We start from the raw sequence: 56,794 nt of genomic DNA on the forward strand, positions 1-56,794 counted from the left end.
GCACTGGCCGGTGCGGCCGACGGACAGCCGGATCCCCAACTGGCTTGCCAGCAGGGCGAATTCCTGGCTGGTGTATTGGCAGCCGCGGTCGGAGTGGAAGATCACGGAACCCGCGGGGCGGCGCTGGTGGCAGGCGGCTTGCAGTGCGTCGGCGACCAGTTCCGTGCGCAGATGGTCGGCGGTGGCCCAGCCGACCACCCGGCGGGAGGCGATGTCGATGACCGTGGCCAGGTAGAGCCAGCCCTCGTCGGTGGGGATGTAGGTGATGTCGCCGCACCAGCGGGCGTCCGTCGCAGTCGCCTCGGGTCGGAAGTCGCGGCCGACCAGGTCCGGGCGGGCGGCCGCGTGCGGGTCGGGGATCGTGGTGCGGTGTCGGCGTCTGCGGTGTCGGCCGGTGAGCCCGGCGGCCCGCATCAGCCGGGCGATGCGTCTGCGGCCGCAGGCCGTCCCCTCACGCTTGAGGACGGCGTGGATGCGCGGGGCGCCGTAGGCACCCCTGGACCGGGCGTGGACGGCGGTGATCTGCTCGGTCAGCTCCGCGTCCTGCACGGCTCGGGGACCGGGTGGTGCTGGTGCGGCGGGCGTAGAAGGCGGCACGGGAGACCTCCAGCAGTTCACAGGCCCGTTTGACGCTGTGACCTGCCTGCTTCTCCGCCTCGATGAACGGGTGCACCGTCACCGGGTCTCCTTCGCGAAGAAAGCCGTGGCCCGCTTGAGGATCTCCACGTCCTCGCGCAGGCGGCGGTTCTCCCGCCGCAGCTGGGCCAGTTCCTCGCGTTCGCTGCTGGTCAGGCCGTCACGCTTGGCGGCATCGACCTCGGCCTGCCTGAGCCAGTCGCGCACCGCGGTCTCGGTCAGGTCGAAGTCCTTGGCCACCTGACCCACTGAGCGGTCACCGCGTCGGCACAGCTCGACGATCTCGGCCTTGAACTCCGGCGTGAACGAGCGGCGAGGACGCGGCTTCTTCTTCCCCATGCTCTCCATGATGGACATCATCCTTCCGGGGCCGAAGCCCCTGATCTTCGATGTCCGTCAAAGCGGATCAAGCCCACTCGGGAGCGTCTGTGCTTCAGTCGACGGGAAGTCAGGCATGTCTATACCTCGCTTCATCCCACAGGCCTCAGCCACGCTGTCGTGGTGTGCCGTCGATGAGAACTGCCGTCGGCCAGCCCGTGATGACAGCTTCGGAGCTATAGCTCGGGAAGCTGTGATCATTTGAGGCCCGTTCGGGCGCTGACCTGGGCGGAGGCTCGGTGAGCGGCCTCGGCGGGCCGGGCCTCCCCGCTGTTCCCCGCTCGATCTGGTGCGCTTGTGGTGCGTGCCATGGGGGCTCCGAGGTGCATACGGCTGAACACATGCGAAGACCCCGGCCTCAGCGTTTCCCCTGGTGACGTGGTCGATGGGAACCTCATGCAAGGTGCCCCGGCAGGATTCGAACCTGGGCACACGCCACCGGAGGGCGCGTCGGTCCTGACCGTTTCCGCACGTCGTGTGGGCTACCCCTTGGGGCGGCTGGTCGTCCACATGTAGTCCACGCTGGCGACCCCGCACCGCTATGGGGTCGGCGTCTCGTGGTCAAAGTACCCGAGTAGCTCGCCACAAGGGGTCCAGCGGTCTCGGGGTACTACGCCACGATCCCCTGCGTCCACACAAACGCTTGGTGTGGGAACACCGGCCAGGCCGTCATCGATGACACTGTTCGGAATGTCGTCGGATAGGTCGGGTGCCACAGTTTGCGTCTCAGTGACAGTCACGGTCGGCGATGGAGCGGGCTCATCGTCCAGGCGAAACAGGAAGTTGATCCCGCCGAGGAACATGACAAGAGCGACGGCGGCAAGCAGCAGCCACCAGAGCGCGACGAACAGGCTGGGTTCGGATGGCGGCCGGCGACTAATCATGGCTCATCATGGCGCTCGGTCTCGGGTCATGCGGTGGCTTTGCGTGATCTCGTGAGCCGACACCCAAGCAGCCTGGTGCCAGCGTTCAGAGGTGGGGCCTGGCAGGCAGTCGGCACGGTCTGGCACCACCCCTGCGACGCGGGCAGGATCTTAGAAGATGCGGGCAGGCCCTGATGGGGTGGTCCGGCGGCACCTCGATGCCTCTGTTCCAGGTTGCCGAGTGCCGTTGCCGTCCGCCGTCGTTGCCGTCAGCATTGGCGTCACTGCGAGCGGTAGAGCCGGGAGACGACCATCCACTGCTTTTAGCACGCGAGCGGTACGCGCGGTGAACCCCTGTTCAGGTGGCGTGCGCTCCCTTTCTGCGCTGGTTGCCCCCTTGCGTGATTCACCTTGGGTGCAGCACGGTCTAGGGATGCTGCTCGGTGCTGGGCTGCAGGGCCACCAGGGGAGGGCGGTACGTCTTGGGTTCAGCCAGTCAATGGGCACGTGAGACCTTCGGGGACATAGCCGGTGAACTGGCGGACATCATCCCGGCTTGCCTCGCCTACGGACATGGCCTCTACGCAGTGCAATACGAGGAACTGGCCGCCGGTATCTCCCGGCTTGGGGAAGCTGTGCGCCTACGGGGACGCACGATGATGCTCGTCCGCGGCCACCTGATCTACCCCCTCCGCTACGCGAAGCAAGACGTCCCCGTCACGGCTGCACGTCTTCGTCGGGCCACAGGCTTTCGAGCAGACCTGATCCGCCGCCATGGCCACTTCCCAGGCAACCGGCGTTCGACCTTGACTGGGGAGAACTCGATGACTCCGAAGTACATCCAGATTTGGAGCTGCTTCCCGAAGAAGTACAGCCCGTCCTGGTCACCTATGCCTGTTCCATGGAGAAGGGCGTCATGCGGATTGAGTGGGGCTCCGCAGAGCTGCGCCGCGAGGACCGGTACCTGATTTGGCACCGTCACGAGCCGCTGCCGACCAGAGCTGGATTCTAGGTGGCAGGTTGCCCATTGCTCGGCTCCGCGGCAGTGCTGTCCTCTGTCACCGGGTCTTTAGCCCTCCATGGAGATTGGCGGATGGGAGATCAAGACACGGGGACCAAGCGCGCAGGTCAGGGTCTGTACGGCATTCGCTGGCTGTTTGGTCAACCCGGCCCGTCAACTCAAAATGAGCGCCGCTACATCGATTAGGAGCAGCGGTATATAGAAAAGACACAGAGTGGGTGACAGAATGACCCCTCGATGCGTGACGAGTTCCCTATATGGCGCCACGTCCATCGAGAAGGAAGGCACCCCTGGTTCGCTCTGTGCCACCGCACTGTAGAGCTTGCGAAATAGTCTCTCCTGCCGGAGGTAAAAGAAGTCAAGAAGCCAGAATCCAATGGTGGGGATTAGAGAGGCGAGCGCCAAGGAAGGGCGCTCGCTACTTACGGCAACCCCTACAAGAGCACCCGTGAGGGTGATGCTCCATCCGCGAATCAGAAATGAGTTATTGGCGAGACGGGTCACCGTGGATTGTATGAACTCCAAATGCTTTATTTGAGACCCGTTATCGCCTTCACTCATTCCCGGCCTCATTAGATCCTAGGTCCGTCACGGCTGTATAGTTTGTCACCTCTGCCGGAATTTCCTCACTCGATGGAGGCCACCCAGGGATTGGGTAAGCGGGGCTAAAGCCTTCTACTCTCCATTGACCCATTAGCTGTTTCATCAGGAAAGGAGCCGTACGTAGAGGCCCCGTACGTTCGTCCCAAATGATCACATCTCCGCCAGTCGGCGAAAGTAGGACGAGTTCATAGTCGATGCCGATCGGTCGAGGATTGCTGGCGGCGCCCCATGTTTCATCGATTGCTGAAAAGGCGTTCTGAAATTCGCCTAGTTGCGTCGCCATAAAATCCTTAGCTAGCGGATGGTTCGACTTCACTCCAGCGAGTGAACTGGCAAGTTCATCTCGCTCATAGGGCATGACATTCGGATGGTCCCTATTGGCCCAGATCCAAGCCTGCGTTAGAACCAAGCGAAGTTTCGGCGTGAGTAGCTCCCAAGCGCGAGTCATCTTCTTCTTCTGGACGGCTTTTACGAACTTGTTCGCGGTGTCAACAGGTCCGCCGTCTCGAAAATGCGCGTCCATGGCGTCCAGGGCGAGTCGGATGTTACGCCCTGCGATTTCTGTTGTCTGCTTGTCCGGATTGCTTTCCAGGGCCCTTTGGTATGCCGTGAGAGCTGGAGCCCAGTGTCCCAGGCGCTGATTCAGTTCACCGAGGGCGCAGTAAGCTGCGGCTCTCTGCGTTCCACGCAAGGAATCGAGTGTCGCAGTAATGTCGTTGATAGCGGCAAGAGGGTTACTGTCACCCAGAAGAATAGCCGCAGAGATGCGTGGATCCATTGTCGAGTGCGCGACAGGGTCGCTTTCACGCCTCAGGAGGGGCGGCGCTTCTCCAATCTGCGCTGGAACAAACTCCGGAGACTGCAACAGATGCCTGAGGAGCGGGATCAAGCTTGAATCGTCATCGGGGGATACAACGTACCTATTTGTGAGACTGAGCAACTTAGGAATGTGAGGTGCGTCATCTGGAGAAAAGACGACCGGAATGTACTTCATCTTTTCCGTAGTGCTGTAGTAGATGTCTGCCGTGATTAGCGTCCCTTCCCAGCGAACCCCAGCCCCGATTCCTGGCGCTTCTTTCTGGTTGAATCTCCGAGCATAGGTCTCGGTAGCCACAACGAGTACGAAGTCGGCCTCTTCTACTTGGGTGTGCATCCAGATGGGCCAGTTGGCAGGCGGATCGGTTTCAACAAAGAAATCAGCCCATGCGTCCACGCCGTTTCGACGGAGAGCTTGGACTAGGTTTAGTACGCGCTCCCTATGCTCACTGGAATCATGGGAATAAGACACGAAGATGCGAGGCGTGGAACCGGTGTGCATTTCCCCCTGCTTTCTCGGCATGGCAGCTAGCTTCGTGCAGGAAATTTTAGAGCATCCCTTGCCGGGTGAGAGGGTCCTCGCAGAGGTCGGTGGAGCGGCTTTGGGCGGGAGCTGCCATGGGGCGAGTGATCTTGGCCCTGTAAGCTGCCGGCGCGTCGGGCAGTCTGTGGACCTGCCCGGTAAAGCACGACGTTGGGGCCAAGATCTTCGAGGCTCGCCCCATGGTGGCTGCCTAAAGCCGTGGAGCCGACCGCCCCAGCCACAGAGGGTGTCTCCCCCTTCATGCCCGCAGCCGCCGAGCGCGCCGCCGGGCGCGGCCAGCCGGGGCGAAGACAGGAGGTAGGCCGCGCCGCAGAGGCGGCGCGCGCCCGCGCCGTGCGCGGGCCTTGATGACGTAGAGAAAGTCTGAGCCAACCGGCCTGTGCTACAGCCGGAACGACAGCTCCAACTCGTCGCCCGGGAGGTGGAACTCCTCCAGGGCGAGGGGCTTGTCCGACTCGGTGAGCGTCACGCGGATGATGTGGAGGAGCGGAACCCCGTCGGCCAGCCGTAGCGCCTGAGCCTGGTCGGGCAGGGGCATGCGGGTGCGGACGTACTCCGTGAAGTGGAGTTCGTGGCCCAGGTCGGTGAGTGCGGTGTAGAGCTCGGGCGTCGGCGGTGGGGCCTCTTCCTCGTACTTGGTGTCGATAAGTGCCGAGAACGGGATGTACGTCCGGTGGAGTTGGCGCAGGCGGCCGTGGTCTGCGGTCTGTAGGGCGTCGTACGTGAACATCGGCTCGCCTGGCGGGATGCGGAGCAGGTCGGCGAGGGCAAGCGGGGCGTCGGTTCGGGTGGCTACCGGCGGCTCGGCGTCCGTCCAGGTGATGCCGTCCGCCTCGACGTAGCGGCCCTCTGCGGTCCGGCGTACGCCGCGCGGGCGCGTGTGGCTGGGGCGGCTGTGCGGGGAGCGGGCGAAGGTGCCGCGGCCCATGATGGCTTCGACGAGGCCGGACGCCCGGAGTTCGCTGAGACCCTGACGGACAGTGGGGCGCGTCACACCGAACTGCTTGGCCAACGCCTCCTCCGACGGCAGCGGTTGGCCGGCCGGGAACGTGCCGTCCAAGATGCCATCGCGCAGGTAGTCGGCGATCTGCCGGTACTTCGGCTGCGTGTTCTTCGGTGGCATGCGGGCCCTCCACGGCAGGGGTATTGCTTCTTCCATCCGCGGACGGAAGTTCCCATCCGCGGATGGAAGTAGCTTCCCCCACTCGAAGGCGGTTGACAACCCGTAGTACGGGTGGCCACTCTTGTCTTCGGCACCCGTACTACGGGTCGTCTAGCAGCCCGAAGGGGGTGCCTTCGGGGCAGAGATGAGGAGATCCGAACAGTGGCAAGCCTTCCGATCGACACCGCGAAGTTCACGGGGATCATCTGCGCCGTGCCCCCGGCTCCGCGGGTCGCCAACCGTGAGACCGGTCAGCTCCGCGTAGACCGAGAAACCGGCAAGACCATGTACCAGGTCGGTCTCTGCCTGATGGCTGGTGCGTCGGCCGACGTCGTGACCGTGAGCGTCGCCGGTGAGCCGGCCGGGGTGCAGCTCGGCATGCCGGTGACCGTGCGGGACCTGGTCGCCACGCCGTGGGAAAACGAAGGGCGGCACGGGATCGCGTTCCGTGCGGCGGAGATCCGGCCCCTGAGCGCTCCCGCTTCGGCGGGCAAGGGGGCCGGGCAGTGATGACTCTGGCCTCCTCCACCACTTCGGCCGGTGTGATCGGGCCGAGTTGGGCTCTCGTGGTGGCCGCAGTGCTGGTGTCGGGCCTGCTTCTTGCGGGCCCGGCCCTGCGCCGTCGCTACCCTGTGGCCTGGTGGATGTTACTCGGCTTCCCAGCCGTGGTCTTCCGGGTCGTCCACACCTGGCGGCCCCTGATGGCCGGCTGCGGGCTCGCCGTGAGCCGTCGGCCGGCGCTGACGGTCGTGTCCGGGCTCGTCGGCAAGGGGACGCCTCCACCGCAGCCGCGCGTACCCCGCTGTGGCCTCATACGGCCTACCTCCAGCGGCTTCGCACTGTTCGTGCGGCTGCTGCCCGGACAGGTACCGGAGGACTTCGTCAAGGCCGCGCCCGCCATGGCGGAGGGCTGGCAGGTGCATGCGGTGCGCGTGACCTCCTGGAAGCCGGGAGTCGTACGGGTCGTCGCCTCGGCGGCTGATCCGTTGGCCTCTCCTCGCGTGCCGAAGCAGCGGGGTCCCGGTCATCTGCTCCGGGTGACCGTGGGCGTGCTGGAGACCGGCGCCGGGTGGGTGCTTGACCTGCGGCGCGTACCGCACTGGCTCATCGTCGGGGCCACCCGGTCAGGCAAATCGACACTCATCAACGCACTCGTTGCGGGCCTCGCTCCGCAACCCGTCGCCCTGGTCGGTATTGACTGCAAGGGCGGCATGGAACTGTCCCTCTACGAACCGCGATTGTCGGCCCTCGCGACCAACCGGGAGCAGGCTGTCCGGCTGCTGACGGCTCTCGTGGATCTGACCCTCGACCGTATGACCGTCTGCCGGGCGGCTCGGGTCCGGAACATCTGGGGTCTGCCGGACAAGGAACGCCCGGTACCCGTCGTGGTGATCGTCGACGAGATCGCGGAACTGTTCCTCGTCGCGAGCCGGAACGAGAAGGACGAGGCGCAGGCTGCCGGAACCGCACTGATCCGGCTGGCCCAACTGGGAGCGGCTCTCGGGGTCTTCCTCGTCGTCGCCGGCCAACGCGTCGGCTCGGACCTGGGGCCCGGCGTCACCGCGCTGCGGGCACAACTCGGCGGCCGGGTCTGCCACCGGGTGGCCGACCCCGGCACGGCGGAAATGGCGCTCGGAGATCTGAACCCCGATGCGCTGAAGGCGGCGCAGGCCATCACCCCGGAGCAGGCCGGTACGGCCGTCCTCGCCTCCAGTGACGGCTGGGAACGCGCCCGGTCCCACCTGATCACGGAGTCAGAGGCGGAAGCCGTGGCCGCCGAGTACGCGCACCTGACTCCCGTCCTGTCCGAACTGCACCTCGAAGCGCCGTGAAAGGGGACTGCCGTGCTGGTGTCCATGTCCGCCGTGCTGCTGCTCGGGCTGCTGATCTGGTTCCTCCTACGCATCCGCTACCTGAGGTGGGCCGACGCGCTGATCTGCGGAGCCTTCGGCTTCCTGCTCTCCCGAACCGTGGCCGCGCCGCTCGTTCAAGCCTTCCTCGACGGCGTGAACGGCTTCCTCGGCCAGCTCCGCTTCTGAGCACACCGCTCGTCTGAGAAGGGAACTCCCTGTGTCCAACTACGTCATCCGCTCCGGTGACCGCACCGCCTTCCTGGCGGGTCTGCGGGAGCTGGTCGACTTCCTGACCGCCAACCCGGCCGTCGCCGTACCGCGTCACGCGTCCGTCATCGTCCTGGTCGACGCCGCTGACCCTGTTGCCCGCCGAGCTGGGGTGGAGACCGTCGCCGCTCCGCTCGGGGTGCCGACGGAGGACATCGGCCTGGGCTACTTCGACGCACGCCGCGACTTCGGCCCGGTCTCGTTCGGTGTCGTCGGTGTCCCGCCCGAGGACCGGCAGTGATCGCCCGTACGACGGGCTCCCGACGGGGCGCGAAGTCGCCAAACCCGACCCCGTCAGGAACCCACTCCATCCGCCACGTGAGCAGTGAAAGGAGCACTCACACTTTGTCCACCGCGCATCATTCGCGCAAATCCCCGCCGCCCGACTGCGAACTCAGCCAGCGTGACACGCAGGTCTCGACCTGCGACGGGCGGGAACAGATCGTCCTCGTCGGCCTTGACGGAGCTGAGCAGCGCCTGTGCCCGGCACACGCTGCCGCACTCTGGCTCACGGACCCGACGCTCCGCTTCAGCGCCAAGACCCGGCCGGAGGGAATCTCGGCCGTGATGAGGCAGGCGTTCGGGCGCGGGGGTGGTCGCCGATGACCACTGCGATTGCGGTCGGCGCTGCCGCGCTGGTCATCAGGGCGGCGGAGCCTGACTTCGCCGCCTGGCGCCGGAACATCGTCCGCCTCGGTGGCTGCACCAATCCCATTCACCTGGTCGGTGCGGCAACCGTTTACGACTCGACGACCGGTGTGGCCGTACTCTCCTACGGTTCGGACGTCTACGGAGGTCGCCTGCTCACCGCGTGCGGCAACCGGCGTGCGACGGTCTGCCCGGCCTGCTCGGGCGTGTACCGGGCGGACACGTACCAACTCGTCCGGGCCGGCCTCGTCGGAGGCAAGAGCATCCCGGAGGCGGTGAGCGGGCATCCGCGCGTGTTCGCCACGCTCACCGCTCCCAGCTTCGGCCCGGTCCACACGCGCCGTGAGCGAGACGGGAGCGTGCGGGCCTGTCGGCCTCGCCGAGCGGAGGAGTGCTGCCCGCACGGGACTCCGACCGGATGCCGGGAGCGGCACCCGGCGGATGACCCCCGCCTTGGCGAACCGCTCTGCCCGCGCTGCTACGACTACGCGGGGGCCGTGCTCTGGCACGCGTTCGCCGGTCGGCTCTGGCACCGGTTCGGGCTGGAACTCCGGCGGGAGGTCGCCCGGCGGGCCGGGCTGTCGCGTAGTGAGTTCGGGGAGGTTGCCCGGCTCTCGTACGCGAAGGTCGCCGAGTACCAGCGGCGGGGCCTGGTCCACTTCCATGCCGTGATCAGGCTCGACGGTCCGGACGGGCCCGGCTCGGTCCCGCCGGGCTGGGCAACCGTGCCGCTCCTGGCGGACGCGGTGCGGGGCGTGGTCGGTCGAGTGCGGCTGACCGCTCCGGGCGCGAACGTCGTCGGTCCGCGGGTGCTGCGCTTCGGCACTCGGGCCGACGTACGGCCGGTCATCTCGTACGGCCGGGGCAGTGGTGAGCGGCCCGCTTCTGCCGGAGCCGTGGCGGGCTACATCGCCAAGTACGCCACCAAGGGAGCGGAGTCCGCCGGTGCGGTGGACGGCCGCATTCATCATGCGCGGGACATGGTCATGCTGCCGGTGCGTGCGCACGTGCTGCGCATGATTGGTACGTGCTGGTGGCTCGGCGGACTCCCGGAGTTCGCGCCTCTGGGCCTGCGCCGCTGGGCCCACATGCTCGGCTACGGCGGCCACTTCTCCACCAAGTCACGCCGGTACTCGACCACGCTCACCGCGCTCCGGCAGGCCCGTGCCGACCACCGTGCGGAGCATCAGCGGGCCTCCCTCGGCCTGGCCGACCGCCCCACGGTCACGGTCGGCGAGTGGCGTTACGCCGGGCGCGGCTACTCGCCGGAAGCGGCTCTCCTGGCGGCCTCGGTGCGGGAGGGCGGTGGTCTCCATGGCGCGTGAGAGCCGTGCGAGGACGACCGAGCTGCTCACGGTGCGGCAGGTCCTCGACGAACTGGGTGGCATCTCCCGGCGCACCTTCTACCGCTGGCGGGAACTGCGGCTCGCTCCTGCCTGCATCCGGCTGCCGAACGGGGAGCTGCGGATTCGTCGGGACGTGCTCAACGAGTGGTTGGAGGAGCGTGCGGAGGGGGCGGCATCGTGAAGTCGTACAAGGTGGCCGTCTGGAAGCTCAGCGTCAACCGCTCGGCGAAGAAGCCCACCCATCTCGTCCGCTGGACTGTGGACGGTCAGCCGTTCCATGAGTCCTACAAGACGAAAGCCCTGGCCGATCGTTTCCGGTCTCAGTTACTGCGGGCTGCGGACAAGGGCGAGCCCTTCGACACCGTGACCGGCCTGCCCGACTCACTGCGCGGTGGCAAGGCTGCCCTGTCGTTCCTGGACCTGGCGGTGAAGTACGTGGACGCCCGGTGGGCGGAGGCGTCGGCCAAGCAACGGGACAGCATGACGGACGCGCTGGCGACGGTCGTTCCCGTCCTGGTCAAGCCGGGGCGGGGCCGGCCTGGCCCTGAGGTACTGCGGCGGGCGCTGCGCTCGTACGTCCTGCCGGTTCCTCGCCGAGAGCGGGAGCGGCCGGAGGAGATCGCCGCGGCGGTGAAGTGGGTCGAGAAGGCGTCTCTGCCGGTGGCCGAACTGCAAGAGATCACCAGGGCGCATGACCTGATCGATGCGCTGGGTCGGAGGCTGGACGGCAAGCCTGCGGCGACGCAGACGTACCGACGACGACGCGCGGTGGTTTTTAACGTCCTCGAATATGCGGTGGAGCTGGAGCTTCTCCCGTCCAACCCACTGAGCAGGGTCCGGCGCAAGCGGGGGAAGCGGGCGTTGCAGGAGGTCGACCGCCGAGTGGTGGTCAACCCTCGGCAGGCTCGGGAGCTTCTGACCGCCCTCACGTACGTGGGCGGCTACGAGCGGGCGAGCGGGCGGCGGCTCCGGGCGTTCTTCGGGTGCCTCTACTACGCGGCCATGCGGCCGGGGGAGGCGCTCGGTCTTCGCCGTTCCGACTGCACGCTTCCCGAGTCGGGCTGGGGCCGGATCGAGCTGGCGGAGACCCGTCCCACGGCGGGTAAGGCATGGACGGATTCCGGTGAGGCGCACGACCGGCGCGGCCTGAAGCAGCGGGCACAGGGTGAGGTACGCATTGTCCCGATTCCGCCTCCGCTGGTGCGGCTGCTCCGCGACCACCTCAGGGAATTCGGCACGGCGAAGGACGGCCGGCTGTTCGCCAGCGAGCGGGGCAACGTGATCGCTGCCTCGTCGTACTCCCGGGCCTGGAAGCAGGCTCGGGAACTGGCACTCGTGCCGGACCAGGTGGCCTCGGTCCTGGCCTTCCGGCCGTACGACCTCCGGCACGCGGGAGTTTCCCAGTGGCTCAACTCCGGAGTGCCGGCGCCGGAGGTCGCCGCTCGGGCGGGCCACTCGGTGGACGTCCTGCTGAAGATCTACGCCAAGTGCATCGACGGCCAAGAACAGGAGATGAACGACCGGATCATGCAGGGGCTGGGGGAGGACTCGGCGGACTGACGCAACGACCGCTCGACTACGGGAGCCCCGGACTGCGGTCCGGGGCTTCGGCCTGTCCACAGGTGGTCCACGCGGCTACGCTCGGAGGGGCGCGAAACGCCATCTGACCTGCGGCGAAGCCGATCAAGATCATTACGTCGTCATTACGTGATCACTGGCAAACGGCTGCTTCCGGTGGCATCCGCCTGCGCATACGCGAAGACCCCGCGCTCAGCTAACTCGCTGGTCACGGGGTCTTTAGGCACTCCATGCGAAGTGCCCCCGGCAGGATTCGAACCTGCGCACACGGCTCCGGAGGCCGTTGCTCTATCCCCTGAGCTACGGGGGCGTGTCGGGCGCTTAGCTCTCGCTTGCGGCGACGGGTAGAACATTAGCAGGTCCGGCGGGGTGATCAGGAACCCGTTTCCCCGGGTGGGGGTCGGCGGGTCCCCTGTACGGGGTGGAAGTGGGGAAAACCCGGACGCGGTGGCCGGTCCGGACCTACTCTCGACTTGTGCCAGGCGCTTCGGGTCGGGTGCTTGTTGTGGACGACAACAAGGTCATCCGGCAGCTGATCAGGGTCAACCTCGAACTGGAAGGGCTTGAGGTCGTGACCGCGGCCGATGGTGCCGAGTGTCTGGACGTGGTGCACGAGGTGCGGCCCGACGTCGTGACGCTCGACGTCGTCATGCCCCGGCTGGACGGGCTCCGCACCGCCGCCCGCCTCCGGGCCGATCCCCGTACGCACCACCTGCCCCTCGCCATCATCAGCGCGTGTTCGCAGTACGAGGTCGAGACCGGCCTCGAAGTGGGCGTGGACGCCTTCCTCGCCAAGCCCTTCGAGCCGGCTGAGTTGGTACGCCTCGTGAAGCAACTCATGGAGCGGCGGATCGGGCCTGGGGGGCATCAAGGCGTTGTGGGCTCTGGGGGGCCTGGGGGATTTGGGGGCTCCGGGGGAGATCGCAGTGGTGGTGGTCCCGGTGCGGGCAGCCCCGGTGGGGGAAGGTCCGGTGCGGGAAGTCCCGGTGGGGGAGATCAGGGTGGGGGTGGTGAGGGAGAGGTCGATCGTGGTGAGGGCTCTCCTGCTCATGGAGCCGCTTCCGCTCCCGACGTCCCCTCCGCCCATCTAGCCGCAACCGCTTCCGACGCCCCCTCCGCTCATGGAGCCGCCTGCGCTCCTGAAACCACCTACGCTCACGGCGTCGCTCCCGATCAAGCAGTCACCCCCACTCACGCACTCCCCCCTCGTCCCGCGCCTTCCGAGGATTCCGGGAGCGTCCCGGATCCCGCGCTGCTCGACGGTCGCGGCTCCCGGGACGGCGGTCTCTCCGACGGTGTGCCGGGTGGGATGCCCTTCGGAGGGTAGGTCGGCCGGGGGCAGGGACAACCGGGTACGGAAAGCCGGGTAGTGATAACCGCCTCGCCTACCCACCCCCCTCCTCCCCTACGCTTGTCCCGTGACCCCCGTCGAGCTCTCCCGCACCGTGCTGCACGCGGTGCGTCGTGCTGTCGATGACGGGGAGCTGAGTGTGACCGTGCCCGAGCGCGCCGTGGTGACCGAGCCCGGACCCGGAGGGTGCGGGGACTTCGCCACCACCATCGCGCTCCAGCTCGCCCGGCCGGCCGGGCAGCCGGCGCTGCGGGTCGCCGAGATCCTGCGCGCCCGGCTCGCCGAGACCGAGGGCGTCCGGGACGTCGTCGTCACCGGGCCCGGGTTCCTCAACATCAGCCTCGACGAGCAGGTCGATCCCGTCGCCGGGCTGGTCCGGGAGATCCGGGAGAAGGGCACCCGGTACGGCTACGGAGACGCCCTCGCCGGACAGGTCGTCGCGCTCCGCGTGCCGTACGAGGTGCGGGCCGAGGTCGTCGCCGACGCCGTCGTACGCCTCGTGGGCACCCAGGGAGGGCGCGCCACCGTCGAGCACGGCGAGCCCGTCAACCTGCGGCCCGTGCCCGCGCCGGAGGACCCCGCCCCGCTCGGGCCCGACGCCGCCCGGTGGGCCCTCCTCCACCCCGCCCCGCACGACCGGCCCCGGATCACCGCCGATCACCTGATCCAGCGGGAGAGCAATCCGCTGTTCCGCGTGCGGTACGCCCACGCCCGCATCCGTGCCCTCAGCCGCAACGCCGCCCGCCTCGGCTTCTCCGCCGAGCCCGGCCCGATCGGACTCGTCCCGCAGCCCGGCGCCGGGATCTCCGGCACCTGTGCGCGGAGTGGTGGACGCCGTCCGGGCGTTTCCGCGGAGGCCGCCGGTGACCCCTTCGGGACCTCCGCGAGCGCCGGTGGCCACAGCCTTCTCGGTCCCCTCGCGCACGCCGATGCCGCCCCCCTCGCCGGCCTCGGCTCCGCGCACGCCGGCCTCGGCTCCGCGCACGCCGACCTCGGCCCTGCGAACGCCGACCTCGGCCCCGCGAACGCCGGCCTCGGCTCCGCGGACGCCGACCCCGGCTCCGCGGACGCCGGCCCCGGCCCCGCGCACGCCGACCCCGCCCCGTCCGCACCCCTCACGCCCGCCGACACCGTCCCCCTCGGCCCGCACGCGGACACCCCCACCCCGGCCGCCGCCGAGACCCCCACCCCGCTCCCCCTCCTCACCCCCCTAGCCGCCCACCCCCGCATCCTCGCCGTGGCCGCCACCCGTCGTGCCCCGGATCGGCTTGCCCGGCATCTCGTCACCGTCGCCGATGCCGTGCTGCCTCTGTTGCCCTGCGTGCTTCCCGTCGGCGAGGAGAAACCCTCGGCCGCCCACCGCGCCCGGCTCGCCCTCGCCGAAGCTGCCGGGACGGTGCTGGCCGGCGGCCTGTCCCTGCTCGGCATCGACGCACCCGAACACCTCTGAGGCGCGCGAGCAGACGCGCCCCGGAGAGAGACAGAGAGTCTGAGAGTCACGTCATGAGCCGTTCCGCCCACCCCGCCGGGCCCCGCCACGCCGATGTCCTGCCCGAGGGGCACTACTCCGCGCCGCCCGCCGACCTCAACGTCCTGGACCAGAAGGTGTGGGCCCAGACCGTCACGCGCGGCGACGACGGCGTGGTCACCGTCGGCGGGATCCCGGTCAGCCGGCTCGCCGAGGAGTTCGGCACCCCCGCCTACGTCCTCGACGAGGCCGACTTCCGGTCCCGCGCGCGTGCCTGGCGTACCGCGTTCGGGCCGGACGCCGACGTCTTCTACGCCGGGAAGGCATTCCTCTCCCGGGCCGTCGTGCGGTGGCTGAACGAGGAGGGCCTCAACCTGGACGTGTGTTCCGGTGGCGAGCTCGCCACCGCGCTGTCCGCCGGGATGCCCGCCGAGCGCGTCGCCTTCCACGGCAACAACAAGTCCGTCGCGGAGATCACCCGGGCCGTCGAGGCCGGTGTCGGGCGGATCGTGCTCGACTCCTTCCAGGAGATCGTGCGGGTCGCCCATGTCGCGCAGTCGCTCGGCAAGCGGCAGAAGGTGCAGATCCGGATCACCGTGGGAGTCGAGGCGCACACCCACGAGTTCATCGCCACCGCCCACGAGGACCAGAAGTTCGGGATTCCGCTCGCCGGGGGGCAGGCCGCCGAGGCCGTACGGCGGGCCCTTCAGCTCGAAGGGCTGGAGCTGATCGGGATCCACTCCCACATCGGGTCGCAGATCTTCGACATGTCGGGCTTCGAGGTCGCCGCCCACCGTGTCATCGGGCTGCTCAAGGACATCCGGGACGAGCACGGGGTCGAACTGCCGGAGATCGACCTGGGGGGCGGGCTCGGGATCGCCTACACCAGTGACGACGATCCCCGGGAGCCGCACGAGATCGCCAAGGCGCTCACCGAGATCGTCACGCGGGAGTGCGAGGCCGCCCGGCTGCGCACGCCCCGGATCTCCGTCGAGCCCGGGCGCGCCATCGTCGGCCCGACCGCCTTCACGCTGTACGAGGTCGGCACGGTCAAGCCGCTCGACGGGCTGCGCACGTACGTCTCCGTCGACGGCGGCATGTCGGACAACATCCGGACCGCGCTGTACGACGCCGAGTACAGCGTCGCCCTCGTGTCCCGCGCCTCCGACGCCGAGCCGATGCTCGCCCGTGTCGTCGGCAAGCACTGCGAGAGCGGGGACATCGTGGTCAAGGACGCGTTCCTGCCCTCGGACCTGGCGCCGGGCGACCTGATCGCCGTACCGGCGACGGGGGCGTACTGCCGGTCCATGGCCAGCAACTACAACCACGTCCTGCGCCCGCCCGTCGTCGCCGTACGGGACGGCGAGGCGCGGGTGATCGTCCGCCGGGAGACGGAGGAGGACCTCCTGCGTCTCGACGTCGGGTGACCCGGACGGCCGCCCGTGGGAGGGGCCGGAAGATCTGCGGTCTCGCGGTCCCGTACAAATGAAATAGATGTCTCACGATCCGGACGAAGGGTAGAAACTCCCGTCCGGTGAGTGAGACTGGTCCAACCGTAGACGGTAAGAGGAAACGAGGTCGGATGATGCGTACGCGTCCGCTGAAGGTGGCGCTGCTGGGCTGTGGAGTGGTCGGCTCAGAGGTGGCGCGCATCATGACGACGCACGCCGACGACCTCGCCGCGAGGATCGGGGCGCCCGTGGAGCTCGCGGGCGTGGCCGTACGGCGGCCCGCCAAGGTGCGTGAGGGCATCGACCCCTCCCTCGTCACCACCGACGCCACCGCCCTCGTCAAACGCGGCGACATCGACGTGGTGGTCGAGGTCATCGGCGGGATCGAGCCCGCCCGGTCCCTCATCACCACCGCCTTCGAGCACGGCGCCTCCGTCGTCTCCGCCAACAAGGCCCTGCTCGCCCAGGACGGGGCCGCCCTGCACGCCGCCGCCGGGGCGCACGGTCGCGACCTCTACTACGAGGCCGCCGTCGCCGGTGCCATCCCGCTGATCCGCCCGCTGCGCGAGTCCCTCGCCGGTGACAAGGTCAACCGCGTGCTCGGCATCGTCAACGGCACGACCAACTTCATCCTCGACAAGATGGACTCGACCGGCGCCGGGTACCAGGAGGCCCTGGACGAGGCCACCGCCCTGGGGTACGCCGAGGCCGACCCGACCGCAGACGTCGAAGGGTTCGACGCCGCCGCCAAGGCCGCCATCCTCGCCGGGATCGCCTTCCACACGCGCGTGCGCCTCGACGACGTCTACCGCGAGGGCATGACCGAGGTCACCGCCGCCGACTTCCGCTCCGCCAAGGAGATGGGCTGCACCATCAAGCTGCTCGCCATCTGCGAGCGGTCCGCGGACGGTACGTCCGTCACCGCGCGCGTGCACCCCGCGATGATCCCGCTCAGCCACCCGCTCGCCTCCGTGCGCGGCGCGTACAACGCCGTCTTCGTGGAGAGCGACGCCGCTGGGCAGCTGATGTTCTACGGCCCGGGCGCCGGCGGTTCGCCCACCGCCTCGGCCGTGCTCGGCGACCTGGTCGCCGTCTGCCGCAACCGGCTGAACGGCGCCACCGGGCCGGGCGAGTCGGCGTACGCCGACCTGACCGTCTCCCCGATGGGCGACGTCGTCACCCGGTACCACATCAGCCTTGACGTGGCCGACAAACCGGGCGTGCTCGCCCAGGTCGCCACCGTCTTCGCCGAGCACGGCGTGTCGATCGACACCGTTCGGCAGCAGGGCAAGGACGGCGAGGCCTCCCTCGTCGTCGTCACCCACCGGGCCTTCGACGCCTCCCTCTCCGGGACCGTCGAGGCACTGCGCAAGCTCGACACCGTGCGGGGTGTCGCCAGCATCATGCGGGTTGAAGGAGAGTAACCAGCAATGACCCACCAGTGGCGCGGAATCATCGAGGAGTACCGGGACAGGCTGCCGGTCTCCGACACCACGCCGGTCGTGACGCTCCGTGAGGGCGGCACGCCCCTCGTGCCCGCGCAGGTGCTCTCCGAGCGCACGGGCTGTGAGGTCCACCTGAAGGTGGAGGGGGCCAACCCCACCGGGTCCTTCAAGGACCGCGGTATGACCATGGCCATCAGCAAGGCCAAGGAGGAGGGGGCGAAGGCCGTCATCTGCGCCTCCACGGGCAACACGTCCGCCTCCGCCGCCGCGTACGCCGTGCGGGCCGGCATGGTCTCCGCCGTGCTCGTGCCGCAGGGCAAGATCGCCCTCGGCAAGATGGGCCAGGCCCTCGTGCACGGCGCGAAGATCCTCCAGGTCGACGGCAACTTCGACGACTGCCTCACCCTGGCGCGCGCGCTGAGCGACAACTACCCCGTGGCGCTGGTGAATTCGGTCAACCCGGTGCGCATCGAGGGCCAGAAGACGGCTGCCTTCGAGATCGTGGACATGCTCGGCGACGCGCCCGACATCCACGTCCTGCCGGTCGGCAACGCGGGCAACATCACGGCCTACTGGAAGGGCTACAAGGAGTACGCCGCCGACGGCGTCTCCGGCAAGACCCCCCGGATGTGGGGTTTCCAGGCGTCCGGCAGCGCCCCGATCGTGCGGGGCGAGGTCGTCAAGGACCCGTCGACCATCGCCACCGCCATCCGCATCGGCAACCCCGCGTCCTGGAGTCACGCCCTGGCCGCGCGGGACGAGTCCGGCGGTGCCATCGACGAGGTGACGGACCGTGAGATCCTGCGCGCCTACCGCCTGTTGGCGGCGCAGGAGGGCGTCTTCGTGGAGCCCGCCTCCGCCGCCTCCGTGGCCGGTCTGCTCAAGGCCGCCGAGCAGGGCAAGGTGGACCCGGGCCAGCGCATCGTGTGCACCGTCACCGGCAACGGCCTGAAGGACCCCGACTGGGCCGTCGCCGGCGCCCCGCAGCCGGTCACCGTCCCGGTCGACGCGGCCACCGCGGCCGAGCGCCTCGGCCTGGCCTGAGCGCCGGGGGCCGGAGCCGGGAGCCGGAACCTGGTGCCGGAGCCGGAGCCGGAGCCGGAGCCGGAGCCGGAGCCGGAACCGGGAGCCGGAGCCAACCGGAGCCGGAGCCCGGACCGGGGCTTGAGGGCCCGGGTGCCCGAGCCGGAGCGCAAAGGCACCTGAGCCCGGGCACGAGGTGCCCGAGCCCGAGCGCACCGGCGCCCGAGCGCCGGCTCCGGGCGCTCCGGGTCCGGGCGCTCCGGGTCCGGGCGCTCCGGGTCCGGGCGCTCGGGGTCCGGGAAATCCCTGACAGGGTGCACAGAGGGCATACGACACGCATCGTGCGCCTCCTGTGCGCCCTATGTCGCCACAGAACCTTCCTTCGATAGGCTGTACCGAACCCCGCCCGTGGCACATGCCCTCGCACATGGGCGGCGCCGCGCCGGCCGCGCGGCCTGAGGGTCTCCCGTACGTATCGAATGTCTTCGACAGTCACGCAGCTCAAGGAGAGTCAACGAGCGATGGCCGGTCCAGCGTTCCGCGCCGCCGCCGTCCGGGTGCGCGTTCCCGCCACCAGCGCCAACCTCGGTCCGGGTTTCGACGCCCTGGGCCTCGCGCTGGGGCTGTACGACGACGTGGTCGTCCGGGTGGCCGACTCCGGGCTGCACGTCGACATCGCGGGAGAGGGCAGCGAAACCCTGCCGCGGGACGAGGGCCACCTCCTCGTCCGCTCCCTGCGCACCGCCTTCGACCTGCTGGGCGGGCAGCCCCGGGGCCTGGAGATCGTCTGCGCCAACCGCATCCCGCACGGCCGGGGCCTCGGCTCCTCCTCCGCCGCCATCTGCGCCGGCATCGTCGCCGCCCGCGCGGTGACCATAGGCGGCGAGACCCGCCTGGACGACGCGGCGCTGCTGGAGCTGGCCACCGAGATCGAGGGCCACCCGGACAACGTGGCCGCCTGTCTGCTCGGCGGCTTCACCCTGTCCTGGATGGAGGCCGGCGCCGCCCGGGCCATCAGGATGGAGCCGCACCATTCCATCGTTCCGGTGGTTTTCGTGCCCGGGAAGCCGGTCCTGACCGAGACCGCGCGCGGTCTGCTCCCGCGCTCCGTGCCGCACGTCGACGCCGCCGCCAACGCGGGCCGCGCCGCCCTGCTCGTCGAGGCCCTGACCAGGCGCCCCGAGCTGCTGCTGCCCGCCACCGAGGACCGCCTGCACCAGGAGTACCGCGCGCCGGCCATGCCGGAGAGCGCCGCGCTGGTGGAGCGGCTGCGGGCCGACGGCATCCCGGCCGTCATCTCGGGCGCCGGGCCCACCGTCATGGCGCTCGCCGACGCGGACAGTGCCGACAAGGTCTCTCACCTCGCGGGTGAGGGCTGGGCCGCCAACCGGCTGGACCTGGACGTCCAGGGAGCGAGCGTGCTGCCGCTTGCGACCTGACACACGGTTGCCGGATTTGGAGAGGGGGAATGTTTGTTGGATCCGGTAGTGTTAATCTCAAGTCTGCACCCGACCCCACCATGGCGAGGTGCCTCGTGTCCCCGTCCGGGACAGACATTCTTCCGGGAGCCTCCCGCGCCACTCCGTGTTCCTTGCGTCGTACCTGGGCAGTACGTCGTATGCGAGCACTGAGCGGGCCGCCGGGCACGCTTCGGAATCGGTGCTACCACGCCACGTGACACTCGGTGCCACGGCTCGCGGAAGCGCCATCACCGCACATTTCTTCCGCCGCTTTGGCGGACCACCGCCCCGGCACGGTTCACAGAAGACAGGACCGTAGCCGGACAGCACAACCGGTCGCCGAGCCAGACAGGCCGACGTCCGCTCCAGGGAAGGACCCTTCGTGAGCGACACCACCGATCTGATGGGCGCACGTGTCGAGGAGACCGCTGCCGCGCCCGCCACGGACGCCTCCGCGCCTGCCACCGGTGCCGGCTCCCGGCGGCGCCGCGGTACCGGCCTTGAGGGCATGGTGCTGGCCGAGCTGCAACAGGTTGCCTCGGGCCTCGGGATCAGGGGCACCGCGCGGATGCGCAAGAGCCAGCTGATCGAGGTCATCAAGGAGGCGCAGGCCGCCGGGGGTGCCCCCGCCGCCAAGGCCGACACCGCCACCGAGACCAAGCCGAAGCGCCGGGCCACCTCCAAGGCCCGCACCGGCGAGTCCGCCGAGAACGGCGAGAGCACGGCGAAGAAGGCGGAGGCCAAGACCGAGGCCCCCGCCGAGAAGGCCGTGGCCCAGCAGCAGATCGAGATCCCCGGCCAGCCGGCCTCCGACGACGCCCCGGCCGAGCGCCGTCGCCGTCGCGCCACCGCCGAGGCGGGCAGCCCGGCCGCGGGCGGCGCCGAGACCGTCGCCGCCGAGGCCAAGGGCGAGGCCAGGGCCGAGACGTCCGCGCAGCAGCAGTCGCAGGGCGAGGCCAGGGGCGACGCCGACGGCGATGGCCGTGGCCGCCGGGACCGCCGCGAGCGCGGCCGGGACCGCGACCGCCGCAACAAGGGCGACGACCAGCAGGGCCAGGGCGGCGGCCGCCAGGACCGCCAGGACCGGCAGGACCGCCAGGACCGGCAGCAGCAGGGCCAGCAGCAGGGCGGCGGCCGTCAGGACCGCAACACCGGTCCGCAGGACGACGACGACTTCGAGGGCGGCCGTCGCGGCCGTCGTGGCCGCTACCGCGACCGCCGTGGCCGCCGTGGCCGCGACGAGATCGCCGAGCCGCAGCTCGCCGAGGACGACGTCCTGATCCCGGTCGCGGGCATCCTGGACATCCTCGACAACTACGCCTTCATCCGGACCTCCGGCTACCTGCCCGGCCCGAACGACGTGTACGTCTCCCTCGCCCAGGTCCGCAAGAACGGCCTGCGCAAGGGCGACCACGTCACCGGTGCGGTCCGCCAGCCGAAGGAGGGCGAGCGCCGCGAGAAGTTCAACGCGCTGGTCCGCCTGGACTCCGTCAACGGCATGGCGCCCGAACACGGTCGTGGCCGCCCGGAGTTCAACAAGCTGACCCCGCTCTACCCGCAGGACCGGCTCCGCCTGGAGACCGACCCGGGTGTGCTCACCACCCGCATCATCGACCTGGTCTCGCCGATCGGTAAGGGTCAGCGCGGTCTGATCGTGGCCCCGCCGAAGACCGGTAAGACCATGATCATGCAGGCGATCGCCAACGCGATCACGCACAACAACCCCGAGTGCCACCTGATGGTCGTCCTCGTCGACGAGCGTCCGGAAGAGGTCACCGACATGCAGCGGTCGGTCAAGGGCGAGGTCATCTCCTCGACCTTCGACCGTCCGGCCGAGGACCACACGACCGTCGCCGAGCTGGCCATCGAGCGGGCCAAGCGACTGGTGGAGCTGGGCCACGACGTGGTCGTGCTGCTCGACTCGATCACGCGTCTGGGCCGCGCCTACAACCTGGCGGCGCCCGCCTCCGGCCGCATCCTGTCCGGTGGTGTCGACTCGACCGCGCTCTACCCGCCGAAGCGGTTCTTCGGTGCGGCGCGCAACATCGAGGACGGCGGCTCGCTGACCATCCTGGCCACGGCTCTCGTGGACACCGGGTCCCGCATGGACGAGGTGATCTTCGAGGAGTTCAAGGGCACCGGCAACATGGAGCTCAAGCTCGACCGGAAGCTCGCCGACAAGCGCATCTTCCCGGCGGTGGACGTCGACGCGTCCGGCACCCGTAAGGAAGAGATCCTGCTCGGCGCCGAGGAGCTGGGCATCGTCTGGAAGCTGCGCCGGGTGCTGCACGCGCTGGACCAGCAGCAGGCGATCGAGCTGCTTCTCGACAAGATGAAGCAGACCAAGTCGAACGTCGAGTTCCTGATGCAGATCCAGAAGACGACGCCGACGCCCGGCAACGGCGACTGACGGTTCGCCGCAGGGAACAGAACAGAGGCCCGCCCCCGTCCACCGCGACGGGGGCGGGCTTCTGGCATGAAGGCCGCACGCGAGATCTTCGCCACAAGGGTCTCGGTGGGCGCCGGTTTCCGGGCGGACGATCTCCGGCTTCGAATCCGCAGGTGAGCGCCGTACCCGCGGACGGATTGACTACGCACCGTGCCCGTCGCCGTACGCGGTGGGCACGGTGCGTTGTGCAACCCTGTCCCGAGTTTCCCCGTCTGACCAGGCGGAGTGACGACGGAGCGGTGACGACCGCGCCTGACCCTGACCTCAGGGGGTAACCGACCTACGAGACCTAGGAGCGACGTGGCCGCCGAGAGCACGCCCCAGCCCGCCGTGACAGAGCCGGGCACGACCTCGCGCCGCCGGGCCAAGGGCCGCCGCCGCAAGGCGCCCAGCACGGGACGCAAGGCCCTGCGCGCGACCGCCTGGACGGCGGCCGGCGTGGTGGTGCTGGGCGGGACCGGCGCCGGGTACCTGTACTTCAAGCTCAACGGCAACCTGCACAGCGTCGACATCAACCAGGCCCTCGGCACCGACCGGCCCTCGAAGGCCGACAACGGCTCCGAGAACATCCTGGTCCTCGGCTCGGACACCCGCTCCGGCACGAACAAGAAGCTCGGCGGCGGCACCGACGACGGCAGCGCCCGCTCCGACACGGCGATGATCGTGCACGTGTACGAGGGCCACAAGCGGGCCAGCGTGGTCTCCATACCCCGGGACACCCTGGTGGACCGGCCCCGGTGCACCGACACCAAGGGCACCACCCACCCCGCCGCGTCCGGCGTGATGTTCAACGAGGCGTACTCCACCGGCGGCGCGGCCTGCGCGGTCAAGACCGTCGAGTCCATCAGCGGCATCCGCATGGACCACTACCTGGAGGTCGACTTCCAGGGCTTCCAGAAGCTCATCGACGACCTCGGCGGGGTCCAGGTCACCACCACCAAGGACATCGACGACCAGCAGAGCCACCTGAAGCTCAAGGCCGGCACCCACACCCTGAACGGTGAGCAGGCCCTCGGCCTGGTCCGCACCCGGCACGGCGTGGGCGACGGCTCCGACCTGGGCCGCATCCAGCTCCAGCAGGCGTTCGTCAAGGCCCTGATCGACCAGGTCAAGCACGTCGGCGTCCTCACGAACCCGAAGAAGCTGTACGACCTCGCCGACAGCGCCACCAAGGCCGTCACCACCGACTCCGACCTCGGCTCGGTCAACTCCCTGATCGACTTCGCCGGCGGCCTGAAGGGCATCGGCTCGTCCCACATGAAGATGGTGACGATGCCGGTCCAGTACGACCCGGCCAACCCCAACCGCGTCCTCCTGGCCAAGACCAAGGCCCAACTGGTCTGGGACGCCCTGAAGAACGACCGCCCCATTCCGAAGTCGGCCACGGAAGGCACGGCCACGGGCGAGGCCAAGGGCGTCGTCAGCGCCGGTTAGGGGCGCGGTGATCAAGCGGCTCCCCCTGGGCGGACCCACCCCTCACCCGAGCCGGAATAGAACAACCGCACCCCCGGTTTTGGGGGATGGCCCCAGTCCTGGCAGACTGGTACGTCGGCTCCGGTTCACGCCTCCGCATCCCGCGGCAGCGACCCGGCGCCCTCCCGAAACCTAGGAGACACCTTGAAGCGCGACATCCACCCCGCGTACGTCGAGACGCAGGTCAGCTGCACCTGCGGCGCGTCGTTCACCACGCGCAGCACCATCGAGTCCGGCACCATCCGGGCCGAGGTCTGCTCCGAGTGCCACCCGTTCTACACGGGCAAGCAGAAGATCCTCGACACCGGTGGCCGTGTGGCCCGCTTCGAGGCCCGCTTCGGCAAGGCTGCCGCCGGCTCCAAGAAGTAGCGAGCCCCATTTCGCCGGTCCACGGTCACGCCCTCACGGGGGTGTGCCCGGGACCGGCGTTTTTGGTCGCCCGCCCTTCCCACCACCGCAGTACAGGAGCCCAAGATGTTCGAGGCCGTCGAGGAACTCGTCGCCGAGCACGCCGACCTGGAGAAGAAGCTCGCCGATCCGTCGGTCCACGCCGACCAGGCGAACGCGCGCAAGCTGAACAAGCGCTACGCCGAGCTGACCCCGATCGTCGCCACGTACCGCTCCTGGAAGCAGCACGGCGACGACATCGAGACCGCGCGCGAGCTGGCCGCCGACGACCCCGACTTCGCCGCCGAGGTCAAGGACCTGGAGAAGCAGCGCGAGGAGCTGACCGACAAGCTGCGCCTGCTGCTCGTCCCGCGCGACCCCAGTGACGACAAGGACGTCATCCTGGAGATCAAGGCGGGCGCCGGCGGCGACGAGTCGGCGCTGTTCGCGGGCGACCTGCTGCGCATGTACCTGCGCTACGCCGAGCGCGTCGGCTGGAAGACCGAGATCATCGACGCCACCGAGTCCGAGCTGGGCGGCTACAAGGACGTCCAGGTCGCGGTGAAGGCCCGCGGGCAGATCGAGCCCGGCCAGGGCGTGTGGGCCCGGCTGAAGTACGAGGGCGGGGTGCACCGCGTGCAGCGGGTCCCGGCCACCGAGTCCCAGGGCCGTATCCACACCTCCGCCGCCGGTGTCCTCGTGACCCCCGAGGCCGAGGAGGTGGACGTGGAGATCAACCCCAACGACCTCCGCATCGACGTCTACCGGTCCTCCGGCCCGGGCGGCCAGTCCGTCAACACCACCGACTCCGCCGTGCGCATCACGCACATCCCGACCGGAGTCGTCGCTTCCTGCCAGAACGAGAAGAGCCAGTTGCAGAACAAGGAGCAGGCGATGCGTATCCTGCGCTCCAGGCTGCTCGCCATGGCGCAGGAGGAGGCGGAGAGGGAGGCGGCCGACGCCCGCCGCAGCCAGGTCCGCACCGTCGACCGCTCCGAGAAGATCCGCACCTACAACTTCCCGGAGAACCGCATCTCGGACCACCGCGTCGGCTTCAAGGCGTACAACCTGGTCCAGGTCCTGGACGGCGACCTCGACGCCGTCATCCAGGCCTGTGTCGACGCCGACTCGGCGGCGAAGCTCGCCGCCGCCTGAGAGCCGTACGCACGCACGAGCACGAGTACGACACGGAGGACTCGCGTGAACCTGCTGCTCGCAGAGGTGGCCCAGGCCACCCAGCGGCTGGCCGACGCCGGCGTGCCCTCGCCGCGCACCGACGCGGAGGAGCTGGCCGCGTTCGTGCACGGCGTGAAGCGCGGCGAACTGCACTCCGTGAAGGACGCCGACTTCGACGCCCGGTACTGGGAGGTCATCGCCCGGCGCGAGCAGCGCGAGCCGCTCCAGCACATCACCGGGCGGGCCTACTTCCGGTACCTGGAGCTCCAGGTCGGGCCGGGGGTGTTCGTGCCCCGGCCGGAGACCGAGTCGGTGGTCGGCTGGGCCATAGACGCCGTGCGTGCCATGGACGTGGTCGAGCCCGGCATCGTCGACCTGTGCACCGGCTCCGGCGCCATCGCGCTCGCCCTCGCCCAGGAGGTCCCGCGCTCGCGCGTGCACGCCGTGGAGCTGTCCGAGGACGCCCTGGTGTGGACCCGCAAGAACATGGCCGGCTCCCGCGTCGACCTGCGCCAGGGCGACGCGCTGACCGCCTTCCCGGACCTCGACGGCCAGGTCGACCTGGTCATCTCCAACCCGCCGTACATCCCGCTCACCGAGTGGGAGTACGTCGCCCCGGAGGCCCGTGACTACGACCCGGAGATGGCGTTGTTCTCCGGCGAGGACGGCCTGGACCTCATCCGGGGCATCGAACGCACCGCGCACCGGCTGCTGCGCCCGGGCGGGGTCGTCGTGATCGAGCACGCCGACACCCAGGGCGGCCAGGTGCCGTGGATCTTCACCGAGGAGCGGGGCTGGGCCGACGCGGCCGATCACCCCGACCTCAACAACCGGCCGCGGTTCGCCACCGCCCGCAAGGCGCTGCCGTGAGCACCCCCCAGTTCTCAACCCCGCAGTACGTGTACGAGGAGGCCAGCTAGACATGGCACGGCGATACGACACCAACGACGCGACCGACCGTGTGACGGGTCTGCGCGAGGCCGCGTCCGCCGTCCGCCGGGGCGAGCTGGTGGTCCTGCCGACCGACACGGTGTACGGCATCGGCGCCGACGCGTTCTCCTCGGAGGCCGTCGCCGACCTGCTCGCCGCCAAGGGCCGGGGCCGCAACATGCCCACCCCTGTCCTCATCGGCTCCCCGAACACCCTGCACGGCCTCGTCACGGACTTCTCCGAGCTGGCCTGGGAGCTGGTCGACGCGTTCTGGCCGGGCGCCCTGACGCTCGTCGCCAAGCACCAGCCGTCCCTCCAGTGGGACCTCGGCGACACCCGCGGCACGGTCGCCGTCCGCATGCCGCTGCACCCGGTCGCCATCGAACTGCTCACCGAGGTCGGCCCGATGGCCGTCTCCTCGGCGAACCTCACCGGCCACCCGGCGCCGGAGGACTGCGACGCCGCGCAGGAGATGCTCGGCGACTCCGTCTCCGTCTACCTCGACGGCGGCCCCACCCCGGGCAACGTGCCGTCGTCCATCGTGGACGTCTCCCGCGAGGTGCCGGTGCTGCTGCGCGCGGGCGCGCTCTCCGCGGAGGAGCTGCGCAAGGTCGTACCCGACCTTGAGGTGGCGAATTGACGGCCCCTGAAGCGGGGCGTGGCATAGGCGGCGGGGGCTACAGCGCGGAGGAGACGACGACGTTCGGGTTCCCCCGCGACACCTTCCGCATCCTCCACGTCAGCACCGGCAATGTGTGCCGCTCGCCCATCACCGAGCGGCTGACCCGCCACTTCGTCGCGGAGCGGCTCGGCGTACTCGGTGGCGGGCTGATCGTGGAGAGCGCCGGGACCTGGGGTCACGAGGGCGCGCCCATGGAGTCCCACGCGGAGACCGTGCTGGCCGAGTTCGGGGCGGACGCCTCCGGGTTCGTCGGCCGGGAGCTGCTGGACGAGCACGTGATCAGGGCGGATCTGGTGCTGACCGCCACCCGCGACCACCGCGCCCAGGTCATCTCCATGGGCCATTCGGCGGGCCTGCGCACCTTCACCCTGAAGGAGTTCACCCGCCTGGTCCGGGCGATAGATCCGGCCACCCTGCCGCCCCTGGAGGACGGCGTGGTCATGCGGGCCCGGGCGCTGGTGCGCGCGGCGGCGGCGCTGCGCGGCTGGCTGCTCGCCCCGACCGCGGAGGCCGACGAGGTGTACGACCCGTACGGCGCCCCGCTCACCTTCTTCCGGTCGATCGGCGACGAGATACGGGATGCCCTGGACCCGGTGGTGACGGCGCTGACCGGGGTCGCGGCACGGACGTAGGGCGCGCGGCCGCAATACCGGGCGTCCCGCACCTGCCCGGCCTACATTGGGGATACGTCACCGCCGACCGCCCCGGGAGCCCGCCATGTCGGTCACCCATTCCCTTGAGACCGACGTCCTGCGTCGGCAGGACCCGGCCATGGCCGAGATCCTCCTGGCCGAGCTGGAGAGGCAGTCGACCACGCTCCAGCTGATCGCCGCCGAGAACTTCTGCTCGCCGGCCGTGCTGGCCGCCCTCGGCTCCGCGCTCGCCAACAAGTACGCCGAGGGCTACCCCGGCGCCCGGCACCACGGCGGCTGCGAGCTCGTCGACGTCGCCGAACGCGCGGCCATCGACCGGGCCAAGGCCCTGTTCGGCGCCGAGCACGCCAACGTCCAGTCCCACTCCGGTTCCTCGGCCGTGCTGGCCGCCTACGCGGCCCTGCTGCGCCCCGGTGACACCGTCCTCGCCCTCGGCCTGCCCTACGGCGGCCACCTCACCCACGGCTCCCCGGCGAACTTCTCCGGCCGCTGGTTCGACTTCGTCGGCTACGGCGTGGACGCCGAGACCGGGCTGATCGACCGGGACCAGGTGCGCCACCTGGCCCGCAACCACCGGCCCAAGGCGATCGTGTGCGGCTCCATCGCCTACCCCCGGCACCTGGACTACGCCTTCTTCCGCGAGGTCGCCGACGAGGTCGGGGCCTATCTGATCGCCGACGCCGCGCATCCGATCGGCCTGGTCGCCGGGGGAGCGGCGCCGAACCCGGTGCCGTACGCGGACATCGTGTGCGCGACCACCCACAAGGTGCTGCGCGGCCCGCGCGGCGGGATGATCCTGTGCGGCGCGGAGCTGGCCGAGCGCGTGGACCGGGCCGTCTTCCCCTTCACCCAGAGCGGCGCCCAGATGCACACCATCGCCGCCAAGGCCGTCGCGTTCGGCGAGGCGGCGACCCCGGCGTTCACCGTGTACGCCCACCAGGTGGTCGCCAACGCGCGCGTGCTGGCCGGTCACCTGGCCGCGGAGGGGCTGGCCGTCACCACCGGCGGCACGGACACCCACCTGATCACCGCCGACCCCGCCCCGCTCGGCGTGGACGGCCGCACCGCGCGCGGCCGGCTGCTGGCGGCCGGCCTGGTGCTGGACTGCTGCGCGCTGCCGCACGGCGACGGCCGCGGGCTGCGCCTGGGCACGGCCGCGGTGACCACCCAGGGTATGGGCGAGCCGGAGATGGTGCGGATCGCGGCGCTGCTGGCGGCCGTGCTGCGCGGCGAGACGGAGCCGGTCGCGGCGCGGGAGGAGGCACGCGCGCTGACCGGCCAGTTTCCGCCGTATCCCGGCTGAACCGGGGTAGCCGACGGGGGTGCACAGCCACTCGTGCAACCATCGTCGCTACCCGGAAGTCCTCATCCATATGCGTCCGTCGCTAGGGTGTGGGGCTGTGATGGCCAGCGAGACCTGTGGGGAAGCCCGTGCGTGAATACCTGCTGACGCTCTGCATCACGGCTGCGGTGACGTACCTCCTGACGGGACCGGTACGGAAGTTCGCGATCGTGGCCGGGGCGATGCCGGAGATCCGTGCCCGGGACGTGCACCGGGAACCCACTCCGCGCCTCGGCGGTATCGCGATGTTCTTCGGGCTGTGCGCGGGTCTGCTGGTCGCCGACCACCTGACCAACCTCAACGAGGTCTTCGCGAAGTCCAACGAGCCGCGGGCGCTGCTCTCCGGCGCGGCCCTGATCTGGCTGATCGGTGTCCTGGACGACAAGTTCGAGATCGACGCGCTGATCAAGCTGGGCGGTCAGATGATCGCCGCGGGCGTGATGGTCATGCAGGGTCTGACGATCCTGTGGCTGCCCGTCCCGGGCGTCGGCAACGTCGCCCTGACCCAGTGGCAGGGCACGCTGCTGACGGTGGCCCTGGTGGTCATCACGATCAACGCGGTGAACTTCGTGGACGGCCTGGACGGCCTCGCGGCCGGCATGGTGTGCATCGCGGCGGGCGCGTTCTTCCTGTACGCCTACCGGATCTGGTACTCGTACGGCATCGAGGCCGCCGCCCCCGGCACCCTGTTCGCGGCGATCCTGATGGGCATGTGCCTGGGCTTCCTGCCGCACAACATGCACCCGGCGCGGATCTTCATGGGCGACTCGGGGTCGATGCTCATCGGCCTGGTGCTGTCGGCCGGCGCGATCTCGATCACCGGCCAGGTGGACCCGGACGCGCTGAACCTGTACGCGGGTTCGGAGAAGGCGGCGGTCCACCAGACGGTCCCGGTGTACATCCCGCTGCTGCTGCCGCTGACGATCATCGCCGTACCGGCCGCCGACCTGGTGCTGGCGATCGTGCGCCGTACCTGGCGCGGCCAGTCGCCGTTCGCCGCCGACCGCGGCCATCTGCACCACCGTCTGCTGGAGATCGGCCACTCGCACAGCCGGGCGGTGCTGATCATGTACTTCTGGTCGGCGCTGATCGGCTTCGGGGCGCTGGCGTACTCGGTCAACTCGGCGTCGATGTGGATCGTGCTGGGCGTGGTCTTCCTGAGCGCGGTCGGTCTGGTGCTGCTGCTGCTCCCGCGCTTCACCCCGCGCGTGCCGGTGTGGGCCCAGCGGTTCGTGCCGCCGCGGTACCGCAGGCGGCGCCGGGCTCCCGAGGCCACGGCGGCGGCGGAGGCCGTCACCGGCACGGAAGCGGAGGCTCCGGGCGGCGAGGAGCGGACCCCGGTCACGGCCGGTGTCTCGGGCGTCAACGGGGCGACCGCGATCGGCGGCAGGTCACGATTCCTCGATCGCCGTTGACGGCCAAGGTAAGAATCTGACTAGAGCATTGCCAACTCGTGGGGGAGCAAACGCCCCTAATACCAGACAAGTGGGCGCGGTTTTTGCACAGACGGGCACTGTCACTCTCATGTGTGACAGCGAGCACACCCACCAGGTAAAGACCTCATCAAATAGTTTGTGATACGGTTCACGAGAACCCCGGATAGAGCCGAAGGACCCGAGTGCGACGGTCCATTGGTGTGAGGTCTCGATCACTCAGCCCGGGACTACGCTCGTCCATGACGACACCTGCCCCCTGTGAAAAGCGGAGTTGCCGCCATGCCGTCCAATGACGTCCGGAACCTTGCGCAGATCGCCGTGCCCACGGCGGCTGCCGGCGTGATCGCCGTCGCCGTGAGCGCCGCGGTCGCGGGGGGCAAGGGCGCGCTCGGCGCGGTCGTCGGCACGGTGCTGGCCATCCTGTTCATGGGAATCGGCCTCTACGTGCTCCAGTGGACGGCGAAAACGCTTCCGCAGCTCTTCCAGGCGATGGGGCTGCTGCTCTACGTCGCCCAGCTTCTGCTCCTCCTGATCTTCGTCGCCGTCTTCAAGGACACCTCGCTCTTCAACGCGAAGACGTTCGCCGTGTCGCTCGTCGTCGCGACCGTCGTGTGGATGGCCGCGCAGGCACGCGCGCACATGAAGGCCAAGATCTTCTACATCGACCCGGACTCCGCGAAGAGTGAGAAGTCCGAGAAGACAGGGCGGAAGCCGTGAGGGGTAGGGGCGGGATAAAGGCTTGTGAGATCTCCTGCTATCGTCCGGTGCCAACTGCGGCATCGCGGGCGCGGGCATCTGAGCTGACGCCTGCTCGATCGCGAGGCTCGATGCCCCCCAGCCGCCCCCACATCCGTAACACCAGTCCGGTGCCGATCCGCGGCCGTGTGCCGCGCCGACACAACGAGGTTGCCGAACCCATGCGTCACGCCGAAGGAGCCCGCGGTGAGTGCTGACCAGACCCAGCTCGCCTTCGACTGGAGTTGTCGGATCATGTCCGACAACGGGTGTGGCTTCCCGGCTCCGGGCCTGCACTCCTTCCTGTTCAAGCCGCTCGCCACGGTCGGCGGCTTCGAGTTCAACAAGGTGATGCTGCTCGCGCTCGTCACCAGCGTGCTCGTCGTCGCCTTCTTCTGGGCCGCCTTCGGCAAAGCCAAGGTCGTCCCGGGCAAGCTCCAGATGATCGGCGAGGCAGGCTACGACTTCGTCCGCCGCGGCATCGTGTACGAGACCCTCGGCAAGCGCGAGGGCGAGAAGTGGGTGCCGCTCATGGTCTCCCTCTTCTTCTTCATCTGGATCATGAACGTGTGGTCCGTGGTCCCGCTCGCGCAGTTCCCGGTCTCCTCGATCATCGCCTACCCGGCGGTGCTCGCCGCGATCGTCTACGTCACCTGGGTCGCGCTGACCTTCAAGAAGCACGGTTTCGTCGGCTTCTTCAAGAACGTCACCGGCTACGACAAGTCGCTCGGCCCGGTGCTGCCGCTGGTCATGGTCATCGAGTTCTTCTCGAACCTGCTGGTCCGCCCGTTCACGCACGCGGTGCGACTGTTCGCCAACATGTTCGCCGGTCACCTGATGCTGGTGATGTTCACCGTCGCCTCCTGGTACCTGCTGAACAGCTGGATGGTCCCGGCCGCCGGCGTCTCCTTCGTGATGACGATGGCCATGATCTGCTTCGAGCTCTTCGTCCAGGCCGTCCAGGCGTACGTCTTCGTCCTGCTGGCCTGCTCCTACATTCAGGGCGCTCTCGCCGAGCACCACTGAGTCGTACCACCGCCCCCAACCCCCCAGTCGTCCGGTGGCCAACCCCCACCGGTCCATGAAAGAGAAGGAAGAACCGGCATGTCCGCTCTCCAGACCCTTGCTGCTGAAACCGGCGTCCACGGCTCCGTCGGCTCCATCGGTTACGGCCTCGCCGCGATCGGCCCCGGCATCGGCGTCGGCATCATCTTCGGTAACGGCACCCAGGCCCTGGCCCGTCAGCCCGAGGCCGCCGGTCTGATCCGCGCCAACCAGATCCTGGGCTTCGCGTTCTGTGAGGCGCTCGCCCTCATCGGCATCGTTATGCCGTTCGTGTTCGGTAAGTAATCAGCGCTTACCCGACACGAATCGACGAAAGGCACTGATGTGATCGCCAACCTGGTTGCACTCGCGGCCGAGGAGGAGCAGAACCCGCTCGTTCCTCCGGGCCCCGAGCTGCTCGTCGGCACCATCGCCTTCGCCATCGTGTTCTTCTTCTTCTGGAAGAAGCTGCTTCCGAACATCAACAAGGTTCTGGAGGAGCGTCGCGCGGCGATCGAAGGCGGCATCGAAGAGGCCGACGCCATGAAGGTCGAGGCCCAGAGCGTCCTTGAGCAGTACAAGGCCCAGCTCGCCGAGGCCCGGCACGAGGCCGCGCGCCTGCGCCAGGAGGCGCAGGAGCAGGGTGCCGCGCTCATCGCCGAGATGCGGGCCGAGGGCCAGCGCCAGCGCGAGGAGATCGTCACCGCCGGCCACGCCCAGATCGAGGCCGACCGCAAGGCCGCCGCCTCCGCGCTGCGTCAGGACGTCGGCAAGCTCGCCACCGAACTGGCCGGCAAGCTCGTCGGCGAGTCCCTTGAGGACCACGCCCGCCAGAGCCGTGTGATCGACCGCTTCCTCGACGAGCTTGAGGAGAAGGCCGAGGCCACGCGATGAACGGAGCGAGCCGCGAGGCCCTGGCAGCCGCACGTGAGCGTCTCGACGCGCTGACGGACTCCACGTCCGTCGACGCCGTGAAGCTCGCGGACGAGCTGGCGGCCGTCACCGCGCTGCTCGACCGCGAGGCCGGCCTGCGCCGGGTCCTCACCGACCCGGCGCAGCCCGGGGAGGCGAAGGCGCAGCTGGTCCAGCGCCTGATCGGCGGCCAGGTCAGCGGCTCCGCCGCCGACCTGGTGTCCGGACTGGCCCGGTCCCGCTGGTCGCAGCCCCGCGACCTGGTGGACGCGCTGGAGGAGCTGGCGAACATCGCCGACCTCACGGCCGCGGAGAAGACGGGCACCCTCGACGACGTCGAGGACGAGCTGTTCCGGTTCGGCCGGATCGTCTCCTCCAACACCGGGCTGCGCGCCGCGCTCACCGACCGTGCCGCCGGCACCTCGGCCAAGACCGAGCTGCTGCACCGGCTCCTGGGCGGACGGGCCAAGCCGGCCACCGAGCGGCTGGTGACGCGCCTCGCGACCGCGCCGCGTGGACGTAGCCTGGAGACGGGACTGGAGTCCCTGTCCAAGCTCGCCGCCGAGCGCCGGAACCGCATGGTCGCCGTCGTCACCTCGGCGGTGCCGCTGAGCGACGGGCAGCGCGAGCGCCTCGGTGCCGCCCTGACCAAGCTCTACGGGCGTCGGATGCACCTCAACCTCGACGTCGACCCCGAGGTCGTCGGCGGGATCCGGGTGCAGGTCGGTGACGAGGTCATCAACGGCTCCCTCGCGGACCGGCTGGACGAGGCCGCCCGCCGCATGGCGAGCTAGCAGCAACTCGATATTTCGAGAAGAGCAGTACGTACTTACGGCCCTGGTTGGGCCGTGCAGAGGATTCCTGGGGGTCGCCCCCAGACCCCCAAAGTGAAACTTCGGGCCCAACAAGGAGAGCAGGGAACCCAGATGGCGGAGCTCACGATCCGGCCGGAGGAGATCCGGGACGCGCTGGAGAACTTCGTCCAGTCGTACAAGCCGGACGCGGCCTCGCGCGAGGAGGTCGGTACGGTCACCGTCGCCGGCGACGGTATCGCCAAGATCGAGGGTCTGCCCTCGGCCATGGCGAACGAGCTGCTGAAGTTCGAGGATGGCTCCCTCGGTCTCGCGCTGAACCTGGAAGAGCGCGAGATCGGTGCGGTCGTCCTGGGCGAGTTCAGCGGCATCGAGGAGGGTCAGCCGGTCACGCGCACCGGTGAGGTCCTCTCCGTCGCGGTCGGCGAGGGCTACCTCGGCCGTGTCGTCGACCCGCTCGGCAACCCGATCGACGGCCTCGGCGAGATCGAGACCGACGGCCGCCGCGCCCTTGAGTTGCAGGCCCCCACGGTCATGCAGCGCAAGTCGGTGCACGAGCCGATGGAGACGGGCTACAAGGCCGTCGACGCGATGACCCCGATCGGCCGTGGTCAGCGTCAGCTGATCATCGGCGACCGCCAGACCGGCAAGACCGCCCTGGCCGTCGACACGATCATCAACCAGCGCGACAACTGGCGCTCGGGCGACCCGAAGAAGCAGGTCCGCTGCATCTACGTCGCCATCGGCCAGAAGGGCTCCACCATCGCCGGCGTGCGCCGCGCGCTGGAGGAGAACGGCGCGCTGGAGTACACGACCATCGTCGCCGCCCCGGCGTCCGACCCGGCCGGCTTCAAGTACCTGGCGCCGTACACCGGTTCGGCCATCGGCCAGCACTGGATGTACCAGGGCAAGCACGTCCTGATCATCTTCGACGACCTGTCGAAGCAGGCCGACGCCTACCGTGCCGTGTCGCTGCTGCTGCGCCGCCCGCCGGGCCGTGAGGCCTACCCGGGTGACGTCTTCTACCTGCACTCGCGTCTGCTGGAGCGCTGCGCCAAGCTCTCCGACGACATGGGTGCCGGTTCGATGACCGGTCTGCCGATCGTCGAGACCAAGGCCAACGACGTCTCGGCGTTCATCCCGACCAACGTCATCTCCATCACCGACGGCCAGTGCTTCCTGGAGTCGGACCTGTTCAACGCCGGTCAGCGCCCCGCGCTGAACGTCGGTATCTCCGTCTCCCGAGTCGGTGGTTCCGCGCAGCACAAGGCGATGCGCCAGGTCTCCGGCCGCCTCCGTGTGGACCTCGCCCAGTTCCGTGAGCTGGAGGCGTTCGCCGCCTTCGGTTCCGACCTGGACGCGGCCTCGAAGGCCCAGCTGGAGCGCGGTCAGCGCATGGTCGAGCTGCTGAAGCAGGACCAGTACCAGCCGATGGCCACCGAGGACCAGGTCGTCTCCGTCTGGGCCGGCACCAACGGCCGCATGGACGACGTACCGGTCGCCGACATCCGCCGCTTCGAGAAGGAGCTGCTGGACTTCCTGCACCGGAAGCACCAGGGCCTGCTCACCTCCATCCGCGAGGGCGCCAAGATGTCGGACGACACGATCCAGGCGATCGACGACGCCGTGGCGGAGTTCAAGAAGCAGTTCGAGACGAGCGACGGCAAGCTGCTCGGCGAGGACGTTCCTGCCGCTGCCGCCAAGTGACGTAAGGAAGGGACCTGACTCATGGGAGCCCAGCTCCGGGTCTACAAGCGTCGCATCCGATCCGTCAGCGCGACCAAGAAGATCACCAAGGCGATGGAGATGATCGCCGCCTCGCGCGTCGTCAAGGCGCAGCGCAAGGTGGCGGCCTCCACGCCGTACGCGCAGGAGCTCACGCGCGCGGTCACGGCGGTCGGTACGGGGTCGAACACCAAGCACCCGCTCACCACGGAGACGGAGAACCCGACCCGTGCCGCGGTCCTGCTCCTCACGAGCGACCGCGGTCTGGCCGGCGCCTTCAACTCCAACGCCATCAAGGCGGCGGAGCAGCTGACCGAGCGCCTGGAGCGCGAGGGCAAGCAGGTCGACACGTACATCGTCGGCCGGCGCGGTGTGGCCCACTACAACTTCCGTGAGCGCAAGATCGCGGAGTCGTGGAGCGGCTTCACCGACGAGCCGACGTACGCGGACGCCAAGAAGGTGGCGGCGCCGCTGATCGAGGCCATCGAGAAGGAGACGGCCGAGGGCGGCGTGGACGAACTCCACATCGTCTTCACCGAGTTCGTCTCGATGATGACGCAGACGGCGCTCGACGCCCGGCTGCTGCCGCTGCGCCTCGAAGAGGTCGCCGAGGAGGCTCACCCCAAGGGCGAGATCCTCCCGCTGTACGACTTCGAGCCCTCGGCGGAGGACGTCCTCGACGCCCTGCTGCCGCGCTACGTGGAGAGCCGCATCTACAACGCGCTGCTCCAGTCGGCCGCTTCGAAGCACGCCGCCACGCGGCGCGCGATGAAGTCGGCCACCGACAACGCGGGCGAGCTGATCAACACGCTCTCCCGTCTTGCCAACGCGGCCCGCCAGGCCGAAATCACCCAGGAAATCAGCGAGATCGTCGGTGGCGCCAGCGCCCTGGCCGACGCGACCGCGGGGAGTGACCGATAAATGACCACCACTGTTGAGACCGCGACGGCTACGGGCCGCGTCGCCCGGGTCATCGGCCCGGTCGTCGACGTGGAGTTCCCCGTCGACGCGATGCCGGACATCTACAACGCCCTCCACGTCGAGGTCGCCGACCCGGCCAACGCGGGCGAGAAGAAGACGCTGACCCTGGAGGTCGCCCAGCACCTGGGTGACGGCCTGGTCCGCACCATCTCCATGCAGCCGACCGACGGTCTGGTCCGCCAGGCCCCGGTCGTCGACACCGGCGACGGCATCACCGTCCCGGTCGGTGACTTCACCAAGGGCAAGGTGTTCAACACCCTCGGTGAGGTGCTGAACGCCGACGAGAGCTACGAGGGCGAGCGCTGGTCCATCCACCGTAAGGCCCCGAACTTCGACGAGCTCGAGTCGAAGACCGAGATGTTCGAGACCGGCGTCAAGGTCATCGACCTGCTGACCCCGTACGTCAAGGGCGGCAAGATCGGTCTGTTCGGCGGCGCCGGCGTCGGCAAGACGGTGCTCATCCAGGAGATGATCTACCGTGTCGCCAACAACCACGACGGTGTCTCCGTGTTCGCCGGTGTCGGTGAGCGCACCCGTGAGGGCAACGACCTGATCGAGGAGATGTCCGACTCGGGCGTCATCGACAAGACCGCGCTGGTCTTCGGTCAGATGGACGAGCCGCCGGGCACCCGTCTGCGCGTCGCGCTGGCCGGCCTGACCATGGCCGAGTACTTCCGTGACGTCCAGAAGCAGGACGTGTTGTTCTTCATCGACAACATCTTCCGCTTCACGCAGGCCGGTTCCGAGGTCTCCACGCTGCTCGGCCGCATGCCGTCCGCGGTGGGTTACCAGCCGAACCTGGCCGACGAGATGGGCCTCCTCCAGGAGCGCATCACCTCGACCCGCGGTCACTCGATCACCTCGATGCAGGCGATCTACGTCCCCGCCGACGACCTGACCGACCCGGCTCCGGCCACCACCTTCGCCCACCTCGACGCGACGACGGTTCTGTCCCGTCCGATCTCCGAGAAGGGCATCTACCCGGCCGTGGACCCGCTGGACTCCACGTCCCGGATCCTGGACCCGCGCTACATCTCGCAGGACCACTACAACGCGGCCATGCGCGTGAAGACGATCCTCCAGAAGTACAAGGACCTCCAGGACATCATCGCGATCCTCGGTATCGACGAGCTCGGCGAGGAGGACAAGCTCGTCGTCCACCGTGCCCGTCGTGTGGAGCGCTTCCTGTCCCAGAACACCCACGTCGCCAAGCAGTTCACCGGCGTGGACGGCTCGGACGTGCCGCTCGACGAGTCGATCGCCGCGTTCAACGCGATCTGCGACGGCGAGTACGACCACTTCCCCGAGCAGGCGTTCTTCATGTGCGGTGGTCTTGAGGACCTCAAGAACAACGCGAAGGAGCTGGGCGTCTCCTGACTTCGGGCACTCGCCTGAGTCGTGAGGGGGCGGGGTGCGTCCCGCCCCCTCACTCACGCCCACTAGAATTGACCCCAACACCCGGCGCCCCTGCCGGGTGGTGACCCGAGGAGCCACCCTTGGCTGCTGAGCTGCACGTCGAGCTGGTCGCCGCCGACCGCCAGGTCTGGTCCGGCGAGGCCACCCTGGTCGTCGCGCGCACCACGTCCGGCGACATCGGCGTCATGCCCGGTCACCAGCCGCTGCTCGGTGTGCTGGAGTCGGGCCCGGTGACCATCCGTACGAGTGAAGGTGGAACGGTCGTCGCCGCGGTGCACGGCGGTTTCGTCTCGTTCGCGGACAACAAGCTGTCCCTGCTGGCCGAGATCGCCGAGCTGTCGGACGAGATCGATGTCCAGCGCACGGAGCGGGAACTGGAGCGTGCGAAGGCGGAGGGCGACGCCGTCGCCGAGCGCCGCGCGGACGTCCGACTGCGTGCTGCGACGGCGCGCTGAACCAGTCGCGCCGTACGTTGACGTCACTCAGCCGCGGCCGGCCCGGAGCAATCCGGTGCCGGTCGCGGCTGAGGCAGATGTGGGTGTTTTTTCCGTTTCATTACTCAGTCGTAGAAGCAGTTCTACCTAGGAGACGAGGAGGTCGGTGCCGATGGTCCTCGCTCTGACTGTGTGCGGGATCGTGGTCGCGCTCGTGGTGGTGGGACTGTTCCTGTTCGGGCTGCGCCGCAGGCTCATCCAGCGCTCCGGTGGCACCTTCGACTGTTCGCTGCGCTGGGACCTGCCCGAGAAACCGGACACGGGCGGCAAGGGCTGGTCCTACGGTGTCGCCCGCTACAACGGCGACCGGATCGAGTGGTACCGGGTCTTCTCCTACGCCCCCCGCCCTCGCCGCGTCCTGGAGCGCGGTCAGATCGAGGTGGCGGGGCGCCGGCTGCCCGAGGGCGAGGAGGAGCTGGCGCTGCTGTCCGACGCGGTGGTGCTGGCCTGTACGCACCGGGGCACGCGCCTGGAACTCGCCATGAGCGAAGACGCGCTGACCGGTTTCCTCGCGTGGCTGGAGGCAGCCCCGCCCGGACAGAGGGTGAACGTGGCGTAGCCACGTTCACCCTCTGGGTGGGGTCCCCCGGACGAAGTCCGGGGGAGCGTCAACGTTGCTTGGGTGCTCTTCTACAGGTTGCTGCTGATCGCGTTCACCAGTTCACCGTTGCTGGTGTCGCCGCTGAACTCCCAGAAGAACGCGCCCCCGAGGCCCTGGTTCTTGGCCCACGCCATCTTCGAGGCGATGGTGGCGGGGGTGTCGTACGACCACCAGTTGCTGCCGCAGTGCGCGTAGGCGGTGCCGGCGACGGTGCCGGTGGCCGGGCAGGACGTCTTGAGGACCTTGTAGTCCTCGATGCCCTGCTCGTAGGTGCCGGTCGCCGGGCCGGTGGCCGTGCCGCCCGGGGCGTCCTGGGTGACGCCGGTCCAGCCGCGGCCGTAGAAGCCGATGCCGATGAGCAGCTTCTTCGCGGGCACGCCGATCGCCTTGAACTTGGCCATCGCGTCGGCGGTGGTGAAGCCCGCCTTCGGGATGCCGTCGTACGAGGTGAGCGGGGAGTGCGGGGCGGTGGGGCCCTTGGCGTCCCAGGCGCCGAAGAAGTCGTACGTCATCACGTTGTACCAGTCGACGTACTGGGCGGCGCCCGCGTAGTCCGCGGCCTCGATCTTGCCGCCGGCCGAGCCGTCGGCGGTGGTGGCCGCGGTGACCAGGTTGTTCGAGCCGAACTTGGCGCGCAGCGCGGACATCACGTTCTTGAAGGCCGCGGCCCCGCTGGTGTCACAGGTCAGACCGCAGGCGTTCGGGTACTCCCAGTCGATGTCGATGCCGTCGAAGACATCGGCCCAGCGCGGGTCCTCGACCAGGTCGTAGCAGGACTGGGCGAAGGCGGCCGGGTTCTTGGCCGCGTCCGCGAAGCCGCCGGACCAGGTCCAGCCGCCGAAGGACCACAGCACCTTGATGTTCGGGTACTTGGCCTTCAGCTGGCGCAGCTGGTTGAAGTTGCCGCGCAGCGGCTGGTCCCAGGTGTCGGCGACGCCGCTGACGGACTGGTCGGCGGTGAAGGCCTTGTCGTAGTCGGCGTAGGAGTCGCCGATCGCGCACTTGCCGCCGGTGACGTTGCCGAAGGCGTAGTTGATGTGCGTGATCTTGGCCGCGGAGCCGGACGTCACCAGGTTCTTGACGTTGTAGTTGCGGCCGTAGATGCCCCACTCGGTGAAGTACCCGAGCTTGACCTTGTCGCCGGTGGGCGGGGGAGTGGTGCCGCCGCCGGTGGTGTGCACCTTGACCGCGCCGCTGGCCGGGCCGGTCTGGTCGGCGGTGTCACGGGCCTGCACGGTGTAGGAGTAGTCGGTGCCGGCGGTCAGGCCCGTGTCGGTGTACGACGTGGTGGTGACCGTGGCGACCTTGGAGCCGTCGCGCAGGACGTCGTAGTTCTTGACGCCCTTGTCGTCGGTGGCCGCGCTCCAGGAGAGCTTCACCGAGGTGTCGGTGACCGAGGAGGCGGTGGGGGTGCCGGGGGCGGAGGGGGCCGCGTCGCCGGGGACCGTCGTGCCGTCGCAACTGTCGCCGTTCAGCTTGCAGTTGGACGGGGAGCCGGAGCCCGCGCCGTTGAAGCCGAAGGAGACGGAGGCGCCCGGGGCGAGGGTGCCGTTGTAGGACTTGTTCTTCGCGGTCCAGTGGGTGCCGGATCCGGTGACGTCCGCGTCCCAGGCGGAGGTGACGGACGTGCCGGAGGGGAAGTCCCACTCGACGGTCCAGGAACTGATGCTGCTGGTACCGGTGTTCTTGATGGTCCACTGACCACCGAAGCCGGTGCCCCAGTCGCTCGTCTTGGTGAAGCCGGCCGTCGCGTTGGCCGCCGCTTGGGCGGGGCCGGCGAGTCCGACCAGGCCGGCCAGGGGGAGCAACAGGGTCGCGAACCCTGCCGCGGCTCTGTGTCTGAAGCGCATGCTGCGCCTCCCTCGTCATCGGGGGTGTCAGGGGCATGACTGAGCCTTCACGCCCACGGTGCTGCGAGGGTAGAAAGGTCTGGACCACCCGTCAATAGGTCTGGACCATTCCTGCGGCAGGCCGCGCTAGACCCCCAACTCCCGGGCGAGCACCGCCGCTTGCACCCGGCTGCGCAGCCCCAGCTTGGCCAGCAACCGGCTGACGTGCGTCTTCACCGTGCCCTCCGCCATGTCCAGCCGGGCCGCGATCTCCGCGTTCGACAGGCCCTCGCCGATACGGCGCAGCACCTCCCGCTCCCGCCGGGTGAGCCCCTCCAGCACGGCCGGGTCGGCCTCCGCCTCCCGCGCCGGGGCCGCGGCGAACTCGGCGATCAGCCGCCGGGTCACCGCCGGGGCGACGATCCCCTCACCGCGCGCCACCGTCCGCACCGCCTCCAGCAGCTGCCCCGCCTCGGCGTTCTTCAGCAGGAACCCGGCCGCGCCCGCCCGCAGCGCGCCGAAGACGTACTCGTCGAGGTCGAAGGTGGTCAGTACGAGCACGTCCGCGAGCCGTTCGGCGACGATCCGCCGGGTCGCGGACACCCCGTCCAGCCGGGGCATCTGCACGTCCATCAGGACCAGGTCGGGACCGAGGCTGCGGGTCAGCTCGACCGCCTGCTCGCCGTCCGCCGCCTCGCCGACCACCTCGATGTCCGGCGCGCTGCGCAGGATCAGGACGAGCCCGGCGCGGACGGCGGACTGGTCCTCGGCGACCAGGACACGGATCATGCGGGGTCTCCTTCGGTGAGCGGAAGCGTGGCGCGTACGGCCCACAGGGCGCCCCGCGGCCCGGCCTCGAACGTGCCGCCGAGCAGCGCGGCCCGCTCCCGCATCCCGGTCAGGCCGGAACCGGAGCCGGGTGCGCGCGGGCCGTCGCCGGGCCGGTAGGGGCTGGTCACCCGGATGTCCAGCCGCCCGTCCCGCTGCCGGAGCGAGACCCGGACGCGCCCCTTCGCCGCGTGCTTCAGGGCGTTGGTCAGCGACTCCTGCACGATCCGGTAGGCGGCGAGCTCCACGGGCGCCGGCACCTTGCCGTGGCCGGCGTCGAGCGTGACGTCCAGGCCGCCCGCCCGAGCCCGGTCGACCAGCGCGCCGAGCCCGTCCAGCGTGGGGGACGCGGCGGGCTCCCGGTCCCCGGAGCTGTCCCGCAGGATGCCGATCAGGCGGCGCATCTCCGCCAGCCCCGCCACGCTGTTCTCCCGGATGACGGCCAGCGCCTCCCGGGAGGTCTTCGGGTCGTCGAGGGAGAGCGCGGCCGTGGAGTGGATGGCGATGGCCGACAGGTGATTGGCGACCATGTCGTGCAACTCCCGTGCCATCCGGGCCCGTTCCGCGGTGACCGCCTGGGTGCGGTCCATCTCGGCCAGCAGCGCGGTCTGTTCCGCGCGCAGCCGGGCGGCCTCGGCGGCGTCGCGGTGGTTGCGCACCAGGGCGCCGGTGGCGGCCGGGGCCAGCGCCACCACCCCGACGCCCACCCCGATCAGCAGCCCCTGCGGATCCCGCCACAGCGCCGCCGGCACGATCCCGCCGACGACCGTCAGCATCCCGGTGATCCACGGGATGCGGCGGGCGGAGGCCGGGGTGCCGTACAGGACGGCCGCGTACACCAGGTCGGTGTACAGCACGATGGTGACGATGCTGCCGAGGGTCACCGTGTCCAGGGCCAGCGCGGCCGTGCCGGCCAGCAGCCCGACGCGCGGGCGGATACGGCGCAGCGGCTCGCAGGCGGCGGTCACCGCCAGTGGCACCAGCGGTGCCCAGGGCGCGTGCCACAGCACCAGGCTGTCGGACGCCAGGCGGGGATGGATCCCGAGCGCCCACAGCAGCACCCCGCCGAGCAGCCCGGCCACGGCGATGCGCAGGTCGTCGCGGTGCGGACGGGGCAGTGCGAGGGGCATGCCCCCATCCAACACGGCCCGGGGGCGGGCCGCCTGCGTCCGGGGGAGGGTCCCGGAGTGCGACTTTCGCTTACCGCGGTCTCCTCTGCGCCGACGACGAAACCGGCGGCCCCGGCCGGGAGCCTGGAAGGGTGGACGAGGGGAGCGAACCGTGATCGTCGGACTGATCATCGCCTGCGAGGTGGCGTTCTGGGTACTGCTGGCGGCCGGACTGGCCTTCCGGTACGTGTTCCGGATGCCGCGCACCGGCCTGGCCCTGCTGCTGTGCGAGCCGCTCCTGGAGATCGTGCTCCTCGCCGTCACCGCGGTCGACCTGAGGAACGGCGCCGAACCGGACTGGCGGCACGGCCTCGCCGCGGTCTACATCGGCTTCACGGTCGGCCTGGGCCACTCCACCATCCGGTGGGCGGACGCCCGGGTGGCCCACCGCCTCGCCGGCGGCCCGCCCCCGGTGAAGCCGCCCCGGTACGGCACGGCCCGCGCCGCCCACGAGTGGAAGGTCGCGGCCCGCTGGATCCTCGCCTCGGCCGTCGCCCTCGCCCTGCTCCAGGGCGCGGTCTGGTACGTCGGCGGTTCCGGGGACACCGGTTCGCTCCGGGCCTGGCAGCAGCGCATGCTGTGGGTGATCGGCATCAACGTGGTCATCGCCGCGAGCTACACGCTGTTCCCCAAGCGGGAGCGGCAGCGGGAGCGCGGGGCTGACGAAAACCCTGTCGACAGCGGGGCGGGCGCCGGGACATCATCGCCGCGATGACACGCACCGACACGCCTCCCGCCTGGGACGAGCGCACCCAGCTGACCACCTTCCTCACCTACGTCCGCGCCACCGCGCGCGCCAAGTGCGAGGAGCTCTCCGACGAGGACGCCGTGAAGGCGATCCTCCCCGGCTCCCCGCTGATGACCCTGAGCGGGCTGATCAACCATCTGCGCTGGGTCGAGTACTACTGGTTCCGGGTCGTCTTCCTGGGGGAGCCGGACGAGGGCCCCTGGACCGACGAGGACCCCGACCGCGAGATGCGGATCGCCGTCGACATCCCGCTGTCCCGGCTCCTCGCCGAGTACGCCGAGGAGGCCGCCCGGCACGACGAACTCGTCGCCGCGCACGACCTGGACACCAAGGCGCGGATGAAGCGGAGCGACGGCAGCGCGGTGGACCTGCGCTGGATCCTGCTCCACCTGATCGAGGAGACGGCCCGCCACAACGGCCACATCGACATCCTGCGCGAGCAGATCGACGGCCGGACCGGCGACTAGACCAGCGGGGTCTAGCGCTCCCCGCCCGGCACCCACAGCACGTCGCCGGTCTCCCGGTTCGCGCTGCGGGCCAGGATGAACAGCAGGTCGGAGAGGCGGTTCAGGTAGGTCGCGGCGAGCGGGTTCATCGTCTCGCCGTGCACCTCCAGGGCCGCCCAGGTGGAGCGCTCGGCCCGGCGTACGACCGTGCACGCCTGGTGCAGCAGGGCGGCACCCGGTGTGCCGCCCGGCAGGATGAAGGAGCGCAGCTTCTCCAGCCGCTCGTTGAAGCGGTCGCAGTCCGCCTCCAGCCGGTCGATGTAGAACTGCTCCACCCTCAGCGGCGGGAACTCCGGCTTCTCGACCACCGGCGTCGACAGATCCGCGCCGACGTCGAACAGGTCGTTCTGGACGCGCGTGAGGACCGTGACGATCTCCTCGTCCAGGCCGCCCAGCGCGATGGCGGTGCCGATCACCGCGTTGGCCTCGTTGGCGTCCGCGTAGGCGGAGATCCTGAGGTCCGTCTTGGGTACCCGGCTCATGTCGCCGAGGCTGGTGGTGCCCCGGTCGCCGGTCCTCGTGTAGATGCGCGTCAGGTTGACCATACGGCCAGCGTAGTGACGCCCCGGCCGTCCGGGACACCCGCGTGCCCGTCGTCACGGCCGCTGCGGCGAAGTGGATCAGCCTGCCGGCCGACGGGGAGGATGCCGGCGGAGCGTCCCCGTCCGCACGGCGGCGACGAACGACGACCAGGACCCGGCCGCGAAGAGGAGTGCGGGGCCGTCGGGGGCCTTGCTGTCGCGGATGGGGAGGGTGGGGGAGAGGTCGTCGGAGACTTCGAGGCAGGCGCCACCGTCGGGGTTGCTGTAGCTGCTCTTGCGCCAGGTCTCAGTGGTCATGTCCATGGCTCGCACGGCACTTCCTCCAGCATCCACAGGATGAACTTGCGCGACTGGGCAGGGGTCAGCGCCTGGTCGGCATCGCATCGTACGCACGTTGCAGCCGCTCAACTGCCGCACCTTCTTCGATCAGTTCTCCGCGGTGTGCGCTCTCCGTGTAGGCCACTGGAGTGCCGCTCGCCAGCCGCAGGAACATGACGGCTGTACTCACCAGGCCGTGCGGTCCCGCACTGTCCAGTAGCACCTGGAGCGTGATGTTCCGGCGCTCCGACACCTCCAGGAGATAGTCCAGTTGCTCCCGTCGCGCACCGGCATCACGTAGCGGTGTGCGCAGCACCGTTTCGGCCATGATGGCGCGGAACGGCGGGGCGGCCTCCCCCTCCGGCACCACCCGCCGCCCTGCGCGGGCGGTGACCTGCCGCTCCAGCTCCTTGCCCTCGTAGCCGCCAAGAGCCAGCAGCTCACGCGCGTAGGCATCCGTTCGCAACAGGCCCGGCAGGATGGTCACTCCGAAGTGCCAGAGACTCACCGCCTCCGCCTCCAGCGTCATGTACCGCCGGTACTGCTCCCTGAACTGCGTCGGGTCCGCCACGGCCATCTCCCACATCGCCAGCAGCAGTCCGGGCGTGCCGTAGTACTGGTCCAGCGCCTCCGCCACCTCCGGCCCGCCCCGTGTCTCCCCTCTGGCTGCGTCCGGTGATCGCCCCGCGCATCGGCATGGGGCACCCCCTTCGTGGTCGCCGTGTGACGGTCCGGACGCGGAGCGTATCGACGCGCGCGACCGCGGTGCCGGAAGCCGTGGCGCCGTACCGGCACGGTTGACGCTCACTCACCGGCCGCGTCGGCCCGGGCGCTTCCGTGAGCGACCCGCACGAGGAGCTGTTGCCGGCATGACCGTCGCTTCCCCCGAGTTCCTCGCCGGCCTGGTCGGTGACGCCCGTGCCGACGGGGTCACCCGCTTCGTGGCCGCCGCCGTCGTCACCGATGCCGACCGCGTGCTGCTGGTGCGGCGCAAGCAGGGTGACTTCATGGGCGGCCTGTGGGAGCTCCCCTCCGGCAAGGTGGAGGACGGTGAGGGCATCCTCGAAGCCCTCCACCGGGAGACCGCCGAGGAGACCGGGCTGACCGTCGAGGCGGTGCGCGACTGCGTCGGCCACTTCGACTACGCCGACAGCCGCGGCGGTAGCACCCGTCAGTTCACCTTCTCCGTCACCGTCGAGAGAACCGCACCGGTCGTCCTGACGGAGCACGACGCACACCAGTGGGCCGACCCCGCCGGTCTGCCCCCGGTCAGCGACGCCGTCCGCGCCCTCATCGGCCGCTGACCGCCCGGCTCGTGGAGCCGTGTCCGCCGCCCCGTACCCCTGCCGGTGTGATCTCCGTCAAATGGGACGTGACGCGCGTTACTTACCGGTCACACAGCGGCGCCGGAGCGCTATGGTCCGCCGAGGGGCAGACCTTTCACCGCGTTCATAGGGAGTCGGAGTGGCACGGAAGCTCGCCGTCATCGGGGCCGGTCTCATGGGTTCCGGCATCGCCCAGGTCGCCGCGCAGGCGGGCTGGGACGTCGTCCTGCGTGACGTCACCGACGAGGCGCTGAAGCGCGGCACCGACGGCATCAAGGCCTCGTACGACAAGTTCGTCGGCAAGGGCAAGCTGGCGGCCGAGGACGCCGAGGCCGCCCTCGCGCGCATCACCTCGACCACCGACCTGGACGCCGCCGCCGAGGCCGACATCGTGGTGGAGGCCGTCTTCGAGAAGCTGGAGGTCAAGCACGAGATCTTCCGCGCGCTCGACAGGCTCGTGCGCGAGGACACCGTGCTCGCCTCCAACACCTCCGCCATCCCGATCACCAAGATCGCGGCGGCCACCGAGCGCCCCGAGCGGGTCGTCGGCGTGCACTTCTTCTCGCCGGTGCCGATGATGCAGCTCGTCGAACTGGTCCGCGGCTACAAGACCAGCGACGAAACCCTCGCCACCGCCCGGGAGTTCGCCGAGTCCGTCGGCAAGACCTGCATCGTCGTCAACCGGGACGTCGCCGGCTTCGTCACCACCCGGCTCATCTCCGCCCTCGTGGTGGAGGCGACCAAGCTCTACGAGTCCGGCGTCGCCACCGCCGAGGACATCGACCTCGCCTGCAAGCTGGGCTTCGGCCACGCCATGGGCCCGCTCGCCACCGCCGACCTCACCGGCGTGGACATCCTGCTGCACGCCACGAGCAACATCTACACCGAGTCCCAGGACGAGAAGTTCGCCCCGCCGGAGCTGATGCGCCGGATGGTGGACGCCGGTGACATCGGCCGCAAGAGCGGGCAGGGCTTCTACACGTACTGAGTCAACCCGATCACGCACAACCACCCCGGGAGCGTCACTCCCCGGGGTGAATTCGGTATCGGTTCGCTTACAAGCAGCAACCGCACCGCCACCCGAACAGTCAGACGTTGCACAGCACCGTCACCGAGTACGCCAACCGCACTCAACGGGGAGCGCATATGCACATCAGGGGCGACCACGCCGAGCTGGTCGTCGGGGGCCGCCTCGACGTCCGCAGCGCGGCGGACGCCCGTACGGCCCTGCACTCGGCCGTCGACACCGGAGTCGGCGACCTGGTGCTCGACCTGTCCGAACTGGACTCCTGGGACGCCACCGGACTCGGGGTGATCATGGGTGCCCACCGGCGGGCCGGCCGTTGCGGGCGCCGTCTGGTGCTGCGGGGCGTGCCCCCGCAGATGCAGCGTCTGCTGGTGGCGACCCGGCTGCACCGCATCCTCGCCATCGAGGGCGGTATCGGGGTGGAGTCGCTGCCAAGGGTGTGAGGTACGCAATCCTCACAAGACCGTGACGTCTCGGACCGCACGGCACCCCGCCCTGTCGGGGACACTGAGGAAAGGTTTAGGGTGCGGTCGCCCGCCGCCTCGCAACCCTCGACCGAGCGGGCCCGGACCAGAAGCGACAGCGCGGTGTGCGACAAGGCCGGGAGGGGCCGCAAACACGGGCACACGACGCTTTTGGGGGGCTTGAACCCATGGACCCGATCGAGCCGGTCAACCCGGTCAACCCGGTCAACCCGGACTCCGAAGAACACGGCCAGGCGCACAGCCGCCGCCCGCCCCGGGACTCCCTCGCTTCCGACTTCGCCGCGGGTCCGGCCGTGCCCGCCCGCATGGCCCAGGTCGTCACCGGCGACCTGCAACTCACCGTCAATCCGGTCGACGGCAGCGAAATAGAGCCCTGCCCGCCGGCCGAGCTCCCCGGCAGGCCCCGCAAGCGCACCGCCGCCGAGCGTGCCGAGACGGAACGCGCCGCCCTGCCGCCCGTGCCGCCCGGCCCCGCCCAGCCGGCGCTCTCCCTGCTGGAACGCCAGGACGAACGCGAACGCCTGGTCCGCCTCCTGGCCCGGGGCCGCTCGGTGCGGCTCACCGGCCCGGGCGGCTCCGGCCGCACCGCCCTGCTCGACCTGGTCGCCGAGGACTGCCTGGACCTCGCCCCCGACGGCGTGGTCCGCCTCAGCGGCTTCCACCGCACGGCCGGCGACCTCCTGCACGACCTGTTCCACGCCGTCCACGACGCCCCCCGGTACCGGCCCGACCGGGACGAACTCCTCGCCTGCCTCCAGGAGATCGGCGCGGTCGTCGTCCTGGACGACCTGGAGTTCGGCGGTGCCGCCCTGGACGAACTGCTCGACGCCACCCCCGAGTGCGCGTTCCTGTTCGCCGCCACCCCCGACGTGCCCGCGCCCTCCGCCGCGTCCGAGGTCGAGGAGGTCTTCCTCGGCGGCCTCGACCGCGCCGCCGGCGTGGAGATCCTGGAGCGCACCGTCGGCCGGGTGCTCACCGAGGAGGAGGCCAACTGGGCCGGCGACCTCTGGTTCGAGTCCGAGGGGCTCCCCCTGCGGTTCGTCCAGGCCGGCGCCCTGCTCCGGCAGCGCGACCAACTGCGCGCCAGCACCGGCGCGGTCGACGAGCACGGCGTCTTCGAGGACGTGCGCCTGCCGGCCGACCCGCCCGTGGACCTGGAGGACGAGGTCCCGCTGCCCTCCCTCGGCGAGGCAGCGGCCCCCGCCCCGCTGCTCGCCTCCCGGCTCAGCGCCTCCGCCCGCGCCACCCTCCGCTTCGCCGTCGCCCTCGGCGGTGAGGTACCGCACCAGGCGCACCTGCCCGCGCTGGTCGGCGACACCCACGCGGACGCCGCCCTCGGTGAGCTGGCGAGCTGCGGCCTGGTCTCCCCGGTCGGCTCCCGTTACCGCCTCGCGGCCGGCGTGCAGACCCAGCTGGAGGCCGCCGGGTACGCCGACGACGCCACCGGCCACGCCGACACCGCCGCCCAGCACTACGCCTGGTGGGCGGGCCACCCCTCCGTCACCCCGGAGCGGGTGTGCGCGGAGGCCGACGCGGTCCTCGCCGCGCTCGCCGCCGTCGGGCCGCGGACGGTGCCGCCCGTCGAAGGCGAGCAGAGCGGCGCCGTACGGCTGGCCCGCACGGCCGCGCCCGCCTTCGCCGCCGGGCTCCACTGGAGCGCCTGGGAGAGGGCCCTGCGGTCCGGCGCGGAAGCCTCCCGGCTGTCCGGCGAGGTGACCGAACAGGCGTACTTCCACCACGAGTTGGGCATACTCGCGCTCTGCACCGGCCAACTCGACCGGGCCCGCGCCGAACTGGAGGCGTCGGGCGGGCTGCGCGGCGCCCTCGCCGACAAGCGGGGCACGGTCGCCGGCCGCCGCGCCCTGGCCCTGCTCGCCGACCGCGCGGGCGAGGCGCTCGGGCTGCCGCCGGTCGCCGTGGGGGAGGAGCCGGCGGAGGTACGGCAGGAGGAGCGGGCGCCGGCGCCGTACGAGACCGCGGTCACCCAGCGGGTCCCCGTGCCCCAGCCGCGGGGCGGCATCCGGCGCCTGGCCCGGCGCAACCTGGTGGCGGCCGGCTCCGGCGCGCTGCTCGCCGCCGTGCTCGGTACGGTCGTCGCGCTCGGCATGACCTCCCCCGACGACGCGGGCCGCAATCCGGCCGGCAAGGTCGACGCCAACCCTTCCGCCGGCCAGGACCTCGGCGACGGCGGCTCGGGCACGGGGCCGACGGACACCGGCGACACCGGCTCGGCCGGCAGCCGGCCCACGTCACCCGGGCCCGACGGCACGTACGGTACGGCGGACGACCCGGCACCGCCCGCGGCCCCGTCCCGCCCGTCGGAGAGCGTCGAGCCCTCCGACCCCGACTCCTCTTCCGGCTCACCGTCCAAGTCGCCGAAGCCGGGAGGGTCGAGCGGCGGTACGACCGGGGGCACGACCGGCGGGTCGACCGGTGGCTCGACCGGTGGCTCGACCGGTGGGACGACGGGCGGTACGACCGGCGGCACCACGGGCGGCTCGGCGACCGGCGGCTCGACGGGCGGCGGCACGGGCGGCTCGACGGGCGGTACGACGACCGGTGGTACGACGACGGGTGGGACCGGAACCGGAGGCTCGACCGGCACGACGGGCGACACCACCGGGAGCACCGGCGGCTCCACGGACGGCACCACCGGGGGCACCACGGGCGGCGACACGGGAGGGACCACGGGCGGCGACGCCGGCGGCACGACGACCGGCGGCTCGACGGACGGCACCACCGGGGGAACGTCGAGCAGCGCCTCGGCATCGGAAACGACCCCGGGCACGACCGACCCGCTGATGTGACCCCGCCGACGCCGGTGCCGACGTCCGCTCCGCCGCGGGCACGTCGAGCGACGCGCAACCCCCTCTCCGCCGAGACGCCGCCGCACCCCGCCGACGCCGTCACGGCGGGAGGAGCGGGGCGGCGCAGAGGGGGCCGGCGGCGGCGAAAGTACCCGGCGCGCCGAGGCCGGCCCGGCACCGCCGGTCCCCCGCCGCCGTGGCTGGGAGCCGTCGCGGCGGGAGGAGTGGGCAGCGGAGCAGGGCGGGTGACTCTCGTGTCGGCCCGGAACCTTGAGTGGTCGGTAACTGCCTCTTCCGCCGCGCCGGCGCGCCCGACCGCGACGACGGTCCGGCGGTGCGCTCGGGCCGGTTGGGTACCGCCGGTCCCCGCCGTGGTGGCTGGGTGCCGGCGGGGCGGGAGGAGTGGGCGGTGGAGCGGGGGCGGGTGACTCCCTTGCCGGCCCGGAACCTTGAGCGGTCGGTAACTGCCTCTTCCGCCGCGCCGGCGGTGCCCGGCGCGCTCGGGCCGGTCCGGCACCGTCGGTCCTCGCCGTCGTGGCCGGGCGCCGTCGCGGCGGAGGAACGGTGCCTGGCCGCGGGACGGGACGGGAGCCGTCGGCTAGAACAGGCGGAGCTTGTCGTCCTCGATGCCGCGTAGGGCGTCGTAGTCCAGGATGTGGCAGTTGATGCCGCGGTCGGTGGCGAGGACGCGGGCCTGGGGCTTGATCTCCTGGGCGGCGAAGACGCCGCGGACCGGGGCCAGGTGCGGGTCGCGGTTCAACAGGTCGAGGTAGCGCGTGAGTTGCTCCACGCCGTCGATCTCGCCCCGCCGCTTGATCTCGACGGCCACCGTCTGGCCGTCCGCGTCCCGGCACAGGATGTCCACGGGCCCGATCGCCGTCATGTACTCGCGGCGGATGAGGGTGTACCCGTCGCCCAGCGTCTCGATGCGGTCGGCGAGCAGTTCCTGGAGGTGCGCTTCCACGCCGTCCTTGATCAGGCCCGGGTCCACACCCAGTTCGTGCGAGGAGTCGTGGAGGATCTCCTCCATCGTGATGATCAGTTTCTCGCCCGCCTTGTTGACGACGGTCCACACGCCCTCGTCCTCGCCCGCGCCCTCCTTCAGCGTGCAGGGCGGCGACATCCAGTTGAGCGGCTTGTAGGCCCGGTCGTCGGCGTGGATGGAGACACTGCCGTCCGCCTTGACCAGGATCAGTCGCGGGGCCGAGGGCAGGTGGGCGGTGAGCCGGCCGGCGTAGTCGACCGAGCAGCGGGCAATGACGAGACGCATGGTCGGCAACGCTACTCGACGCCCGCCGGTGCTCGCGATCCGTCCGCCCAGCTCCCAGTGGATCGCCCCATTTGTCCCTTGAAACTCTTGTTCATCCCTGGCCGATTGTGGGCGTAACGGGATCGGTTCATATACGCATTCTGCTGGTGTGGTCACCGACCGTTGCCTACCGTAGGAACGGGAGGTTGCGGCGCCTGTACTGAGCGTGTTCGAAATCGCGAACTCCCCTATCTGTCCGGCAACCCCTGTTCTTCGGGGGTGCGAGAGGAGAACCCATGTCGCTCGACGTCTCACCGGCCCTACTCGAACAGGCCGAGCGAGGCGAGGTCGACGAAGCAGCATTCGTCGACTGCGTCCGGACCTCCCTGCCCTACGCATGGGAGATGATCAGCTCCCTGGTGGCCCAGCTGAAGGTGGACGGCGGACCCTTCGCCGACAACCAGACGCCCCCGCCGGACGAGCAGGCACGCGGTCAGCTGCTGCGTGCGCTCGCGAGTGACGCGATACGCGGCGCGTTGCAGCGGCACTTCGGTGTGCGGCTGGCATTCCAGAACTGCCACCGCGTGGCGGTCTTCCCGCTGGACGCCTCGGTGGACGAGACGTTGGCCCGCTTCACGTCGGCGCGCAACCAGTTGCTGAACCAGTCGCCGGAGCTCCGGGACTGCTGACGCGCGGTTCCGGTACGGCCGAGACGGACAGCCGCCGGCTTGCCGTTCCACCCGAGGGGGAGGTGCATCGAGGACCGGGGCGGCAAGCCCCCCAGGTGGCTTGCGCGTGGGGGGCCGGTCAGCGCAGCTGGGGCAGCACCTCGGCGCCCAGGCGCCGTAGGTTCTCCTCCGTGGCCGCGAGGTCGCCCGAGCCCTCCACCAGGAGGGCGAAGCGGGAGATGCCGGTGCGCTCCGAGGTCGCCGCGAGCCGGTCGGCGGCGAGCCGCGGGGTGCCCACCGGGTGCAGTCCGCAGAGCAGTTCGGTGTAGGCGTACGGGTCGCGCATCGCGCGCGCCCGTCCGTCCACCGTCACATGGGCGTCCAGGCCCTGCCGCAGCCAGCCGGGCATCGCCTTCAGCAGCGTCTCCGCCGCGTCCGTGCGCCGGTCGGCGAGCTGGCAGACCCCGGCGGAGACATGGGCGGCGCCCGCGATCTCCTCGGCCGGCCGGCCCGCCGCGCGGGCACAGCGCCGCCACAGGGCGACCATCTCGGCCTTCTCCTCGTCCCCGACGTGCATGCCGAGCAGCATGGGCAGCCCGCGCTCCGCGGCCAGTCGTACGCTCGCCGGTGAGGTGCAGGCGAGGACGACCTCGGGGCCGGGCGTGTCCGTCAGGGCATCCGACGGGCGGGGGACGACCGGCACCTCGCGGAAGCAGAACCGCTCCCCGGAGGCCGCCACGGACGGTTCGCCCAGCCAGCGCAGCAGCAGATCGAGCGACTCCGGGAACCCGTGTTCGTACGCCTCCAGTCCCGCGCCGAACACCTCCAGGTCCACCCAGGGGCCACCGCGCCCGATGCCCAGCGTGAACCGCCCGCCGCTGGTCAGGTGCAGCAGCGCGGCCTGCTCGCCGAGGGCGACCGGGTGGGCCGTGGGCAGTACGCTGACGGCCGTGCCGACCCGGATGCGGCGGGTGCGGCCGAGCAGCAGCGCGGCCAGGGTGACCGCGGACGGGCATGTGCCGTAGGGCACGAAGTGGTGCTCGGCGAGCCAGACCGCGTCCAGCCCGGACCGCTCGGTGACCTCCGCCGAGCGGACGGCCCGGTGCAGGGCCTCCCCCGGGCCCTGGCCCGGGAACTGGGCCGCCAGCACAAAACTTCCTACGTGCATCGCATTTCCTGCTTCCTTGGCTCCGACCCGGAGCTCCCCACCCGGCATAACCGTCTGACACGTGCCCAGGACACGGCCCGGCCGAAGGGATTTGCGGATTGTCAGGAGAATGGGTGGCGCGGGAGGGGGACTTGTACGGGTTGGTTCCCTCCGCGTACCCCACGCGTACCCGCCTCGACGGCGCGTAGGCTGGATGGAGCCGTGCTCCCTGTATAGCCCCGAGAGGTGTCCCGTGTCCCCGCGTCGCAACCGACCGAAGGCAGCCGGATCGTCGGGCCGGAGCGCCGAGGACGACCCCGCCGGCCGGTACGGCGGCTGGCAGTCCACGGAGAGCTGGCAGGGCGAGGAGTGGAGCGTGCGCCATGTCGCCGGGGCCAGCGCGGAGGGCAAGACCTACCGCTGCCCGGGCTGCGACCAGCTGATCCCCTCGGGTGTCCCGCACGTGGTGGCCTGGCCGCAGTACGCGGGCGTCGACGACCGCCGGCACTGGCACAAGGCCTGCTGGAACGCGAAGGACCGCCGCACCACGCGGGTGCAGCGGTCCCGTAGCGCGCCGAGGTTCTGAGCCGTACGGCTACCGTCCCGGCTCTCACACGTCCCGGCTCTGGAGCAGCGCGTACGCCCCCGCGTACACCGCCGCCGTCACGCCGATCATGATCCACAGCGGGTCCCAGCCGGACGGGCCGGACTCGGTCAGGGGGTTGGTGTAGAAGACGCCGAGCTGGTTGGGGATCGAGTACTCGAAGAGCCACTGGCGCAGCTTGTCCAGCGACTCCGTCACCATGAACAGCGCGAGCACCAGCGGCGCGAGCAACACGCCGATCATGATGGTGATGGCGCCCGCCGAGTGCCGGATGACCGAGCCGATGAGCAGCGACAGCAGTCCGAGCAGCGCCATGTAGAGGCTGACGCCGACGGTGGCCTTGATCCAGTCGCCGCCGGTCGGGGTGCGGGCTCCGGTGCTCTCCAGCAGGGACGCCTGGACCACGGCCACGAAGCCGGAGGTGACCAGGGTGACGACGAAGGCGACGGCGAAGAACACGATCGACTTGGCGGCGAGCACCCGGGCCCGGCTGGGGCACGCGGTCATCGTCGTCCGGATCATGCCGGTGCCGTACTCCGACGCCGTGGTCAGCACGCCGAGCGTGATGACGCAGATGCTGCCGAGGAGCAGGCCGAAGAGGCCGAACGCCAGCGGGTTGTCGCCGCTCAGGCTCCCGGAGTCGGAGTTGGCCTCGACCAGCGTGCCGATCAGCAGGCCGATGCCGACGACGAGCAGCACGAACACGCCGAGCGTCCACATCGTGGAGCGCACCGACCTGATCTTCGTCCACTCGGAGGCCAGCGCGTGCCCGAGGTGGGTGCGCACGACCGGGATGGGCGAGGTGTAGCCGGGGTACGGCCCGCCGGGCGCCGCGTGCCAGTCAGGCGCGGCGGCCGGGGCCTGCGGCATGGGGGGCTGGTGGGTGCTCATCGGGCGTCCTCGGGCTGGGTCGGGTCGGCGGGGGCGGAGGCGGAGGCGGCGGCCGGGGGAGCCGCCGCGGGTGCCTGCTGCGGGGCGGAAGGGGCGGCGGGGGCGGCGGTGGCCTGCGGGGCGGCGGCGCTCGCCGGGGCCGCCGGCGTCGACTTGGCCAGGGCGGGCGGCTGGTCCTGCGGCGCCGGACCGGCGGAGGGAGCCTGCGGTGCCTGTCCGGCCCGCTGAGCCGGTGCCTGCGGCTGCCCCTGGGCGCTCGGCTGCGCGTACGGGTTGGCCGCCCCCGCCGCGCCACCGGGCGCCGTACCCGGTGCCGCGCCCGGAGCGCCGTATCCGGCCGCCGGGGCGCCGCCGTACGGGCCCGCCGGAGGCATCCCGAAGGGCTGGCCGCTCTGCTGGGGCGGTGGCGGGGCGTACCAGCCGGGCTGGCCCTGGCCCGGTACCGGCATGGGCGGCTGGACGCCGGGCGGCAGCGGCTGCTGGAGGCCCGCCTTCTGGTCGATGGTCGAGCGGTAGTCCACGGCGCCCTGCGTCATCCGCATGTACGCCTCCTCCAGCGAGGCCTGGTGCGGGGACAGCTCCCACAGCCGGACGCCCGACTCGTGCGCGAGGTCGCTGATCCGGGGCAGCGGCAGTCCGGTGACCCGGAGCGCGCCGTCCTGCTCGGGCAGCACGTGCCCGCCCGCCCCGGTGAGCGCGGAGGACAGCTTCTCGCGCAGCTGCGGCTCGGTGTCCGGCGTGCGGACGCGCGCGAAGTCGGCCGAGTTGGCCGAGATGAAGTCCTTCACGCTCATGTCGGCGAGCAGTTGTCCGCGCCCGATGACGATGAGGTGGTCGGCGGTCAGCGCCATCTCGCTCATCAGGTGGGAGGAGACGAAGACCGTACGGCCCTCGGCGGCGAGGGCCTTCATCAGGTTGCGGACCCAGAGGATGCCCTCGGGGTCGAGGCCGTTGACCGGCTCGTCGAAGAGCAGCACCTGCGGGTCGCCGAGCAGCGCGGCGGCGATGCCGAGGCGCTGGCCCATGCCGAGCGAGAAGCCCTTGGAGCGCTTTTTGGCCACATCCTGGAGGCCGACCACGCCGAGCACCTCGTCCACGCGCCGGGCCGGGATGCCGGAGAGCTGGGCCAGGCTCAGCAGGTGGTTGCGGGCGCTCCGGCCGCCGTGCACGGCCTTGGCGTCGAGCAGCGCGCCGACCTGCCGGGGGGCGTTGGGCAGCTTCCGGTACGGGTAGCCGCCGATGGTGACCGACCCGGACGTGGGGTTGTCCAGCCCGAGGATCATCCGCATCGTCGTGGACTTGCCCGAGCCGTTGGGCCCGAGGAAGCCGGTCACGGCTCCTGGCCGCACCTGGAAGGAAAGGTTGTACACGGCGGTCTTGTCGCCGTAGCGCTTGGTCAGGCCGACAGCCTCGATCATGCTCCGCACCCATCGAAAGGTTCAGGACAGCGGGGCACACGCCCCCGTAAGGGTTAGGAGCTTATCGAGGCG

General features: G+C 70.3%; 52 protein-coding genes, 2 tRNA genes and 3 pseudogenes. 41 read left to right on the forward strand and 16 right to left on the reverse strand.

The annotated features are described in order from the left end of the window. From IE294_RS31270 to IE294_RS31280, 3 genes are all read right to left on the reverse strand, one after another. On the reverse strand, nt 1-618 hold a 618-nt coding region (locus tag IE294_RS31270; protein WP_306433483.1), incomplete at its 3' end, for an IS3 family transposase. Nucleotides 619-675: 57 nt separating this feature from the next. Then, the gene (locus IE294_RS31275; RefSeq protein WP_189891644.1) at nt 676-984 is read right to left on the reverse strand and encodes a transposase; all 309 of its coding nucleotides are present in this window, start codon (nt 982-984) and stop codon (nt 676-678) included. A gap of 434 nt (nt 985-1,418) precedes the next feature. Continuing rightward, nucleotides 1,419-1,487, reverse strand: a tRNA-Arg gene (locus IE294_RS31280). A gap of 872 nt (nt 1,488-2,359) precedes the next feature. Here IE294_RS31280 and IE294_RS47955 point away from each other — a divergent pair. Continuing rightward, a pseudogene (locus IE294_RS47955) lies at nt 2,360-2,889 on the forward strand (hypothetical protein). Nucleotides 2,890-3,451: 562 nt separating this feature from the next. On the opposite strand, the gene IE294_RS31285 reads toward IE294_RS47955, so the two are convergent. Then, the gene (locus tag IE294_RS31285; RefSeq protein WP_189891646.1) at nt 3,452-4,840 is read right to left on the reverse strand and encodes an SEFIR domain-containing protein; all 1,389 of its coding nucleotides are present in this window, start codon (nt 4,838-4,840) and stop codon (nt 3,452-3,454) included. A gap of 403 nt (nt 4,841-5,243) precedes the next feature. After that, nucleotides 5,244-5,984 carry a GntR family transcriptional regulator gene (locus IE294_RS31290; RefSeq protein WP_189891648.1) on the reverse strand — a complete coding sequence of 247 codons (741 nt, stop codon included), beginning with the start codon at nt 5,982-5,984 and terminating at the stop codon, nt 5,244-5,246. Nucleotides 5,985-6,185: 201 nt separating this feature from the next. Here IE294_RS31290 and IE294_RS31295 point away from each other — a divergent pair, with 201 nt between their 5' ends. The 7 genes from IE294_RS31295 (at nt 6,186) to IE294_RS31325 (ending at nt 11,697) form a co-directional block, all read left to right on the forward strand. Continuing rightward, nucleotides 6,186-6,533, forward strand: coding sequence for an SCO3933 family regulatory protein (locus tag IE294_RS31295; RefSeq protein ID WP_189891650.1), 348 nt, complete (start codon nt 6,186-6,188; stop codon nt 6,531-6,533). Continuing rightward, a complete protein-coding gene (locus tag IE294_RS31300) occupies nt 6,533-7,855 on the forward strand; it encodes an FtsK/SpoIIIE domain-containing protein (RefSeq protein WP_189891651.1) in 1,323 nt (440 codons plus the stop codon). The genes IE294_RS31295 and IE294_RS31300 overlap by 1 nt, the downstream gene beginning before the upstream one ends. 12 nt (nt 7,856-7,867) lie before the next feature. Continuing rightward, nucleotides 7,868-8,062, forward strand: a complete 195-nt coding sequence (locus IE294_RS31305) for a hypothetical protein (protein ID WP_189891654.1) — start codon at nt 7,868-7,870, stop codon at nt 8,060-8,062. A 31-nt stretch (nt 8,063-8,093) separates the two neighbouring features. Further along, on the forward strand, nt 8,094-8,384 hold the full coding sequence (locus tag IE294_RS31310) for a hypothetical protein (protein WP_189891656.1): 291 nt from the start codon (nt 8,094-8,096) through the stop codon (nt 8,382-8,384). A gap of 361 nt (nt 8,385-8,745) precedes the next feature. Then, nucleotides 8,746-10,116 (forward strand): replication initiator, encoded by a 1,371-nt coding sequence (locus IE294_RS31315; protein ID WP_189891658.1) that lies wholly within the window; start codon nt 8,746-8,748, stop codon nt 10,114-10,116. Further along, nucleotides 10,106-10,318 (forward strand): helix-turn-helix transcriptional regulator, encoded by a 213-nt coding sequence (locus tag IE294_RS31320; protein ID WP_189891659.1) that lies wholly within the window; start codon nt 10,106-10,108, stop codon nt 10,316-10,318. The genes IE294_RS31315 and IE294_RS31320 overlap by 11 nt, the downstream gene beginning before the upstream one ends. Then, on the forward strand, nt 10,315-11,697 hold the full coding sequence (locus tag IE294_RS31325; protein ID WP_189891661.1) for a tyrosine-type recombinase/integrase: 1,383 nt from the start codon (nt 10,315-10,317) through the stop codon (nt 11,695-11,697). Before IE294_RS31320 ends, IE294_RS31325 begins: the two co-directional genes overlap by 4 nt. Before the next feature lie 256 nt (nt 11,698-11,953). On the opposite strand, the gene IE294_RS31330 is transcribed toward IE294_RS31325, so the two are convergent. After that, nucleotides 11,954-12,025 (reverse strand) — tRNA-Arg (locus IE294_RS31330). Nucleotides 12,026-12,142: 117 nt separating this feature from the next. Between IE294_RS31330 and IE294_RS31335 the strand changes: the two are divergent. From IE294_RS31335 to IE294_RS31460, 25 genes and pseudogenes are all read left to right on the forward strand, one after another. Next, nucleotides 12,143-12,688, forward strand: a pseudogene (locus tag IE294_RS31335) (response regulator); the annotation flags it as partial. Nucleotides 12,689-13,133: 445 nt separating this feature from the next. After that, a complete protein-coding gene (nrtL, locus tag IE294_RS50155; RefSeq protein WP_189891663.1) occupies nt 13,134-14,516 on the forward strand; it encodes an ArgS-related anticodon-binding protein NrtL in 1,383 nt (460 codons plus the stop codon). A gap of 53 nt (nt 14,517-14,569) precedes the next feature. Next, nucleotides 14,570-15,961 (forward strand): diaminopimelate decarboxylase, encoded by a 1,392-nt coding sequence (gene lysA / locus IE294_RS31350; protein WP_189891665.1) that lies wholly within the window; start codon nt 14,570-14,572, stop codon nt 15,959-15,961. A gap of 158 nt (nt 15,962-16,119) precedes the next feature. Continuing rightward, nucleotides 16,120-17,409, forward strand: coding sequence for a homoserine dehydrogenase (locus IE294_RS31355; RefSeq protein WP_041665996.1), 1,290 nt, complete (start codon nt 16,120-16,122; stop codon nt 17,407-17,409). 6 nt (nt 17,410-17,415) lie between these two features. After that, the gene (gene thrC / locus IE294_RS31360; protein ID WP_189891667.1) at nt 17,416-18,474 is read left to right on the forward strand and encodes a threonine synthase; all 1,059 of its coding nucleotides are present in this window, start codon (nt 17,416-17,418) and stop codon (nt 18,472-18,474) included. 500 nt (nt 18,475-18,974) lie between these two features. Then, the gene (thrB, locus tag IE294_RS31365; protein ID WP_189891669.1) at nt 18,975-19,892 is read left to right on the forward strand and encodes a homoserine kinase; all 918 of its coding nucleotides are present in this window, start codon (nt 18,975-18,977) and stop codon (nt 19,890-19,892) included. Between the two features lie 403 nt (nt 19,893-20,295). Then, entirely contained in the window at nt 20,296-22,323 is a 2,028-nt protein-coding gene (gene rho / locus IE294_RS31370) for a transcription termination factor Rho (protein ID WP_189891671.1), read from the forward strand. 339 nt (nt 22,324-22,662) lie between these two features. After that, entirely contained in the window at nt 22,663-23,796 is a 1,134-nt protein-coding gene (locus tag IE294_RS31375; protein ID WP_189891673.1) for an LCP family protein, read from the forward strand. A 183-nt stretch (nt 23,797-23,979) separates the two neighbouring features. Next, nucleotides 23,980-24,204 (forward strand): 50S ribosomal protein L31, encoded by a 225-nt coding sequence (gene rpmE / locus IE294_RS31380; protein WP_014675000.1) that lies wholly within the window; start codon nt 23,980-23,982, stop codon nt 24,202-24,204. 105 nt (nt 24,205-24,309) lie between these two features. Next, the gene (gene prfA / locus IE294_RS31385; protein WP_189891675.1) at nt 24,310-25,377 is read left to right on the forward strand and encodes a peptide chain release factor 1; all 1,068 of its coding nucleotides are present in this window, start codon (nt 24,310-24,312) and stop codon (nt 25,375-25,377) included. A gap of 45 nt (nt 25,378-25,422) precedes the next feature. Beyond that, complete coding sequence (gene prmC / locus IE294_RS31390; protein ID WP_189819070.1) at nt 25,423-26,268, forward strand: peptide chain release factor N(5)-glutamine methyltransferase; 846 nt, start codon at nt 25,423-25,425, stop codon at nt 26,266-26,268. A 52-nt stretch (nt 26,269-26,320) separates the two neighbouring features. After that, complete coding sequence (locus IE294_RS31395; RefSeq protein WP_014675003.1) at nt 26,321-26,968, forward strand: L-threonylcarbamoyladenylate synthase; 648 nt, start codon at nt 26,321-26,323, stop codon at nt 26,966-26,968. Next, nucleotides 26,965-27,642 carry an arsenate reductase/protein-tyrosine-phosphatase family protein gene (locus tag IE294_RS31400; protein WP_058081908.1) on the forward strand — a complete coding sequence of 226 codons (678 nt, stop codon included), beginning with the start codon at nt 26,965-26,967 and terminating at the stop codon, nt 27,640-27,642. The genes IE294_RS31395 and IE294_RS31400 overlap by 4 nt, the downstream gene beginning before the upstream one ends. 85 nt (nt 27,643-27,727) lie before the next feature. After that, on the forward strand, nt 27,728-28,966 hold the full coding sequence (glyA, locus tag IE294_RS31405; RefSeq protein WP_189891677.1) for a serine hydroxymethyltransferase: 1,239 nt from the start codon (nt 27,728-27,730) through the stop codon (nt 28,964-28,966). 128 nt (nt 28,967-29,094) lie between these two features. Beyond that, on the forward strand, nt 29,095-30,420 hold the full coding sequence (locus IE294_RS31410) for an MraY family glycosyltransferase (RefSeq protein WP_189891679.1): 1,326 nt from the start codon (nt 29,095-29,097) through the stop codon (nt 30,418-30,420). Nucleotides 30,421-30,720: 300 nt separating this feature from the next. Then, a complete protein-coding gene (locus tag IE294_RS31415) occupies nt 30,721-31,158 on the forward strand; it encodes a Cg1360 family ATP-synthase-associated protein (protein WP_189891681.1) in 438 nt (145 codons plus the stop codon). A 225-nt stretch (nt 31,159-31,383) separates the two neighbouring features. Beyond that, nucleotides 31,384-32,202 carry a F0F1 ATP synthase subunit A gene (atpB, locus tag IE294_RS31420; RefSeq protein ID WP_494487335.1) on the forward strand — a complete coding sequence of 273 codons (819 nt, stop codon included), beginning with the start codon at nt 31,384-31,386 and terminating at the stop codon, nt 32,200-32,202. A gap of 78 nt (nt 32,203-32,280) precedes the next feature. Beyond that, nucleotides 32,281-32,526, forward strand: a complete 246-nt coding sequence (gene atpE, locus IE294_RS31425) for an ATP synthase F0 subunit C (protein WP_014675009.1) — start codon at nt 32,281-32,283, stop codon at nt 32,524-32,526. Nucleotides 32,527-32,565: 39 nt separating this feature from the next. Beyond that, on the forward strand, nt 32,566-33,114 hold the full coding sequence (locus tag IE294_RS31430; RefSeq protein WP_189891683.1) for a F0F1 ATP synthase subunit B: 549 nt from the start codon (nt 32,566-32,568) through the stop codon (nt 33,112-33,114). Continuing rightward, the gene (locus IE294_RS31435) at nt 33,111-33,926 is read left to right on the forward strand and encodes a F0F1 ATP synthase subunit delta (RefSeq protein WP_189891685.1); all 816 of its coding nucleotides are present in this window, start codon (nt 33,111-33,113) and stop codon (nt 33,924-33,926) included. Before IE294_RS31430 ends, IE294_RS31435 begins: the two co-directional genes overlap by 4 nt. 132 nt (nt 33,927-34,058) lie before the next feature. Next, nucleotides 34,059-35,651, forward strand: a complete 1,593-nt coding sequence (gene atpA, locus IE294_RS31440; protein WP_189891687.1) for a F0F1 ATP synthase subunit alpha — start codon at nt 34,059-34,061, stop codon at nt 35,649-35,651. A gap of 21 nt (nt 35,652-35,672) precedes the next feature. After that, the gene (locus tag IE294_RS31445) at nt 35,673-36,590 is read left to right on the forward strand and encodes a F0F1 ATP synthase subunit gamma (protein WP_014675013.1); all 918 of its coding nucleotides are present in this window, start codon (nt 35,673-35,675) and stop codon (nt 36,588-36,590) included. Beyond that, nucleotides 36,591-38,027, forward strand: coding sequence for a F0F1 ATP synthase subunit beta (gene atpD / locus IE294_RS31450; RefSeq protein ID WP_189891689.1), 1,437 nt, complete (start codon nt 36,591-36,593; stop codon nt 38,025-38,027). Between the two features lie 119 nt (nt 38,028-38,146). Beyond that, nucleotides 38,147-38,521, forward strand: coding sequence for a F0F1 ATP synthase subunit epsilon (locus tag IE294_RS31455; protein ID WP_189819075.1), 375 nt, complete (start codon nt 38,147-38,149; stop codon nt 38,519-38,521). Between the two features lie 151 nt (nt 38,522-38,672). After that, nucleotides 38,673-39,119 (forward strand): DUF2550 domain-containing protein, encoded by a 447-nt coding sequence (locus IE294_RS31460; protein WP_014675016.1) that lies wholly within the window; start codon nt 38,673-38,675, stop codon nt 39,117-39,119. Nucleotides 39,120-39,190: 71 nt separating this feature from the next. Here IE294_RS31460 and IE294_RS31465 read toward each other — a convergent pair whose 3' ends face one another. The 3 genes from IE294_RS31465 to IE294_RS31475 form a co-directional block, all read right to left on the reverse strand. Continuing rightward, nucleotides 39,191-41,011: a glycoside hydrolase family 18 chitinase gene (locus tag IE294_RS31465; protein ID WP_189891691.1), complete on the reverse strand. Its 1,821-nt coding sequence runs from the start codon at nt 41,009-41,011 to the stop codon at nt 39,191-39,193. Nucleotides 41,012-41,137: 126 nt separating this feature from the next. Beyond that, on the reverse strand, nt 41,138-41,779 hold the full coding sequence (locus IE294_RS31470) for a response regulator (protein WP_189891693.1): 642 nt from the start codon (nt 41,777-41,779) through the stop codon (nt 41,138-41,140). After that, nucleotides 41,776-42,948: a sensor histidine kinase gene (locus tag IE294_RS31475; RefSeq protein WP_189891695.1), complete on the reverse strand. Its 1,173-nt coding sequence runs from the start codon at nt 42,946-42,948 to the stop codon at nt 41,776-41,778. The genes IE294_RS31470 and IE294_RS31475 overlap by 4 nt, the downstream gene beginning before the upstream one ends. Before the next feature lie 151 nt (nt 42,949-43,099). Here IE294_RS31475 and IE294_RS31480 point away from each other — a divergent pair, with 151 nt between their 5' ends. After that, nucleotides 43,100-43,702 carry a hypothetical protein gene (locus IE294_RS31480; RefSeq protein ID WP_189891697.1) on the forward strand — a complete coding sequence of 201 codons (603 nt, stop codon included), beginning with the start codon at nt 43,100-43,102 and terminating at the stop codon, nt 43,700-43,702. Further along, complete coding sequence (locus tag IE294_RS31485) at nt 43,699-44,202, forward strand: DinB family protein (protein WP_059264203.1); 504 nt, start codon at nt 43,699-43,701, stop codon at nt 44,200-44,202. Before IE294_RS31480 ends, IE294_RS31485 begins: the two co-directional genes overlap by 4 nt. An 11-nt stretch (nt 44,203-44,213) precedes the next feature. On the opposite strand, the gene IE294_RS31490 is transcribed toward IE294_RS31485, so the two are convergent. The 3 genes and pseudogenes from IE294_RS31490 to IE294_RS31500 form a co-directional block, all read right to left on the reverse strand. Then, complete coding sequence (locus IE294_RS31490) at nt 44,214-44,786, reverse strand: cob(I)yrinic acid a,c-diamide adenosyltransferase (protein WP_189891698.1); 573 nt, start codon at nt 44,784-44,786, stop codon at nt 44,214-44,216. Between the two features lie 75 nt (nt 44,787-44,861). Then, nucleotides 44,862-45,086, reverse strand: a complete 225-nt coding sequence (locus IE294_RS31495; protein ID WP_373315874.1) for a DUF397 domain-containing protein — start codon at nt 45,084-45,086, stop codon at nt 44,862-44,864. Next, nucleotides 45,077-45,762 (reverse strand): annotated as a pseudogene (locus IE294_RS31500) (DUF5753 domain-containing protein); the annotation flags it as partial. The gene IE294_RS31495 and the pseudogene IE294_RS31500, both read right to left, overlap by 10 nt. A gap of 208 nt (nt 45,763-45,970) precedes the next feature. On the opposite strand from IE294_RS31500, the gene IE294_RS31505 reads away from it, so the two are divergent. The 4 genes from IE294_RS31505 (at nt 45,971) to IE294_RS31520 (ending at nt 50,745) form a co-directional block, all read left to right on the forward strand. Next, complete coding sequence (locus IE294_RS31505; RefSeq protein WP_189891704.1) at nt 45,971-46,405, forward strand: NUDIX hydrolase; 435 nt, start codon at nt 45,971-45,973, stop codon at nt 46,403-46,405. A gap of 160 nt (nt 46,406-46,565) precedes the next feature. Further along, complete coding sequence (locus IE294_RS31510; protein WP_189891706.1) at nt 46,566-47,414, forward strand: 3-hydroxyacyl-CoA dehydrogenase family protein; 849 nt, start codon at nt 46,566-46,568, stop codon at nt 47,412-47,414. Between the two features lie 158 nt (nt 47,415-47,572). Continuing rightward, a complete protein-coding gene (locus tag IE294_RS31515; protein WP_014675024.1) occupies nt 47,573-47,896 on the forward strand; it encodes an STAS domain-containing protein in 324 nt (107 codons plus the stop codon). A gap of 209 nt (nt 47,897-48,105) precedes the next feature. After that, nucleotides 48,106-50,745 carry an ATP-binding protein gene (locus IE294_RS31520; RefSeq protein WP_189891708.1) on the forward strand — a complete coding sequence of 880 codons (2,640 nt, stop codon included), beginning with the start codon at nt 48,106-48,108 and terminating at the stop codon, nt 50,743-50,745. 598 nt (nt 50,746-51,343) lie between these two features. Here the strand turns inward: IE294_RS31520 and nucS are convergent. Then, on the reverse strand, nt 51,344-52,015 hold the full coding sequence (gene nucS / locus IE294_RS31525; protein WP_189891710.1) for an endonuclease NucS: 672 nt from the start codon (nt 52,013-52,015) through the stop codon (nt 51,344-51,346). Between the two features lie 275 nt (nt 52,016-52,290). Between nucS and IE294_RS31530 the strand changes: the two genes are divergently transcribed. Then, nucleotides 52,291-52,683 (forward strand): SCO5389 family protein, encoded by a 393-nt coding sequence (locus IE294_RS31530; RefSeq protein WP_189891712.1) that lies wholly within the window; start codon nt 52,291-52,293, stop codon nt 52,681-52,683. A gap of 118 nt (nt 52,684-52,801) precedes the next feature. Here IE294_RS31530 and IE294_RS31535 read toward each other — a convergent pair whose 3' ends face one another. Next, complete coding sequence (locus IE294_RS31535; RefSeq protein ID WP_189891714.1) at nt 52,802-53,830, reverse strand: LLM class flavin-dependent oxidoreductase; 1,029 nt, start codon at nt 53,828-53,830, stop codon at nt 52,802-52,804. Nucleotides 53,831-54,062: 232 nt separating this feature from the next. Between IE294_RS31535 and IE294_RS31540 the strand changes: the two genes are divergently transcribed. After that, nucleotides 54,063-54,395 (forward strand): Rv1322 family protein, encoded by a 333-nt coding sequence (locus tag IE294_RS31540; RefSeq protein ID WP_189891716.1) that lies wholly within the window; start codon nt 54,063-54,065, stop codon nt 54,393-54,395. A gap of 24 nt (nt 54,396-54,419) precedes the next feature. Here the strand turns inward: IE294_RS31540 and IE294_RS31545 are convergent, their stop codons facing one another. Together IE294_RS31545 and IE294_RS31550 are read right to left on the reverse strand one after the other, a co-directional pair. Continuing rightward, on the reverse strand, nt 54,420-55,304 hold the full coding sequence (locus tag IE294_RS31545; protein ID WP_189891717.1) for an ABC transporter permease: 885 nt from the start codon (nt 55,302-55,304) through the stop codon (nt 54,420-54,422). Continuing rightward, nucleotides 55,301-56,722, reverse strand: a complete 1,422-nt coding sequence (locus tag IE294_RS31550; protein ID WP_189891719.1) for an ABC transporter ATP-binding protein — start codon at nt 56,720-56,722, stop codon at nt 55,301-55,303. The genes IE294_RS31545 and IE294_RS31550 overlap by 4 nt, the downstream gene beginning before the upstream one ends. Between the last annotated feature and the right edge of the window lie 72 nt (nt 56,723-56,794).

This window comes from Streptomyces canarius (genome assembly GCF_014650735.1).
Taxonomy (GTDB): Bacteria; Actinomycetota; Actinomycetes; order Streptomycetales; family Streptomycetaceae; genus Streptomyces; species Streptomyces olivaceoviridis.

Bases quoted from the DNA above. Each gene is read 5' to 3' on its own strand.
- IE294_RS31290 (WP_189891648.1), bottom strand. From the start codon at position 5,984: ATGCCACCGAAGAACACGCAGCCGAAGTACCGGCAGATCGCCGACTAC.
- atpA (WP_189891687.1), top strand. From the start codon at position 34,059: ATGGCGGAGCTCACGATCCGGCCGGAGGAGATCCGGGACGCGCTGGAG.
- IE294_RS31320 (WP_189891659.1), top strand. From the start codon at position 10,106: ATGGCGCGTGAGAGCCGTGCGAGGACGACCGAGCTGCTCACGGTGCGG.
- IE294_RS31495 (WP_373315874.1), bottom strand. From the start codon at position 45,086: ATGGACATGACCACTGAGACCTGGCGCAAGAGCAGCTACAGCAACCCC.
- glyA (WP_189891677.1), top strand. From the start codon at position 27,728: ATGTCGGTCACCCATTCCCTTGAGACCGACGTCCTGCGTCGGCAGGAC.
- IE294_RS31470 (WP_189891693.1), bottom strand. From the start codon at position 41,779: ATGATCCGTGTCCTGGTCGCCGAGGACCAGTCCGCCGTCCGCGCCGGG.
- atpE (WP_014675009.1), top strand. From the start codon at position 32,281: ATGTCCGCTCTCCAGACCCTTGCTGCTGAAACCGGCGTCCACGGCTCC.
- IE294_RS31505 (WP_189891704.1), top strand. From the start codon at position 45,971: ATGACCGTCGCTTCCCCCGAGTTCCTCGCCGGCCTGGTCGGTGACGCC.
- IE294_RS31530 (WP_189891712.1), top strand. From the start codon at position 52,291: ATGTCGCTCGACGTCTCACCGGCCCTACTCGAACAGGCCGAGCGAGGC.
- IE294_RS31300 (WP_189891651.1), top strand. From the start codon at position 6,533: ATGACTCTGGCCTCCTCCACCACTTCGGCCGGTGTGATCGGGCCGAGT.
- IE294_RS31535 (WP_189891714.1), bottom strand. From the start codon at position 53,830: ATGCACGTAGGAAGTTTTGTGCTGGCGGCCCAGTTCCCGGGCCAGGGC.
- IE294_RS31415 (WP_189891681.1), top strand. From the start codon at position 30,721: ATGCCGTCCAATGACGTCCGGAACCTTGCGCAGATCGCCGTGCCCACG.
- thrB (WP_189891669.1), top strand. From the start codon at position 18,975: ATGGCCGGTCCAGCGTTCCGCGCCGCCGCCGTCCGGGTGCGCGTTCCC.
- atpD (WP_189891689.1), top strand. From the start codon at position 36,591: ATGACCACCACTGTTGAGACCGCGACGGCTACGGGCCGCGTCGCCCGG.
- thrC (WP_189891667.1), top strand. From the start codon at position 17,416: ATGACCCACCAGTGGCGCGGAATCATCGAGGAGTACCGGGACAGGCTG.
- IE294_RS31445 (WP_014675013.1), top strand. From the start codon at position 35,673: ATGGGAGCCCAGCTCCGGGTCTACAAGCGTCGCATCCGATCCGTCAGC.
- prfA (WP_189891675.1), top strand. From the start codon at position 24,310: ATGTTCGAGGCCGTCGAGGAACTCGTCGCCGAGCACGCCGACCTGGAG.
- IE294_RS31315 (WP_189891658.1), top strand. From the start codon at position 8,746: ATGACCACTGCGATTGCGGTCGGCGCTGCCGCGCTGGTCATCAGGGCG.
- IE294_RS31275 (WP_189891644.1), bottom strand. From the start codon at position 984: ATGGAGAGCATGGGGAAGAAGAAGCCGCGTCCTCGCCGCTCGTTCACG.
- IE294_RS31435 (WP_189891685.1), top strand. From the start codon at position 33,111: ATGAACGGAGCGAGCCGCGAGGCCCTGGCAGCCGCACGTGAGCGTCTC.
- IE294_RS31460 (WP_014675016.1), top strand. From the start codon at position 38,673: ATGGTCCTCGCTCTGACTGTGTGCGGGATCGTGGTCGCGCTCGTGGTG.
- IE294_RS31545 (WP_189891717.1), bottom strand. From the start codon at position 55,304: ATGAGCACCCACCAGCCCCCCATGCCGCAGGCCCCGGCCGCCGCGCCT.
- IE294_RS31475 (WP_189891695.1), bottom strand. From the start codon at position 42,948: ATGCCCCTCGCACTGCCCCGTCCGCACCGCGACGACCTGCGCATCGCC.
- IE294_RS31520 (WP_189891708.1), top strand. From the start codon at position 48,106: ATGGACCCGATCGAGCCGGTCAACCCGGTCAACCCGGTCAACCCGGAC.
- nucS (WP_189891710.1), bottom strand. From the start codon at position 52,015: ATGCGTCTCGTCATTGCCCGCTGCTCGGTCGACTACGCCGGCCGGCTC.
- IE294_RS31355 (WP_041665996.1), top strand. From the start codon at position 16,120: ATGCGTACGCGTCCGCTGAAGGTGGCGCTGCTGGGCTGTGGAGTGGTC.
- IE294_RS31515 (WP_014675024.1), top strand. From the start codon at position 47,573: ATGCACATCAGGGGCGACCACGCCGAGCTGGTCGTCGGGGGCCGCCTC.
- IE294_RS31550 (WP_189891719.1), bottom strand. From the start codon at position 56,722: ATGATCGAGGCTGTCGGCCTGACCAAGCGCTACGGCGACAAGACCGCC.
- IE294_RS31490 (WP_189891698.1), bottom strand. From the start codon at position 44,786: ATGGTCAACCTGACGCGCATCTACACGAGGACCGGCGACCGGGGCACC.
- IE294_RS31285 (WP_189891646.1), bottom strand. From the start codon at position 4,840: ATGCCGAGAAAGCAGGGGGAAATGCACACCGGTTCCACGCCTCGCATC.
- IE294_RS31485 (WP_059264203.1), top strand. From the start codon at position 43,699: ATGACACGCACCGACACGCCTCCCGCCTGGGACGAGCGCACCCAGCTG.
- IE294_RS31395 (WP_014675003.1), top strand. From the start codon at position 26,321: ATGGCACGGCGATACGACACCAACGACGCGACCGACCGTGTGACGGGT.
- IE294_RS31465 (WP_189891691.1), bottom strand. From the start codon at position 41,011: ATGCGCTTCAGACACAGAGCCGCGGCAGGGTTCGCGACCCTGTTGCTC.
- lysA (WP_189891665.1), top strand. From the start codon at position 14,570: ATGAGCCGTTCCGCCCACCCCGCCGGGCCCCGCCACGCCGATGTCCTG.